The sequence below is a fragment of the Streptomyces sp. NPDC000134 genome (assembly GCF_042899225.1).
Classification (GTDB): Bacteria; Actinomycetota; Actinomycetes; order Streptomycetales; family Streptomycetaceae; genus Streptomyces.
The window spans coordinates 54,705-110,955 of the sequence record NZ_JBIAZN010000020.1 but is presented as its reverse complement, the minus strand read 5'-3'; the positions used below and the strand labels follow the sequence as shown (position 1 = coordinate 110,955).

The following is a 56,251-nucleotide window of genomic DNA, read 5'->3' as shown; positions in this document are numbered from 1 at the left end:
GCCCTCTGCGGTGGCGAATCCGTTCTGCTACATCCCGATGGTGTGCGAGGCGAAGGCGGCCATCGACTTCGTCAAGGACCCGCTGGGGTTCCTGCTCCAGAAGCTCACCGAGGCGAACATCTGGTTCCTGCGCAAGATGCTGGAACTGATCCAGAACACCACGAAGATCGACCTTACGAGCCCCGGCTTCCTGAAGCAGTACGCGATCATCTTCGCGGCCTCCAGCCTGCTCACCGTGGCCCTGTGGCTGATCGCCGTGGCCAAGAGGGCGGTCCGCGGAGTCGCCGTGACCACGGCAATCTCCGAGGCGATCAGCTTCCTGCTCCTCCAGTTCGTGGTCAACGCGATGACGCCGGGTGCGATCGCACTGCTGATGAAGGCGATTGACGAGGTCACGGCCATTTTCGAGCCGTACGCGACATCGAACTTCAAGCCGTTCCTGGAGAACATCCTCAAGGTCATGGCCTCGAACCCCACCGAGGGCGTGGGACAGCTGCTGGTCGTCAACCTGATCATGATGTGCGGCGCCCTGCTGATGTGGATCGAGCTGCTGATCCGCAGCGCGGCCATCTACGTGGCCGTCGCGCTCGGGCCCATCGTCAATGCGGGGCTGGTCGACCGCGACCTGTGGAACAAGAGCAAGAAGTGGTTCGGCGCCATCTTCGCGATCGGCCTGAGCAAGCCGGTCCTCTTCGCTCTGCTCGGCCTCGGCGGCGCGATCCTGAGCGACACCTCGGGAAGCATGTCTGACGCGGTCTCCAAGACCTTGGTCGGCGCGTTGATCCTCCTGCTCGCCGTCTTCGCGTCCGCCACCCTCTACAAGTGGGTGCCGGCCTTCGGCGATGAGATGGCCAGACTCCACCACGACCGGAAGAACGCCCAGTCCTCCGGCCCGGCCGCCGCTATCGACGGCCCCGGCCAGCACGCCAACCGGGCGATGGGCGCACGGGTGCAGGACTCCTTGGTCGGCGGCTCCAAGTCCGCCGGTGCCAAGACTGCGGGCGCCAAGAGCGCTGGCGCGAAGATGGGCGGCGGTACGGCTGTGGCCGGACCGGTCGCGGCCGGTGCCGCCGTCGCCAAGGCCGGTATGGACATGGCGAAGAACAAGGCCACCACTTCCCCGGGCGCGCAGGGCACCGACGCCTCTGGAGGCGGCAAGCCGGAGCAGTCCGAAGGACAGCAGGGCGGCGACTCCGCCGGTACGTCCGGTGCACCGGCCGCCGCACGTCCGCAGGGAGCGACCTCCGATCCGGTCGTCAGCTCGTCCCCGGACTGGTCCTCGGCCGGTGGCCACGCCTCGGCCGGACGCCCGCCGAGTGCCAACGGCGCTTCGAGCACCGTCCAGCCGCCGTCGCCCGGTCCGGGCACTTCGGGCTCGACGCCACCCGCCTCCCCCTCCTCCGCATCAGGAACCACCTCGGGCTCCGGGCCCTCCGTCACGCCCCCGCCGCCGTCGCGGCCCTCGGGCGGCCAGGCGCCCGGACGACCGAACCCCAGCAAGGATCAGTGACAGCCCATGTCGACTCGTACGTATCAGTTCGGAAAGCACCGTCCCACGGGACTGGTGGGCCGCCGCGACCTCGGCGAACAGGTCGTCCTCGGCGGCGGCGCCGTCACCGGCATCCTGTTCGGCTACCTCTTCAACGGCGTCACGGCCATCGCCGCGACGTGCCTGGTCCTGCCGATCCTGCTCGCCCTGGTCATCGTGTACGCCCCGTACCGGCCCAAGGGCACGTCCCAGCGGCGCACGCTGTACCGCTGGTGGCGGATCAACCGGTACCACCGCAAGGCTCTCCGCCGCACCGGCGGCGTGTGGGTGTCCCCGGCCGTCGAGGCCGGCGTGCGCACTAACGGCACGCCGCCGGACGCGGCCCTGGTAGAGCCGGAGGGCGTCACGGGAATGACGTGGGTGCCGGTCACGGTCCGCGGGCAGCAGGCCGTCGTGGTCCTCCAGCCGGAGGCCGGATGCGTCACGGCCACGCTGGAGATCGCCTCGCCCGGTCTCGGCGGCAAGGAGGTAGGTGAGCAGGTCGTCGCCCTGGAGCGCTGGGGCGAACTCCTCGACGCCTTCGGCAACGTCGAGGAACACCCGGTGAAGCGGATTCAGGTCCTCGCCCGGCAGATGAAGAGCGACCCGTACGCGCACCAGCGGTTCATCGCGCAGCGCGACGAGTCGGCCGCGACGGCGGACGCGCCGCAGTGGCTGAAGGACTCCTACGACGTGCTCGCCGACGCCGTGTCCACCAGCGCGGAGGAGCACCGCTACTACATCACCATCCACGCGAAGTTCACCCGCGATCTGGCGGCCGAGGGCGCCGCCCGCGGAACCGGTGACGAAGGGATCGCCGCCGCGATGGCCGCGTACCTGGATGAGCTGTGGTCACGCGCGGAGGACGCTGACCTCTCCGTGATCGCGCCCCTGGACGCGGGCCGGCTGACCGCGTTCATCCGGAACTCCTACGACCCAGACCACGCCATCTGGGACACCGACCTTCGGCAGGCGCACGCCTTCCCCCGCAACGTCGACGTCCGCGACGGCGCCCACCTCTCCACCCGCGCGGCGGGCTCCACCGAAAGCTGGTACCACGCCACGGCCGCCGTAGTCGGATGGCCGACCACCCCCGTCGGCCCCGACTTCCTCTCGCCCCTGCTCATCGGGATGCCCGACGTCATCCGCACCATCTCGATCACGCAGCAGCTCGAACCGAACGACAAGGCAGTGGAACGGATGCTCGCGGAGGACACGAACAACCAGGCCGAGATGGACCGCGACCGCAAGCGCGGCAAGAACATCGACCCGCGCGACCAGATCGCCGCCACCGCCACCGGATCACGCGGCATGACCCTGGCGTCCTCCGGCGCGGCCGGCTCCGCCGTCGTCGGCTACATCACCATCTCCTCGCGCAGCGCCGAAGAGCTGGAGCGCACCAAGCGCACCACCGCCTCCCGCGCCCGCAACGCGCACCTGCGGATCGAATGGCTCGACCTCGAACACGCTCGCGCCTTCGCCACGACCCTGCCCCTCGCCGGAGGCATCAAGTGACTGACCTCCTCGACCTCGCCCCGCTGTCGCCGATGTACGAGACGGTGCGCCGTCCCCTCTACACCGAGACGACCACCAGCCAGGCCCTGTACCTGCCCATCGCCCCGCCGACCCTCGGGACGGCGGGCGCGATCATCGGCCGCGAGTTGTACTCCGGCAAGGCGTTCATCTACTGCCCCTTCTCGGCCTTCGGCGACGGCCTGCCCGGCGGCAACATGATCGTGATGGGCGACACCGGCCGGGGAAAGTCGGCCCTGACCAAGACCTACGCCGCCCGACAGATTCGCCTCGGCCGTCAGGTCGTCGTCCTGGACACCAAGGAACAGAAGGAGCGCGAGGAAGGCGAGTGGGCCGCACTGGGCCGCTCGCTCACCGGCAAGGCCCCGGTGAAGTTCGCCCCCGGCGAGGGCCGCGGAGCCTCTTGCATCAACCCGATGGACCCCGCCATCGCGGGCAAGCGGCAAGTCGAGCTGGTGCGCACGATCGTGGAACTCGGCCTGGGCAAGACCCTGGACGAGTTCGCCGGCTCCGCGCTCCGCATCGCGATCCGCCGGGCCCACCAGCGGGCCGGAGACCTCGGCCGCACCCCGGTCCTGGCCGACGTCGCAGCCGCCCTGCGCTCCCCCGAGGAGTCCGACGCGGCGGCCAAGCAGCGCACGCGGGACGAACTCCTCGGTGACGGACTTGAAGCGTCCTACGTCCTGGACCGCCTTTGCGGAAGCGAGCAGGATGCGACGGGCGACCTCACCGGCATGCTCGACGGACCGACCAGCCTCGGCGTGGACCTCGACGCCGGCATGATCGTCTTCGACCTGACCAAGGTCCCGTCCGGCGGCGTCGCCATGACCATCCTCGTCGCAGTCATCAGCGTGTTCCTCGAAGAGGTCTGGCTTCGGCCACTGTGCGAGTGCGGAACGGAACCGGGAGCGCACGACCGCATCGTGGTCGACGCGAACTCAGGCGCCTGGGAGCTGGGGCCGAACCAGAACACCGGCTGCCGCCGCTACACCCAGCGCAAGCGCATCCTCGTCTGCGAGGAAGCCTGGCACATCCTCGGCACACCCCAACTCGCGAGCCTGCTGGAGAAGTTCCTCAAGTTCGCGCGGGGATATGGCCTGTCCTGCATCTTCATCGTCCATCACCTGTCGGACATCGACGACAGCCCGGAGACCCAAGCGGCGCTGAAGATGGCCGACACCATCGTGATCTACAGTCAGAAGAAGGCCGAAGCGGAAGCGACGGTGGCCCGGCTGGGCCTGCCGTCCTGGACGGCCGAGCACATCATGCGCCTGCGCCGCGGGATCGCGCTTTGGAAGGTCGGCGAAGTGATCTACCCCGGCGTCCAACACCTCCTGGTCGAGGCCGAGCAGCACCTGTGCTTCTCCTCCGGCTCGATGACCGACCTGACCAGCATCTCCCCGGACACCGAATGAGCGGCCACCGCCACCTCTCCGCTGCCCCCTTCCCCGCAGATTCGGAACGAGCCCTCTCCATGACCGTCACCACCGACCACTCCACCCGCCGCGCCGATGAACGCACGGTGCGGCAGGACATCGACCAGTTGCACGCCGAAGCTCTCGGCCTCGCCCGGCGCGCGAAGGAACTGGCTCTCGTCCTGGACCACGGCGACTACTCCGCCGCCGGAGGACGTGTTCGTTCGGCCGTTGCCCACATCTGGCGGGCCGCCGAGGACCTGCACAGCGCCTTCCACACCGCGCCCCCGCACTGTGCCGGACCCGATGCGTCGGTGTCACGGCTGTGCGGCCGGCGGATGCGCTACCTGGCGGCCCGCGTCGCCCGGGGGGCCGAGTAGTGGACCTCATCATGCCCGGCGGCATCTCACTGGTCCTCTACGCCGTGACGGCCGTGCTCGCCCTGGCCCTGGTGGCGCTCTGGTTCCTGCTCAATCGCGGACGGCGCAACGCCGGATTCGCGAGCAAGGGACAGCTCAAGCGCCAGATGTCGGCCAAAGCAGTCCTGAAGGCCACCGAAATCAGGCCCTCCCTCAGCGGCGACGACGGCCGCAACAGCCGCGCAGCCCGGGTGAGCTTCGCGAAGAAGCACTCCGCCGCCCGCTGACCTCCCTCCTCCTCGCTCCGGAGTACGTCATGCACCACCCCCTCGATCCTCACGATTTCGGCTACTCGCTGGGCGTCTCGCAGCGTCCGAAGGGTGTCGATCTCTGGTCCCGCGCCGACAAGGCGTGCCGGGTCATCGGCCCGATGGGCAGCGGGAAGACGCTGCGCTTCTTCGCCCCGCTCGTCCGCCGCTGGGCCGGTCCGGTCCTGGCCACCTCGACCAAGCCCGATCTGGTCGAACTGACCCTCGACGCCCGGCAGCGGGACGGCCGCCCCGTCGCGGTCTTCGACCCGCAGAACATCGCTCCGAGCCTCCCGCGCTTCCGGTGGACCCCGATCAACGGCGCAGCCGACACGGAGGTGGCGATGATGCGCGGGAAGGCGTTCGTCGCAGGCTCGCGCACCCCCAATAGCGCGGCACAGTCGAGCGAAGGCAGCGCCTTCTACAAGGGGCAAGCGTCCAAGATCCTTGCCGCCTTCTTCCACGCCGCCGCCCTCGACGGCGCGTCCCTCGACTGGGTGCTGCGGTGGGCCCGCAAGCTGACCGACCCGGCGCCCCTCGGCATCCTCAACGCCCACCCCGGCGCCGGCCCCGGTTGGGCGGACATGCTCCGCACGGCGACCACCGGCGACAGCCGCACCGTCGGCAACACGGCCAGCACCCTGGACGCGGCGCTCGAACCCTTCATGCACCAGTCGGTGATCAACGCCCTTCAGGGAGAGGGCGAGGAACCCACGGACTTCGGTGCGTTCCTCGATGCCGGCGGCACCCTCTACCTCCTCGGCAAGGACTCGGAGGTGAACAGCGTCGCGCCGCTCACCACCGCGATAGCCGAAGACCTCCTGGACCTCGCGGAGGCGCACGCCCTCGCTTCCCCGGCCGGGCGGCTTGACCCCGCTCTCCTCGCGGCCCTGGACGAGGCGCCGAACATCGCGCCCATCCCGTCCCTACGCCAACGCGTCGCCGACGGCCGTGGCCGTGGCATCACGGTCGTCTACGGCCTCCAGGCGTGGGCGTCCGCTCGTGCCCGCTTCGGAGAGGACACCGCCAAGGAACTGGCGGCCTTCACCAACAACGTCATCGTTTTGCCTGGGGACAAGGACCCCGACTTCCTCAAGGACATGTCCGACCTGTGCGGTCAGGTCGAGCGGGAGCACACGACGAAGACCACGTCCGGCGGAGACCGCGGCGGCCACTCCACGGCCACGCACATGGCCCTCGAACCCGTCCTTCGAGGAGACGAGATCAGGCGCCTGCCCGAGGGCCACGCTCTGGTCCTCGCGGACAACCTCCCGCCGATCGTCACCCGGCTCGACGGTATGTGGACCTGGGATTCCTGGCCCGAGATCGAGAGGCACGTCCGCGACCTGCGGGGCGCCAACGAGGCCGAGCGGACCCGGCGGGCGACTGAGAAGAGGAACCAGGCCAAGGCACACGCGGCGGCGTGGGCCGGCCGTGAAGGAGCGGCTGCCGCATGACCGAGTCCCTGACCCACTTCGAGCCCTTTCCCGAGCCGCCCGCGCTGATCCTGGAGTACATCGCGGATCGAAGCACGGAGGAGTCCGTTGCCGTCGACGGCCCCACTCCGTGGGACCTCGGCGCCCTGTCCGCCGAATTGATCGGGCCGATGCCTGCCTGGCTCGACTCCGTGTGCCGCTGGCTCAACCGGACGTACGCCTGGCAGCCACAGGACGTCATCCCGCCCTGCTGGGCGAAGCACGAGGGCCTGACGTACGAGATCGCGGCCCTGGCCTTCGCCAGGGAAGACGCGTACGCGGAAGCGGGCTCGTCGGTGATCTGGCACGAGCAGTACGACCGCTTCGTCACCCGCATGAACAAGGCGCTGGGCAAGGCGGGCGACGAATGCCGTGTCGGCAAGCACGACGAGCGTCCGGCGCGTTTCCAGCTCGCGGCCTGGCCCACCGCCAAGAGCGAAGAGACCAGAGCCGCAGGACGGGTCGAGGAGATGGCCTGATGATGACGGACCCGAACATGGTCTTCTCGGCGGACCCTCGTCACGGACTGGTGGCGCGGAGCGGCTGGGAGCAGGAGGAGGCCCGGACCGTGCTCCGTGATCTCGGATGGGAGTGGGCCGAGGAGCTACACGCCCTCGTCCCACCGGACGACGTGTCGGAGGTCGACGCCGGTCTTCAGGCGGTGAAGGAACTGCACCTGCACGGACACCGGACCGGGTACGCCCTGGGGCCGTACGGCGCGATGCGGTTGACCCTGGACCGTGCGGAGCAGGTGTTCACGAAGGCCGTCGCCTCGAACACGTCCGAGACTCGTCCCAGTGGGCAACCGGATGGGACCGAGCGCCGCCGTTCGGTGTATAGGGGCGAGCCGACTCCCGAGGAACTGATCGCTCCGCATGGACCCGAGTCCCCTGCAATCTGAACACGACAGAGGCGGCCGTCAGCGTTCGAGGAGCCTCCCCCATCTCCCCGAACGCTGTCTCTGTCATTGGCCCGCTTCGGCAGCGAGTCTCGGAGCAATCCGTGCGCAACGAGCGGCGTACTCCGTGAGGTGCTGAGCCCTGAACTGCTCGGCATCCCAGTCCTCGTCACGGACTTCGCCGTCAGGCCAGATGTAAGCGAGGCCGCGTCCGCCAGAGGTCAGCGGGATCTCGCGCAGGTCGTAGCGGTCATCCTCGAAGGCGTCGAGAATCAACCACTCTTTCCGGCTCAGGTCAGTGAACAGCATTCCAGGTGCTACGGAACCCGGGGCCGCCACGAGCCCCGGGTATACGCGGCCCTCCAGGGATGCCGCGCGCCAGCCGGGTGCGCGGGCGGATAGACGCTGCGGTATCCGCCCGATCAGTGCTACGAGGACGGCATCGAACTGGAGCGTCCCGTACGTGAACAGGATCGCTCCATCAGGAGAGAGTCGGTCCCGGCGACCAACAGGTGCCGGGACGGCGAAAGGCTTTACGGGTGCTTGGTGCATAGTCGTTCCAGCCATCACGAACTGGGCAGGTACATGGCGTCATAGGTCGGTGACTCGGGAGCGTGCTTGATCTCCCCCATCACCGTGTACCCCCAACGCAGATACGCATCGTGAGCCGGCTGGTTGTCGATGATGCAAGTAAGGACCGTGGCACTCTCCGCACGGCCGGTGATCACGGTGTCGTGGATCTTTCTGCCGAGGCCCTGGTTCTGGTACTCGGGAAGGACCATCAGCTCTCGGAGCCAGAACACCTGCCCGGAGTCCGCAAGGGTCCGGAGCTGCGTCGGCCTCCGGTCACCAAGCGACGTCCACCAGGGCTTGTCGACGGGCAGCGTGGCGCCGTGCACGTAACCGATGATCTGCCCGTTCCGGCGTGCGGTCACCGTCTCGAAGCCCTCGCTGCCGTACGCGGCCTCCAGCCGCTCCCGGAAGGAGGCGACGGAGAAGAACGGGTCACCGATGTACGGGGGAACGTCGTACACCCGGGCGTACACCTCCACCAGTTCATCGGTGATGGCCTTGACCGACACCTGGTCGTACCGCTGGTACTCCGCTACCACTGGCTGCATCTCTCCTTCTTGCCCATTCACGCGACAACCGCGCGGATCTCTTCAAGCAGGTCCCCTACCCCGCGGGCGCGATAGTGGGGAGCCAGTCCGTCATGGACGATCTTCAACTGCTGGACTGTCCGAGCGGAAGACATGCCCGCCGTCCGGATCAGCCCGATGGCTTTCTTCGAGGCATCCACACTGTGGTCGATGTCCCCTGCGCCGATCGCTGCCGTCGCGAGCCGGCCGAGGCACATACCTCTGTTCCGCGAGTGCGCTACGTCCTGAAGCTTCTCCGACTGTGCGAGGAGTCTCTGAGCGCGTGCCGTCTGGCCGAGGTCGAGACGGCACATGCCCTCCAGACACACCAATTCGGCTTGATTAAGGAACGTGGTCCAGTCCGGGTCACGGTCGTCCGTCCCGCGTTCCCATTCCTTCCACGCTCTCCTGATCGCGGACTCACAGTTGAAGACGTCACCGACGCGGGCATGACCTTGCGCCTCGCGGATCGCTAGCAGCGCGGAGACCCGTGTCGGCGCGTTCCACATCTCGGCGTGCGTCTGCGCGAGCCGGGCGAAGCGAATCGCTTCTCGTCCCTTATTCAGGTCTACGGCCTGTCGGCACATGTTGCTCAAGGTCCGACTCGATAGGACGTCGTCGCCGGTCAGCATCGCGGCATTCAGCGCTTCGGAGAAATACTGCCGGGCCTGGGTATGAAGCCCTGCATCATACGAGAACCAGCCGAGACTGGTAGTGAACTTCCCGGCAAGGGAGTGGAGTTGCTGGCCAAGCTGGTCGTCGTAGATACCTCGGTCGATCATGTGGTGCACCCATAGCAGGTGAGCGCGCGTCGGTCGCCAGAGCCGGTTTCCGCCGAACTGCTGATCCTGAGCATCCATATCGTCTGCTGCTTCACGCAGCAGCTCGACCTCGTCCTCCGCGATTCGCCAGTCCGTGGAACTGGCCACGCCAGTCGTCGTCTGGGCCAGCCACGGTGGTGGGTCCTGGTCGCCCCCGGCAAAGAGCGGGACGGCAGCGGCCGACTGCTCGATGAGGGGGACCGGCGTCACGACAGGCACCGCAGAGTCCTCAGCGGGCTCCCTCCGGGAGCCTGGGCGGAGCCCCAGCTCCTCGACTGATCGCTGGAAGTACACCTCCAGGACCACCCGTGTATCCGGATGCGGATAGGGACGCGGCTTCGTTTCGCTTTCCCACTTCGACATCTGGCGGACGGTGAAGGTGGGGCGCTTCGACACTCGCCTCTCGGCTGCAAGCCGACCCGCCAGGGCATTGAGTTCAGCGACCGCTTGCGCCTGGGTCCGGTTACGGGTCTCGCGTAACGCTCTCATCGGGCTGCGGCTCACCGGCTACCCCCTTGCCAACTGGTGTCAGCTCACCGTAGCGGTCGTGCAGTGGGGCGTGTGAGGTGTCGTCAGCGAAAGCGCTGGTGAGGGTGAGAGAGCCTTCCAAAGGGCGGGAGAAGGGCGGGTAGGGGGCAGCCAGTGTTCCGGCGAAAAGACCTGTTCACGGCCATTGCTCTTCGGTGCACTAGGTGACGGCGGGCGCACCCTGCGTACCGATCCGTCTGTGTGCCGAACTTGGAGAGCCGATGGAGACCTGCAACGTGGCTGGCGAGCACGAGCGCCTGTCTGCGTGGTTCGCTTCGGCAACTCCCTCGCCGGCCGACTCCATGTCCGCCTGGCGCCTCGCACCCGACTTCCCCCGGCGGCTGCCGACCGGCATCACCTTCGATGTCGTACTGGCGCACCGCACTCTCGTTGAGCTGGCGTACGACATCCTGCGCCGGTACGAACAGACCGTCGGACCGGCTGTCCGCTTCACGAACCTGACCACGGCGGCCGTCCTCGTGCCGCCCGGCACCGCAGCCCGCTGGGGCAAGCTGGTCGCCGGGGCCTCCTGGCTCGACCGGAGTGCCGTTCCGATGTGCCTCGGTGCTGGCCACGCGGTTCGCATCCCCGGGCTCACGCCATCGGTGCAGGACGTACCGGTGGAGTGGCTGGAGGCACCCAACACTGAGTCGGCCATAGGTGGCGCCCCCCTGCTCACCGCCCCGGTGCAACTGGTCCGCTGCCTTGCCGAAGCACGTTTCCTCCTTGCCCCCGACGATGAGCGGAGCCCTCTCAGCAGGGCAGTATCCGCGGTCCGGGCGGTCCTCCGAGCCCCCCAGAGGACGTGATGACAACGACTGCCGTACGGCCGCGCCGCGCCCCCCACCGCGACGGCGACCTCATGAGTTCCACGTTCGAGATCAAGCAGCGACCGCCGGGGGAACTTCCTCCTCGCGAGGACGGTGAACAGGTCGGCGTCATGCGACACCGGACCCGAGAACGCCTGAACGCCCACGGCCTGGCCTACGTCGCTGAAGAGGCGGTCCTGATCGTTTCCGAGCTGGTCACCAACGCCATCGTGCACAGCGGAGGCCGAGAAATCACCGTAACCCTCTCTCTCCACGACGGCTTCCTGCGCATCGACGTACACGACGGTGTGCCCAGCTACCGCACACTGCCCCAAGCCCCCGGTGACACCGACGAGCACGGCCGCGGCCTGGTCCTCGTGGAGTCGATCGCCGAGGACCGGCGAGGCACCTGGGGCGTCGCGGACGGAGGCGCCACCACATGGTGCGAGCTGAGTTTGGCGGCCTGCTGATGACGAACATCGCAGTACGAGACGGAATCGCGGGCCCCGAGTCGATGCCGGTCCGCGTCAAGGACCCGACGGTTCCCAGGGGCCTCCTCCGGGTCGTGAGGATCACCGCCATGCGCGGAAGACCCGTGACCCACCCCCTCGGGGGGAGGCGCCGCCGCAGCGCGCCCCGGCATCGCTCTGTGGGAGAGCCGCCGGCCCGTTCAACCGCTCGCCCGTCGTCGGCGACGGACGAGCCCTCGCCCGGTATCGGGCCTGCACCAGGACCGGTACCGGATGAAGCGTGTGGGGAGGAGTCACCCCCTCACCAGACTCCTCCCCACACGCACCACCCGCAGGAAAGGACGACGAACAGCGATGAGTGTCAGGACCGGATTTCAGCCGAACCGTCGGGGCTGGCCCTCCTGGCGGCGCGTATCCGACCCCCTGATACGGCGCCCTGGCTAGCGTCCCCATATGACGCCGCCGAGCACGCGCGCCACAAGCACCAACGACGACAGGAACGGGTATTCTGATGACCGCTATTGACGACTCGACAGTTCGTGATCCCGATGCGCTGCGTGCGGACATGGTCCGCGCGCTCCGCGACGAGGACGGGGTCAAGACCGAGCCCGTCGCTGCCGCCTTCGCCGCCGTGCCCCGGCACATGTTCGCGCCGGATGCGCCGCCGGAACTGGCGTACAGCCTGCACCGCACCGTGCCGGTCAAGAAGGACGAACACGGCATGGACATCAGCGTCATGTCCGCGGCCCACCTCCAGGCCGTCATGCTGGAGCAGGCCGAGATCGAGTCCGGCATGAAGGTTCTGGAGATCGGCTCCGGTGGAGTAAATGCCGCTTACCTTCAGGAACTCGTCGGCAGCAAAGGCGAGGTCACCACGGTCGACATCGACCGCGACGTCATCGACCGGGCCCGCCAGTGCCTTGATGACGCGGGGTACGCCCGGGTGAAGACGGTCCTCGATGACGGTGAGCACGGCGTCCCCGACGGTGCCCCGTATGACCGGATCATCGTGACTGCGGCAGCGTGGGACATCCCTTCGTCGTGGATCAACGGACTCACGGAGAACGGCCGGCTCGTCGTCCCGCTCACGGTGTGCGGGACGACCCGCAGCATCGCCTTCGACCGCGACGGAGACGGCCTGATCAGCCGTTCCTACGGCCTGGCGCACTTCGTGCCCATGCAGGGCGAGGGTGCCGCCGACGAGCGCAAGGTGATGCTGCGGGAGGGCATCGCTCTGCAGACCGACGACGTGCGGGTGCCCCTGGAGCCCCAAGCGCTCAACGCGGCCATCGGCATGCCCCGGCTGGAGCACTGGTCCGGTGCTGCTTATGACCTGCCCGACGAGCTGGACCTGTTCCTCACGCTCAAGCTGCCGAGCCCAGCCCGCCTCCACGCCTCGCAGGAAATCGTCGCCAGCGGACTCGTGGAAGCGTCTGCCCTCAAGGGTGTGCCTGCGCTGGTGAGCCAGGACAGCATCGCCTACCGCACACGCCGCGAGAACGCCGACACCGGGGGCTTCGAGAGCGGCGTGATCGCCCACGGCCCGCAGGCCGAAGCACTCGCCGACCAGTACGCGGACCTGCTCCGCCGCTGGGCGCAGAACCACCGTCGACGGGGAGCCGCGACGTTCCGCTACCTGCCGGGACCCGCCCCCACGCCCTTGCCCGGGGACGCCGTGCTGCGCCGCCACGGCATCGTTACGGCGACCTGGGCTTAAGACTCCGGGGCCCTCGGGCTCCGGGACCGTGCACCATCCGTCAAGTGCCCCAAGGAGGCATACATGACCGTACAGATGGAGCGCCCGCTGGCGCCCGTGCAGCCGGACGCCGCTCTGACGCCGTCCGGTGAGTCGGCGGACTGGGACCTCGACATCACCATCGTCGAGGGCGGCCCGGCCGCGGACCAGCTCATCCGTCTGACGAGCGACGGATGTAACTCCACGTGCGCCACGGCGTGCGTGAGCTGCCCGTAGCAGTACCGACCGCGTTGATCGCGGTGCTCGGCCGCGTCCAGCTCATGGGTGCGGCCGGGCACCGCGCGGCCAGAGGAGGGGCACATGTACCGCCATGTCGATGCAGCGCTGATCCGGGGCGCTGCGGGACACCCGGACGAGCAGATCGTCTTGCCGGACCTCGTGAGCGCCGCTTCGAACTCCGCATCGTGGCGAACGTGGCTACAGCAGACCTGGTCCCGCTCAGAGTTCCCCGCGGCCGTCACGGCTGCCAGCCCTGACCTCGCGAACCGCGTCGAACAGGTCTGCGCCGGCCGCCCACTGTCGGACGCCACCGTGCGCCGTACCGTGCTCGCTGTTCTTCGCTACCTGCTGCGCGCCCGCACGCGCGCCACGCCGTTCGGTCTGTTCTCCGGGGTTGCAGCCGCGCGCATAGGTGCCACGCCCTCGGTGCGCTTCGGCTATGCACACCGTCCCTCGGCCAGAGCAGACGCCGAACACGCCACGCTCCTGGCCGACCGCTTCGAGCAGCATCCAGCACTGCAACCGCGCCTGATGCTGCTCACCTCCAGCCTCGCCACAGAACACGACGATCACGTGGTGATCGAGCATCGGCCCAACGGTAAACGCGATGCCGGCCCCGAACACGTACGGATACGCATGACGGGACCCGTGCGCGGAGCCCTGAACGGCGCACGGAGGCCAATCCCGTGGACCGACCTCGCGACGAAGCTCGCCGTCGACTTCCCCGGCGCCCCGCCCGCGGCGATAGACAAGCTCCTCTCGGGCCTGGTTCAGCAACGGATCCTGCTCACCAGCCTGCGCCCCGCGATGACAACGCCCGACCCGCTCACCGGCCTCAACGACCACGCACACCACCTGTCCATGGACGAGAAGGCCGAGCTGGCCGAGACTCCCCGTCCCGTGATCGACCTTCGCCTGGACTGGGACTTGACCATCCCGGAGACGGTGGCCCGCGAGGCAGCCATGGCAGCAAAGGCTCTCAGCCGACTCGCGCCCCGCTCCGCACTGACTGGCTGGACCGAATGGCACGGCCGGTTCCTCGACCGATACGGGCCGCGAGCGATCGTCCCCGTCCTGAACGCCATCAATGAGCTGGGATACCCGCCCGGCTACCTCGGCGCCACCACCGCGCCAGCGCTCTCCCCCCTGCCCGATCGGGACAGCCGCCTCATCAACCTCGCCCACGCCGCCGCCGTCCAGGGCCGTACTGAGGTCGTGCTAAACGACGCTGCGCTGGAAGACCTGGCCACCACCGAACCCGGCCACCCGGTCCAGCCCAGCACCGAGTTGACCGTACGCGTCGATGCCGTTGACTCTGCCGCGCTCCAGCGGGGCGAGTTCATCCTGCATGTCGTCGGCGTGGCGCGCTCGGCCGGGACTACCACCGGCCGCCTTCTCAACCTGCTGCCCGATGAAGACCGGCACCGTATGACCGACGTGTACGCCGGGCTTCCGGGAGTGCACCGCGGCGCGCTCGTGGCTCAGATCAGTGCTACCCCTCTATCCGTCCGCGCAGAGAACGTCGCACGCGCTCCGCAGGTGACCAATCTGGTGATCTCGCTGGGCGAATACCAGAGCCCTGGCAGCCGCTTGGTCCCGGTGACGGACCTGGCCATCACTGCCGACGCCGAACAGCTCCACCTCGTCTCGCTCTCCCGCCGCTGCCCGGTGCATACGCTGTTGCTCAACGCGGTGGACCTGGGGCTGCACTCCCATCCGCTCACCAGGTTCCTGGCCGAGGCACCGGTTGCCCTCGCTGTGCCCTGCACGGGCTTCCTGTGGGGCACCGCTGCCTCGAACCTTCCGTTCCTGCCCGCGCTGCGCTACGGCCGCACGATCCTCTCGCCGGCTCGCTGGCTCCTCGACCACGACGACCTGCCCGCCGCGTCAGCACCGTGGCCGGAGTGGGACGAAGCCCTGACCCGGCGGTGCAGCGACATGCACCTTCCCGAGCACATGTACCTCAGCGAGGCCGATCAGCGCATTGCTCTGGACCTGACCGAGCCCTCCCACCGGGCCCTACTCCGCGCCCACCTCGACCGCGACGGTAAGGCGACCTTGCACCCTGCCCCAGGGCCCCAGGCACTGGGGTGGACCGGCGGTCGTGCCCACGAAGCCGTGATCCCCCTGATCACAGAGCAGAACCACGCACCTGTGCGGACGACGGCCCACGTCGTTGCCCGCGATCACGGACACCTGCCCGGCAGCGGAAACCGTCTCTACCTCCAGCTCCACGGAGGCCGAGACTGGCAAGACCCCATCTTGATCCGACACTTGCCGACTCTGCTCAGGGGCCTAGGCAACCCCCGCTGCTGGTTCGTCCGCTACCCCAACCCCCACGACCACCTTCGTCTTCGCCTGACCTGCGCACCCCGAACCCTCGGTACGGCCTTCGAGCACATCGGCGAGTGGACCGAGCAGCTTCGCCGCCGAGGGCTAATCACCCATGCCAGCGTGGAGACCCACCATCCGGAGACTGCGCGGTTCGGCGGACCCGCAGCGATCGACGCGGCCGAGGCGTACTTCGCCGCGGACTCCGTCGCCGCGCTGGCCCAGCTCACCGCCGCAGGAGCGAAGAACGCACCGGATGCCCGTGCGGTGACCGCCGTGAGCATGGTCGACATCGCCGTCGGCCTGTTGGGTGACCGCGCCACGGCGATGCACTGGCTCATCGAGCACACCCGAACCGACTCAACTGCCCCTCCCCGCACGGTCTACCGACAGGCCGTCGACCTGGTGCACACGCACCCCAGCGGTTTGGACGAACACACCATCGCGGCCTGGGCCGCGCGACGGACAGCGCTGGCCGACTACGCCCGCGCGCTCGCGGAGACGGAATCGAACCCCGACGATCTGCTGCCCGACCTTCTGCACCTGCACCACGTACGGGTGCAAGGGCCCGGCCTGCCGGAGGAGCGCGCACACCTCCACCTGGCCAGGGCCGGGGCCCTGAGCTGGACGGCACGAGCAAGGAGAACGCCGTGACCACGACAGCCCCTGCTCCCGCCGCGCTGTCGACCGCCGACAAGTTGGCCGATGCCTTGGCCGACCCGGCTACCGCGTGGCCGAACGGCCGGCCCGGCGGCGGACGGGCGTGGCCCCAGTCGCTCGCCGGGGGCGCCTCGGGCATCGCCTTGCTGCACATCGAACGGGCTCGTACCGGCCGCGGTTCCTGGGAGACGGCGCACCCCTGGCTGGCTGCGGCTGTGGACGGCGAAGTCAGCGCGGCGGCCAACGCGAACCTGTACTTCGGTGCTCCCGCCCTCGCTTTCATCACGCACCGCGCGGCGAGCGCTTCAAGCCGATACTTGCGGCTCCTGGAGCGCCTGGACGCAGCCACCCTCGCTGTCACCAGAACCCGGCTCGCCACCGCCCACCAACGCATCGACCGTGCCGAACGCCCTCCGATGGAAGAGTTCGACCTGATTCAAGGGCTCTCCGGGCTCGGGGCCTATCACCTCAGCCGCCACCCTCACCACGAAATCACCCGCGACACTTTGGCCTACCTGGTGCGGTTGACCGAGCCCCTGCCCGACTCTGCCGGACTGCCGCCCTGGTGGATGAACGTCGCCCCCACTGGCGCGCTCCACCTCGATTACCCCGGCGGACACGGCAACTTCGGGCTCGCCCACGGCATCGGCGCCGCCTTGGCCGTGCTCTCGCAGGCCCTGATCTACGGAGTGACCCTGCCCGGCCTGCCCGACGCCATCGAACGGATCTGCGGCTGGACCGACCGCTGGCGGCAAGGCAACGACACCCATCCCTGGTGGCCCGGCCAGATCACCACGCAGCAAGCAACCGACCAACACGTCCACGCCGAACTCCGCCCCCGGCCCTCCTGGTGTTACGGAGCCAGCGGCACCGCCCGCGCCCAGCAACTGGCCGGTCTCGCCCTCGGAGATCCAATCCGTGTGCAGCTGGCGGAGAACGCGATCCTCGACGCCCTGCGCGACCCGCACCAGCAGGCCAAGCTCCCCGAGATCGGGCTGTGCCACGGCATGGCCGGCCTGCTGCACGCGGCATGGCGCATGGCCACCGAGACCGACAACCCCGCCATCGCCGCAGAGCTACCGCACCTCGCCGAGCGGCTGATCACCGCACTCGAACAGGACGGTCACGACCCGGAACTCCTCGACGGAGCCGCTGGCGCGGCACTCGCCCTGCACACCATCGGCACGAATCACGTGCCCGCTCCCCACTGGGACACCTTCCTCGCCCTGGCCTGAACACCACGGAGGACCACTTCATGACCCCACCCCCCTGGCGCCAGGTCAACGTGGTGTTCCCGGACTGGGAACGCGCCGAGGCCACCGCCATAACCGAACTCGCCCCACTCCTCCGTTCCGCAGAGGCCGTCGGAGCCATCACCACGTGGTTCATCATCCGCAAGCACCCCTGCTGGCGCATCCGCTACATACCTGTCACCGACGCGCAGAGCCCTGTAGACCAGCGCCTCGATGAGCTGGTCTCAGCCGGGCACACCAAAGGATGGACGGAGATCATCTACGAGCCCGAGGTGCACGCCTTCGGCGGCGCCCCGTCCATGAACTCCGCTCACCGCTTCTTTCACCGTGATAGCCGCGATCTTCTGGAATTCCTCCGCAGTGACACCGCTCGACACAGACGCGAGACCTCCCTGATGCTGTGCAGCCTCATGATGCGCGCCGCCGGCCTGGACTGGTACGAACAGGGCGACGTCTGGGCGCGCGTCGCCGCCCACCGCGCTCTGCCACCCGGCTCCGAGCGGGACAGCAACGACCAGCTGCACACCGCCGTTCGCCGTCTGCTCTCCGTAGACCCGCAGTACGCGACGCAGCCGGGCGGCCCACTGTCAGCGGCCACCGAATGGGTCTCGGCCTACACCGAGGCCGGAAGCGACCTGGCCCGACTCAACGAGGCCGGACAGCTCCACCGCGGGCTCCGCGATGTCCTCGCCCATCATGTGATCTTCGCCTGGAACCGACTCGGCCTTCCCTACGCCACGCAGGCCACCCTCACGGCAGCCGCGAAGACCGTCATCTTCGGCTCGGATCCCGCCACCGAGAGGAGCAAAGCAGACCGTGTTGAAGCTCCCTGACGACATCGCCCGGCGGTTCCCGCTCGTCGCGCGTCCCCGCCCCGCCTGCCTCCCGCTGCTTCAGCGAGTCCAGGCATTGGCCGACCTCGCGGACACCGCTCGGAAGCAGAACGACCCAAGCGTTGCCTCCACGGTCTACAACCAGGCCGCGCTGATCGCCTCGGACATCGGTCTCCCCGACGCAGCCCGAACCATGTGCACACAGCACGCTGCCGCTTACCTGCACGCCGCGCCGTTGTCCCCCGACGCAGCCGTACGTGCTCTCGAACCGGCAGTCAACCTGGCACGCCTCCAGCTTCGTGCCGGGCATCGAGACACAGGGCGCCAACTCCTCTTGACCCTGTTCGACGGCGTCACCCACGCAAAGCCCGCGCAGGTCGAGAGCATCACCGTCCCCGCCAACCTCGTGGCCACCGACGCCGACCGCAAGCAGGTGCGCACCTGGCTATGGGCGGTCCTCCTGGCCGACGGGACACGCGCACTCACGAGCGCCGGCCGCTGGAACGATGCCCTCAACCACATTCAGCAGCACCGCGGCCTCGCCCAACGGATGCTTGACGGCCGTCAAGTCGCCGTTCTGGCTGCCCTCACAAACGGCGACGCCACCCACGCCAACCACCTGCTGACGGGGACAAAGCCCGGAGAACCGTGGGAGGTCACCGTTACGGACTGCCTGACGGTGTTATTTCTCCGCGCCGCCGGACGACCGTGGCAGCGCCCCCTTCAGGACCTCGTGACCACTTATCTCGATCACCCATACCTGGAGGGCCTGGCAGCGTTCCACGCCCGGCTCGGTCTCGTCGTACTGGACCTGATCGACTCCCCCGAAGATCCTGCTACACGCCAAGTGGTCGCTGACCTGCACCGTCGAGCGCTCAAGACGAACGACGGATACGCCGCACGCGATGCCCTCTCGCACCCGCTGTCCCGAGAGCTGGCCACCGACCCGGAAGTGACGGACTGCCTGCGACTGCTGAGCGCCTGCGCCCTGCAATCTGGAGTTCTCCCTCCGGAAGTCCGGGCTCGAATCGACAGCGCCTTGCGGACGAGTCGACGCGTCATTCAGGGGACTCTCGGCCCTTCGACCTCTACATGACTGGCGTGTCTGGGGCCGCTCCCGGAGGCTGATGGGGCTGCGAGAAGTCCGCTGTGGTGGGGCCGGCGTACGGAGATTCGGGCTTCCGAGCGGACGGCTCCAGAGACTCTTCGACATCGGCCTGGTGCTGCCCACGCTGAGTCCGACACGACAGTTCCCCTTGAAGCCCGGATGCTCGGTATTCGGAACCGCGAGCGACACCCAGCATCTTGGCTGCCTCGGAGCGGAGGCGCTTGGCGCCTTGGTTGTCCTTCTCTTGGGCCCGTCGCAGGAGGGCACCCTTTTCCTCCGCGGACATGTTCGCCTCGGTGAGCACGGTTTCGAATTCACTGGTGGGGCCTGCGGCCTCAGCCAGTTCGCGGAGCTGCTTGTTCAAGTGCTCCAGTTCGCGCCCAGCCTGTTCATGGCCGCGAAGCAGTTCGTCACGATCGCCTTCGACGGTGCTCCGGGCATCCCCACGCAACACTGGCCGCCCGAAACGGCCGGTGGCAGCCAGCTGCTGTTCGAGCCCTTCAAGCCGTTCCTCGACATCGCGCAGACCAGCGGTCCGCGTGGCGATCGTCTCGGTCAGCGACTGAACTTCACGGATTGTCGCAGCACGGTGGGCAACATCCTGGTGTCGACGGTTGAGGGCGAGCACGTTCGGGCCTGTTCCTGCTGCGGCTTGTTGTTCGGCGCGATCGGCTGCTGTCTCTGCCCTTTCGGCTGCCGCTCGCGTGGCGCGGGTAGCAGTGGCTGCCTTGCGGATCGCGTCCCGCAGGGCAGTGTTGCTGAGGTGTGCGTACGGGCGGTCACCTATCTGTGCGGTGTCCGGGGCCGAGGCCGGCCCCGCGGGCCGCTCGGCGACGCTCGGGCGTCGAACCTCGGGCTCCGGCACGTCCTCGTGGCCATCTGCCTCGTGCGGGTCACCAACTCCGGGAGCGCGTGGGGTCGGCAGATCGGCAACGACGTCCCGGACGCGAGCGGGGACGGCGTTCACCGGGAGTTCGGTGAGGATCATGCGTTCCTCAGTACCGGTCTCGATCTCACGGATGAGGCCCGCGACCGCGCGGTCAAGCTGTTCCTGCTCGGTAAGTGCGTCGCCTCCGCGGGCACGGTCAGCATCGGTCTCGTAGACGGACAGCGGCAAGAAGAGGTGAGACTCCTTCTTGTCGCGGCTCATCATCGTGTAGAGGGCGTTCGCCTGCGCGCCGGGACCGTAGACCAGGGCCTCTTGGACGCTGAGGCCCTGGGACTTGTGGCCGGTGATCGCGTATCCGAGGCTGAGTCCGCCCTGTGCGATGTAGTCGGCGTCGACCCATTCGGCAACGTCACGGTGGCCGTCGGTGGTCTTCTCTCGCCACTCGACCAGCACCCGGCGTTCCTCGTCCACGGCCCGCACGATCCCGCGGAGGCCGTTCAGCACGTCTTCGTTCTCGCCTCGGGTCCGCTTGGCCCGGTAGTCGTTGGTCCGAAGGAGGACCTGGTCCCCCACGGACAGCATCAGCTCGCCGCCGCCGGGCAGTGCGTAGGTGTGCTCGGGGCCGGTGAGGTCGCCGTTCTCCTTACGGAGGGCGCGGGCCCCGACGTTCAGTTCCTCCACGACCTCGTTGGTGGCGGCGAGCATGAGGAGCTGCTGCACGGCGGTGTGGTCGTCGGTGTGCGCGGCGCGCTTGTCCGCCCAGATGGTGAGCATCGCGGCGAGGGTGGCGTCCCTGTCCGCGAGTGCGTGCACGCGGCCGGTCCCCGCGAAGGTACGGAGTGCTTCCACGCGGTGGTCGTCGCGCCACAGTTCCAGGGCCCGGCGCTCGATCGCGTCCTTCTGCCGGAAGTTCTCGGTGAGGCTGAGTCCGCCGACGATGTGGTGCACGGCGGCGAAGGAACCGCCGATGCCGGGCGAGTGCAGCTGCTTCGGGTCGCCGATGCCGACGATCTTCGTGCCGGTCTTCGCGGCGTGGGTGAGGAGTTCGGCGATGTCGCGGTCATCGCACATGGCGGCTTCGTCCACGACCAACACGTCAACGCCGGTGAGACCGGGGCCGCCGGTGCGGATGCCGGTGAGCCAGGACGCGAGGGTGCGGGACTCGATTCCCGCCTCGGCCTTCAGGTTCGCGGCGGCGACGGCGGCCGTGCTCGCGCCGGCGACGACGAGCCCGCGCGACTCCCACGCGGCACGGGCGGTGTTCATGATCGTGGTCTTGCCGGCTCCGGCGATGCCCACCACCGCGTCGATTCCGTGCCCGGCCGTAAGCAGCCGTTCGAGGACGGCGCGCTGTTCGCCGGAGAAGGCGAAGCTGCCGCCGTGCTGGGCCTCGACGGTGGACAGGGTCATGTCGACCGTGTCGCGGCTGATGACGGCGGCCTGCGTGTCGAGCCGGTTCGTGGCCTCGGAGATGATCAGCGTTTCCGCCGCCACGACGTCCGCCGTGGTGTACCGGTCGGCGTGCGTGAAGTGCTGGGCGCCCTTCGGGTTGAGCTGGACCGCGTATCCGGCGTGACGGAGTACGGAGGTGGTGAGCTGTTCGGCCTCGGCGGCGTTCGCGACTCCGTACGGCAGGGCATCCAGCACGGCGGCGATGGCGGCGGCGTGGGTGAACTCCTTGGAGTGGCTGGTCAGGCCGGTCTTCGGGTCGAATACCTGGGCGCACAGCTCGTCCAGAGAGGGGTTCCGGTCCGCTCGGGCCTGCTGCATCGCGCCGACGGCGATGGCGTCGGGATCGTCACCCGCGGCACGGCCTTCGGTCTGCCAGTAAGCGCGCAGCACGTCGTCCCTGACTCCGGCGGCCTCGCCGTTCTTCGCGGCCTTGGACGCGGTGGAGGCGGCGGTGCGCTCGCGGGTAGTGGCGCTGTCGTAGTCGATGCCCAGCTTGGACAGCAGGTCGCGGACCCGGCTGTCGCGCTTGCTGAACAGGCGGATCGTGGCCTCGGGAATCGCCGCGATCTCCCATGCGCCGGTCCGCTCCTCGCGGCGGAAGCCGATGCCGAACGTGTCGGTCAGCTCCCGGCGGATACGGGCGTTCATGAGGGACTGGGTCGCGCGGGTGTGCCGGTGGAGGTCGCGGCCCCCACTGGCCATCGTGGACCACTTGCCGTCGGTGCCCTTGACCATGTTGGCCAGGGTGAAGTGCAGGTGGAAGTGCGGGTCACCGTAAGGGGCGCCGTCCACGGGCCGGGCGGCGCGGTGGATCATCATCCAGCCGGAAAACCCGCTCGTGGCCACGGTCGCCGCTTCGTCGCCGTCGCCGTGGCGACCGCGCATGCCGTACGCGGTCCACCGCTCCAGAGCGGTGATGGACTCGCGGCCGGCGGCCGTGTAGATGCCCTCGACCTGGGCGGCGATCTCCTCGGGAGCGTACGCGAGGAACGCGGACTTCGACTTCGCCAGGTCCAAGGTGACGTCGGCGCCACGGTTGCCGACCTGCACGCGGCCTTCGAGGAGAGCGGCCTTGATCTCCTCGGCGTCCCACACCTCCTCGGGCGCGAGCCCCGCCGCCTTGGCCATCGCGACGGCTTCGCGTACGTCCATCGGCAGATCCCGAAGGCGCCGTGCACCTTCGCCTTCGGTCTGGGCGTACCGGCGCTTCATGGACGTGGCGGTGAACAGGTCGCCGGGCTGTTGTCCGGTCTCGGCTGCGCGGGATTCGACGGCGCGCAGGAGTGCGCGGGCGTCCAGGTGGCCGCCCACCTCGGCGGCCACGGCCCTCTCCAGCGTGTCTTCGCCGTACAGGTCGACGGCATCGATGCCGACGGCGTCGGCGAGCTTCAGCACGGTGGAGGCGGGGACGCGGTGGGATTCCCCGAACCGTTTGAGCTGGTTCTCCATCCGGCGGTAGGCGTCCTGCTTGCGCTTGGAGTCCAGCAGGGAGGCGGGGTTCACGCTGCGTTCGGCGGCGGCGCGCCGGATGGCGCGGGCCAGCGGGGCGGCGGGGAGCTTGGCGGCCGGCGCGATGGCGAGCTTGGGTTCTACGAGGGTCTGCCCGGTTCGAGGGTCCTCACCGTGCATGAGGCGGCGGGCAGCCTGGAACTGCTCGGGGGCGAGGATGCTGCCGCGGGTGATGTCGAACTCGGTGAGGCCGTTTCCGATCCAGACCAGGGGGCGTTCGCTGGCATCGAGGTGGTAGTCCACCTGTCCGTCGGTCGCTGGTTGGGGAAGGGCCTGGTCGCCGTAGAGGTCGCGGGCATCGAGTCCGGCGGCAGCAGCGACTTCGACGGCGTCGAACCCGGTGAACCGCGCCGTGCCCTTGCTGCGGAGGACACCGCGGGCACGGAAGAAGGAGCGCTTGGCCTCGCGGGAGCCGAGCAGGGACGCGACCGGAGCGCCTGCCGCTTCGGCCTTGGCCTCGATGGCGGCGACGAGGGGTGCCGCGTCGACCGTGGTGGACTTCCCGCAACCGTGACCGCCGGTAAGCCGATACTCAACCTGTTCATCGGACGGGCCGATCATGGTTACCCACCCCAACGGCCCGCTCACCCCCCGTACAAATTCGATCAGACTCGGTCATCTTTGCCGATTGTATCGTCACGAAGTGACGATACCTTGGTCCTCTAATCTTGGATCGTCTGTGCGAGGGGCTGTCGGCCGCTCCTCGCGATTACCGCTCTCATCTGCTGTTTCGGCATCATCGATGCCGGATCGATTCGCGCTGTTACCTCACTGCTGCTTCGTGATCTCCCTCGTCACGCGAAACCTCGGGCGTATGCGACGCTCGTCGTCTTCCGGGCGAAGAAGTGGCGGCGGGGCCGAAACGGAGAGCACAGTGAGTGGGATAGGTCAGCGCATAGCCGGAAGGACCCCGCGAGTACTCGTCCAGAGGCTGGGGCGGCGGCTGCGCAGCAAGCCCGCAGACAGGCAGGCTTGGTGGGCGACCGCGCTCGTCTTCCCCCTCGTCGGGTTCCAGCTCACCATGATCGTGCTTGGGCAGACAGGTTGGTCCATCCTGGGTCTGGGACTGTCAGTGGCCGGCGCCATAGCCGCTAGCTGGCTGATACGCCCGTGGTTTGAGGAGTTGCCGCGGAAGGAGCAGCGGCGTATCACGGCGGTCCCACTCATCGCGTACATCGCTGCGGGCGGGTTGTGGGTGGTGTGCTGCCTGCTGCTCGCACCCGAGAATCGCGCCCATGCAGGATTGCTGCTGTTCCTGGTGTGGGGGTATCACTCGCTGTACGGATCGGGAGTCGAGCCGTCGAGTTCCGCGTACGAGCGGCTACCTGGACGGCTGCGGCGTGCTGCCCCGCTCCGCGTGGCGGTCAACTGGACGGGCCTCGCGGGCGTGCTGCTGGTGTTGCAATCCCTACGGGAGGAGAGCAATTCCCCCACGGTCTTCCTGGCCCTCATGGGCACGGTCACCCTCGCGTGCGTCGGCGCATCGATCAAGGTCTTCATTCGCGTGCATCGCCTGTCCGCGAGTCTCGACCAACATGCCGCCAAGATGATCTTGGAGTTGCGGAAGCTGCGTGAGCTGCCTGACGACAAGCGGCGGGAGCAGAAGTTCGCCGCGGAGGAAGCGTGGGACACCCTCCACCGGACACTGGTCAACAAGATCGACACTGGGCTAAGCGTCTCGGGCGTCTTCGTGCTGCCGAGCAAAACGATCAGGGAGCTGCACCACCAGGTTCACCATGCGATCCGGACCGCCGGAACGGACGACGCTGCCCATCGCAAGGTCATCGCACGGCTTCGAATCCTGCGGATCGCCTGTGCCGGCCGGACGGACACTCTTGCCTGAACCCGGGACGCCACAAGGTCTGACAGGCGGAATTCCCGTACTTGCGATGCTTCACTGGAGAACGGTGTCTACCCAACGTGGAGATGACGTAGCCTCTCGTCCGTGAGTGACCGTCTTCCGAGCGACTCCTTCGGGGAGGATTTCGGCATGCTGTTGGCGACCAGCATGCTGTCCGTAGGTCTCGATCTAAGCCGTGTGGGCCTTCTACACACGGCCGCCGTTCGTCTGCGCGACCTGGCAGATCCCTGGCTCATTTTTGAGCCGAAGACTTACTCCCGCAGCCTTCCAGAAGATCTGGAAGTAGGCCGCTACCTTCTCCGTACCGCCGAGGAAGCCTCTGGCTTCCCGTGCAGCGTTTCCAGCCTGCTACATGAGCAGGACCCCGCGCAGGCCGCCAACGTTCCAGTGGTGATCGATGGCCAACACCGGTTCACGGGACTGATGTCCGTCATTCGTCACACCGCGGGATCCGGCAAGACAGCAACGATGGTGCTGACTCTTGCCGACCTGCTGACTCAGCGGGTGGGCCGTGTCAACCGTCACGGGCACCGTCCCACGGCGGCTGAACTCGGGGGCATCGCCGACGCCGCCCAAGCCCTCTCGGCCCTGTTGCTGCTTCTCGCGCAACGCCTTCTCACCGGCTGCTTCGAGTTCCTGGAAGAAGTCGTCGCTGTCCCGCCCACCGCGTCCTCGCCATGCGGTCTCCTGCGGCTGGCCGCCCCACGAGTGCCCCGGGCTCCGGGATCGATCCAGCTTCCCGGCCCGACTGAGTTCGCCCTCGCTGCTTAGCCCTTGCGCGGGGGTGCCAAGACCCTCGTGAGGTTGATCGTGAAGATGCCCCCCTGGTTGTTCCACTGGGTGCTGCTCTATCTGCTGTTCTTCTCCATGCTGCTGTGGCCCGTGGTCTTTTCGTGGTACGGCGTGCGAATCCTCCAGGTCGCACGCCGCATCCGGTCGTGGACGTCGCAGATGAAGGGGCAAGTCGTCACCGCGACCCGGCGGCGGCTGTGGCGCTGGCTTACGGAGTCCACCGCAGATGCCCCTCCGGAGGAGGAGCCGTCGGCCCCTCCGTTGGACCCGCGGCCTGAGCGGACGCGATGAATATGGGAGGGTCCCCCACCCGCACAGGGTGAGGGACCCTCCCCCTGCACCGTCTACTTCACGGGCCAGTCCCCGAAGGGCACTGGTGTCTGCCCGGTGGCTTCGCGAACGGCCTCGTCGGTTCCGCACGCAGTGCAGACGAACACGACGCGGTCGGTGGTCAGCCGAGAACGCGCCGGCCGGTGACCGAGCGGGCCGGCACAGCGCGGGCAGCGGGTGTCGGGCACGGTTACTCCTCGGGGTGTTCGCGGGCGGACTTCAGGATCAGGTTCCAGACGGTACGGGAGTACGTCTTCTCCGTCTGCGTCTGGAGGGACTCAATGAGATCAGCGTTCTTGGCGCCCGGATTCGCGGCGAGTGCCTGTCTGGCGAGCGTGAGCCGCGGGTCACCCTGGTAGGGGTAGGCGACTGCGCGCCGGCCACGAGGTCGTCCGCCGGCGTGCCCGCGGCCCTTGCGGTCAGCGAGGTACTGCCACAGCCTCCAGCGCTTCCACTTCGGGCGCCGCCGGGTTGGAAGCTCGTCCCAGTCGTCGGGCTCGGGCCACCCCTCGGGCGGGTTCTTGACGTAGTGGGAGACGGTGGTGGAGTCGGCGAACCCACAGACCTTCGCCGCTTCGGCGGGACCGACCATCTCTTCCGGGTCGCCGTCGAGCTTCGGCGGATTGGTGGTGCTGGCGGCGGCGCGCTGCCGTTGAAGCTCGTGGTGCCACGTCGCCCATACGTCGCCGTCCCAGTGCATGACGCCGTCGATGGTCTCCGCGACGGGCGGGTGCCCGTTGTTCTCCCGGTCGGTCCAGAGGTTCTGAAGGGTCGGCTCACTGATGCCGTGTACCTTGCGCAGGTCCGCGCGTGAGTAGAGCGTGCGGCCGGTCTTGCGGGGCACGGTCGTCTCCTGTTCTTGGTCGGGGTCGTGACCGCTCGGCCCGGTCACTGGATTTCGTCCGGGTCTGGGGCCGGCGTCCACGTGCGGCTGCCAGCCGGTTCGAGCCGGGTGAGGGTGGCTATGTCAGCCAGGGGCACGGCGGCGGCCCAGTCGGCGCGGTCGGGGTGGTCGACGGGCAGGTTGAGCACGAGGTGTCGGCCGGTCGGGGGGAAGTCCTCGACGATGACGAAACTGTCGGCGGGATCAGCGCCGATGTTGTTACCCCTCGTTAGCTGGGCGATATCGCCGGGCTGGGGACAGTCGGGGTGTCGGTCACATAGCATGGTGTGGTCTTTCTGGTGAGAGAGACACCGACGGCCAGCGCCTTGTTGCCCTTGTGCGCTGGCCGTCATCTGTTGTCTGGGGTGCGTGACGCCCGGAGGGCGCACGGCCGGTCGGAGGTTGCCCGCTCCGTGATGGCGGAGTAATTAAACCACCTTTGGCTTGAGCGGGGTGGGGCCCTGATCCGGAGGACGGCGGTCTTCAGAAGAGGGCTTCCTGATCTGCGGGGCCTCGGCCCTGGTCGCGCGGTGGCCGGGTGACACGGAGTTCGTAGCGGGGGCGTCCCGCGTGCGGCGGGAGGTGGGCCTCGCGGCGGTGCCGTCTCCAGGCGACGACGGGGGCGCCCTGGTCAATCCAGCCCGCCGGGTACCCGGTGGTGAGCTGAGCCCAGCGGCTCGGGCTCCGCGGGACGGCCCACCGATCCTCGACCGTGGTGATCGGTGGCAGCGTCCGCCAGCCGGGGAAGCAGTGGTCGTGCGCGTCCTCCACCGCCTCGTTGTCACCGTCCCCGAATCCGTCGCCGGAGTGCATGGGGCCTTCCCACTCGCACGCGAGACACCCGCCGCGGAACTCCTGCTCGTCTCCCCGGCGGCCGGTCGGCCGGCTACGGGAGAGCAGGGTCGGGGTGTGGTGTACGGGTGGGTCCAGCTCGTGGCCGAGGTCGCAGTACGCGCCGCCGGGGTGGCCGGGCTGGATGTGCCACGCCTGCCCGGCGCTCGCTGGTGACTGGCGTGTCCGCGCGTTGCGCACCCGCCAGTAGAACGTCTGCCGTGCCCGTGCTCCGGTCGGCTCGATGACGGTAGGGGTCACGACGTTCCACCTCTGGCAGCGGCGAGCACTTCACGGAGAGGATCGGCGAGTACGGCCTGTTCGTCGGGGGCGTCGAGGAACCGCGGCCCGTAGGCGCGGCGCACGGCGCGGCGGGCGTCCTGGTGCCGGTCGAGTTCCGGGTAGTACGGCGATCGGTCGAGCACGTCATAGCCGTGCTGGGTGAGCACGTCGGCGATGAGCGATCGGATCTGTACGGGGTCGAGGGCCGAGAGGTCGGTCTCCACGGGGGCCGCGAGGAGTGCGCGGATCAACTCGGTCGCGCTGAGCCGGGGATGAAGGGGAACGCTGAGCCGGTGGACGCCGTCCCGGCTGGGGGTGGCGGCTCCTCGGCGGCTCGGCGTCCTGGTGGTGCTGCGAGCTTTTGTCGTCTCGTCCATGGTTCTGGCCTTCGAAGGCTCGGTGTGCGGAAAGGATGGGCGGATCAGGGCGGTAGACGGCGCCATGCGCGGATAGAAGGCCCTATGCGGCGCGCGCATGGGCCGCGCGGATGGCGGCGGTACGTCCGGGCTCGGCACTCCACCGGTCGATGACCTCTCGGTGCAGGGCCTTGGCGGCGGGGTCGTCCGCGTCGACGGGGTGCCCGGCGAGGATTTCCGCGAGGATGGCGAACGCCTGGTCACGGGCGCGGTCGATGCGGTCCCAGTCGTACGTCCGGCCGGCCGCTCCCCGCCCACGGCCGGCGGCGACTTGAAGGGCGCCGCGCGGCCAGCACGGCAACGTGGCTGTACGGCCGGGGCCGTCGAACAGGCGCGGGCCCTGGTGGATGCCAACGTGTTCGATGTGGCGGGCGGCCCATTCCAGGATCGCGGCCGGGGTGTCCGCGATGACCATGCTTTCGGTGTTGTGGCGGGTCGGCACGGTGCTGTCCTCGGGAGAGCGGGGGCGGTGGCGGGCTGCCGCCGCCCCCGAATCGGCTGCTAGTGGTAGGCAGGGATCAGTCGGCGGACCTTGTCCTCTCCGATGCACCCGCCCTTGTGGCGGCGCGCGCTCGGCGGCTCTCCGTTGCGCCCGCGCAAGTGGCTCCAGAACTTCGGGCCTTCCCAGTCACACAATTCACAGCTGAGGTACCAGTGGTTATCGCTGCCGGGAAACCCGGTGAGGACCGCCCGCCAGTGGTAGGCCGCGAGTCCCGCGAACGCGATCTCGGCGCCTTCGATGTTGCGATCGGTGACCGGCATCCGCGGGTGCAGGAGGGGCACCGGTCCGCACAACGGCGTGGGAGCCTCGGCAAGCACCTGGTCCAGGGGGACGGCGCCGATCCGACCGGCGGCGTACTCCTCGGCGAGATGGGCGGCGGCCATGTCGGTGCCGGGAGTCCCCTTGGGCGGACGGCGGAGGTTGCGTTCGCCCTCGGTGGTAAGGACGAGCCAGTCACGGTGCCATCTGTAGGCGCGGCCGATGACCTGGTCTTCGCCGACGATCACGGGGTATCGGCACTGGATGTCGGGGGGGCCGACGCGGTACGCCGGGACGGCGGTGCTGCCCTCGGTCGCGGGGACGATGAGTCTGCCCGCTTCGGTGTCGGGGACGGTGAGGGTCGCGGGTCGTTCGAGGAGTTGCGTGGTCATGGTGGTGCCCTGTTCTGGTGAGAGAGGGGCCCGCCCCGGCGCGCTCGGCCACCGGGGCGGGCGGGGGCGTGGTTACGCGGCCGAGGCCGGCGGGGCGGCGGTCCACTCACGGCGCGGGGTGATGCCCAGCTCGTTGAGGACCGGGGCGTGGCTGCCGTTGTCCGCGACCCATTCCCAGTCGGCGCCCTCGGTGCCGGGCCGGTCGGTCCAGGTGAGCATGTAGGAGCGGCCGGAGGTGCGGGGGTCACCGCATACGGCTTGTGCTTCGCGGCGGGACATCGCCCACAGGGCACGCCGCTTGCGGGAGCGGCTGGAGCCCTTGGAGGCGATCAGCACAAGTGCCATGCCGTCCAGCCAGTTCGTACCTGCGGTGGGGGCCGCCGCGGGGGTCGGCTTCGCCGCCGGTACCGGTACCTCGACCGGCGCGGTCTGCTCAGTCTGCTCGTGCTGTTCCGCGGTTTCGGCCTGGGGCGGCTGCTGCATCTCGGTGGCGCTCTTGCGCCCGGACACGTCGTCGTAGGGGGCGGTCCATGTCCAGTCGTCGTGCTGGTTTCCGGTGGCGCGGACGATGCGCTTGCCAGTGCCGTTGTGGATGTGCGGAATGGTCACGGACTTCGGGTTGACCCGCAGGACCTCGTACGTACCGCGGTAGAGAACGAAGTCCCCGCGGGTGAAGTCGGCCTTCGACCACACCTTGAAGCCCTCGGCTTCGGCGTCCTTGATGACCTTCTCCCAGTGGGCGATTTCCTCGGTCAGCTCCTGGTGCTCGATCTCCAGCTCCGGGCCTGCCGGGTCCCGGGAGAACCCCTTGGCGGACTCCCCGCGCTGCCACTTCTCAACCGCGCGGAGGTCGGCCCGCAGCTTGTCGAGACGGCGGAGCGTGCGGCCGGGGTCCTTCTTGAACTGCTGGTAGTTCGCGGCGGCCTGCGCCCGGCTGGTCCAGTGGGCGGCGCGGTCGCTCTCGCCGATGCTCTTGCGCATCGCGTCGTCCATCCGCGCGTGATCGCGGCGGGCGCGGCCCTCGGAGTGGTGACCGATGAGGATCGGCTGACCGAAGGCGAACCGCTTGGATATGTCGTGACTCTTCTTCCACGCGGCCTCGGAGGACTGGGCGGCGCTGGCGGCGTACCCCCCGAACCGATCCGCGCGGCCTTCGGCCTTCTCCTCCCGCTCCTCCTCGGCCTCGCTGAAGCTCCGGCGGTCGGCGTTGTCGATGGTCAGCGTGACCTCGAACCCATTGTCTCGGAGTCGCTGCGCGAGGAGTTCGAGCGAGGGGGTGTAGGTGGCGTGGTCGCGGCTGTGAGGGAGGTACCAGCAGTCAAGGTTCCTGCTCCAGCGGAAGGGCTGGCGCTGAGTGCGACCGTACTCACGGAGTCGCAGGATCTCGGCCGATCCGTCGCCCCGGCTGGTCCCCTCGATCAGGGTTCCTTCTCGGCGGGTGTGTGTGATCTCGATAGTCACTGAACTGGCCTTTCCTGGTGAGAGTTTGTGGCCCGGCCGCAGGGCGGATCGTGCGTTGGCAGCGGCGCTGCACCACCGGCGCGGGCCGTGAGGGACGATCGGCTCGCGGGTCGTCGCGCCTGCGCGGCGACAGGGGCAGTCGCGCCCCCGCGGGGCGCGTCCGCTGCGGTCCGGTGCCCGTCGTCGGTCGGCGGAGCCGCCTGCGGCGGAGTCGGCCGGCGGCGGTGAACGCACCGGACCTGTCCTGCCGCCCCGAAGGGGTGTCCGCTGGGGGGCTGGCGGCCTGCCGGTCCGGAGGGTTGCCCTCCCCCGGACCGGCGGGCCTCGGTGTCAGCTGCGGTGGAGCGCGTGAAGGGCGGCCGGGTCGGCGTCGGCCAGTCCGGTCCGCTCGCGCCATGCCTGGCGGACGGCGGCGCGGAGCGCGTCCCCGTCGTCGTAGGCGAACCGACCCCGGCGCAGGCTGCGGACGATGTCGCGGAACGTGTCGCCGTGCATCGTGGTCAACGTGTCGTCCAGCGTGGTCAGCTCGTGCGGGAACATCGCCTGGACGCTGGCTCCCGGCTGCGGGGCCCCCTCGGTGAAGAACCAGACCACGGACATGGTGGCCTCGTCCGCGAACTCCGGCCCGCCGAACGGGCCGACGACGACGGCGGGACGGGTGTCGAGCTGGTGGCCCCGGTGCCAGGGTCCGGCGATCACGAGCGTCGCGGTGGGGAAGTCCTGGACGGTGGGCTTCTGGTCGGTGGTGAGCATGTCGCGTCCTGTCTGGTGAGAGGTTCCGCCGGGGCCGGTCGGCCCCGGCGGGGGTGTCGGTCGGGGGGTTGCCCTCCCCCTTCCGACACCATTAATTAAACCATGTTCTTGGGTTCGGGTCAACCGGTCACGGCAAGTTCGCGGCGGTGCTCGGCGGCGGCCCTGACGGCGCGGGCGATGGCGCGGCCGGTCTCGATGGCCCGTACGGCGGACTCGTGAACGGGGGGCTTCCTGTCCTGAGTGATGATGCCCGCGAGTGGCGGCATGACGGCGGGGCCCGGAGTGATTCCGAGGATGAGCGCGGCCACGTGCGCGGCTGAGGCGACCTCGGCGGCGTGCTGGCCGGGAAGGGGCGCGTCCGCCTCGGTGATACGTCGCCACGCGTGGCCGTACAAGAGGATACGGACGGCGTTGTCGGGGGCTTCCTGGGTGAAGTCGAACCCCCCGGCCTGCTCGGGGTCCTCGTGATACTGGTCACGGTACTGGTTCACCAGGACATCGCGGATGACCTCGGCGGCGAGCGGGGCGGCGGCGGGCGGCTCGTAGGCATCGCCGTCAGTCTGGCTGATGTCGAATACCGGCCCGGCCTTGAAGCCGGACACCTTGCGCGCCTCGCCCCCGGCGGTCTTGTCGGCGGCCTCTCGCTGCATGCCGTCGGCGACTGCGGCCGTGGCCTCCTGACCCCCATCGGACCGCCGCTTGATCGGCGTCCAGATACGGAGAGAGGTGGAGCCCTTGGCCGGGAAGCGTCCGAGCTTTCGCCAGTCACCGGAGCTGAGTATGTGGGTGGCGTTGGGGTGCTGGGCGGCAACCGCGATGCAGTTGGTAGGGCTGCGGTCGTCGCGGTCCGTGTGGGTGAGGTTGGCGGCCGTACGCATGACGGCAGCCCAGAATTCCTCGCTACCGACCATCGCGCCGTACGCACGATCCATGACGGCTTCGAGTTCGCCGCGCATCTTGGCGGAGTAGGCCCGGCGCTCTTCGTCGGTCATCTTCGGCTTACGGGGCATGTCACGGTTCTCCTGGTGAGAGATAGGCGTCCGGGGCCGGCTGACCCTCGGGGTGTCGGTCGGGGGGGTTGCCCTCCCCCTTCCGACATCATTAATTAAACCATGTTCTTGATTGTTCGGCAACCCTCTAAATCCAGTACAACCCTGCTTCGTTGCTCACTGCCCGGTATGCCGCTATGACCTCGTCCTCTATTTCTGTCCAGTGTTCGAGGATATCGGGGGCGGTCTTCTGGTCGCTGGCCGCGTGCTTGGCCCTGCGCCACTCAATGGCGATTTTGAGCGTGCGGAGTTGGGAACGAGTCAGCTCCCATCGGCCAGAGTCGGGGAGTTGATCGCCATAGGCCATTACTCGGGCGTTGTTGATGTGCTCGGTACTAGCCCACACATTTTGCTTGGCCTGGAGCGCAAGGGCGCGTTTGAGAGTGCAGCGAAGGTGTGGGGCCTGCACGATCCATTGCGGTTCGATGACGAATATGTCGGCGCTCATCGCTGGGCCTTTCTGACCGGGGCGGCGCGCTACGGAAGCGCGCCGCCCTGAAACGTTGGGAATTAGAGGGCGTATCCGTCGACGTATTCGCCGTACTCGCCTTCGGGAGTCTGGACGCTGGGAAGAAAACGGCTCACCGCGAACACAACGGCGTCGGCGATAATCCGGGGCACGTCGTTGAGTACGAGGCTCACCGCGTCGCCGTCGAGCCCGATACGGACCTCTCCCGGTTCAAGGTTCATGTAAACGAAAGCGGATGTGCCATCGACTCGGGTCCGGGCTCCGGGGAGGCGGGCGGAGAGATCGCGTGCGGCCTCCTCGACATCCCGCCGCGTCTCGGCCTGTGCGCGGTTGTGCTCGGTCACCCGCTCGTGAACGTCACGGTGCGTGGGGATGAGGTCGGCGGCGATCCGGGCCGCGATGCCTGCCGGGTCCTCAGTCATGGCGACTCGGACGGTGTCGCGCTCGCCCCTGCGGAACGGGTAGTCGGTGGCGGGGAATGCGCCTCGGATGTGCAGGTGACCGGGGTCGTCGAACCGCTCGGAGAGGTGAAGCTGTCGGCCGTCCAGGTGGGTGAAGGTGGCGGCGTGGTCCAGCTCCTGGACGCCGTGGCGCGCGGGCTGCGGTCGCCAGTTCCCGCCGAGTTCGAGGGCGATCGGGTGGGCCAGCTCGGCGACAGTCAGAGGCGTGTTCATCGCTTGTCTCCTGGTGAGAGGGGTTGTCGGCGGCCGGTCGGCCTGCCGCGTGCCGGTCGGGGGTTGCCCTCCCCTTCCGACATCACTAATTAAACCATGTTCTAAGGGTTGGGTCAACCCAGATATGGGCTCTGACTTGCCCTTTTCTCGTTCCGCCGACCCGCACCCGCTCGGCCGGGCCCGGCCACAACGGGCCTGGGCGGGGTTCCCTCCTCGGTCGGACAGCTCCGCCGTATCAGGGTTCCGGGCGCGGTGTCCTGGCTCGCGTAGCGACCGCGCAGCGGCTCGGCATGGACGCCGCGCCCGGGTTCCTGATACGCCCCCTGGGTGTCCGACCGAGGAGGGAACCCCGCCTCCACCACCCGCACCACGACGCTCCCGCACCCAACCAATCCGCCCCCACCCCCTCCGAGGAGGACCCGCCAGAGGCAAGGAATCACTGACGCCGGCCAAACAGACCGAGCTCGTTTCGTAGTGTCACTTGGGCGGCCGACCGCCCATCACTCAGAGTTTTCAGACTCTTTGAACGCCTCGTAAGCATGCTTCGCCGCCACGCCAAGAGGATTAGCGAAGAATCTGATATCAGGGTTCCCAATGATCTGCGCAATTATGTAGTGCATCGTTAGAGCGGAGTGCACCAGAAGGTAGATCGCGTTAAGCATGGTTGCGCGAGCTTCTTTAAGGTCTTCCTCTTCGGGGTCTGACACAAAGACATCATCCCATCTCGAAAAGTCTATGCGCCTCAATACCGACGTAGGACCTGCATGGATCGAGCTATTACCTTGCAGGTAAACGGACCTGAGATCCTGGATTCCTGCAATTCGATCAATCTCGGCAAATTGAACCCCGCCACGCCTTCCCGGGAATAGAGGCAACGCCCACCCGTTCGGTTTGAAGAATTCACGCCCCCACCGATCCATCGCCCTTCGTTCGAGGTCTGGAATTTGCGCATCTGGAACCTCAACCCCTCTGGGGAGGTTCGCCCCCGCGGACGATCTTTCCTTTTTAGCCTCAACCGCTGACCACGCACAATAGCGCTCGATAATTTCGAATTCTCCCACTTGTTCAGCATTGGACAAGGTGTTCATTACTACGAGATTTTCGTACAGACTCCGCAACCTGGAAGCAGCCCCATCAGGATACCCTTGCCTAGTGAGCAACAGAATCTCGGACGCTATGGCGCAGGCGCGGGAATTCAACGAGAGAAACATGAACGCCTTCAACCCAAGTCCTCCCACGCCTTCAGTTCCCAGGAGGCGCGAATTCCTTTGGTGTTCCTCTTCGGCATACCACTCAAAAACTGCATCGCCAATCTCATGCAAGAACGCGTCAACAACTACCAAGAGTTCCTTGAACTTCTCAAAACCACTCCCCAATCGACCTTCATTTGCTCGCCGAACGCGCATATCATTAAGTGATCTCACTTTCCTTCGCTTGCGCACTTCCTGTCGGAATTGAGCAAGGGCTTTTGGGGCAATTTTCTCAGCGTCATCCACAATGTCATAACCAGTCAACTCCAAGATTTCCTCTATTGAATCTTCGGAAATGTTATATCCCGCTTTCATGCGCTCCCAAAGACGCCGATTGACGCGCCTATGGAGCTCGACAAGAAATAGTGAATCTTCGTATCTCATTTACACCTCTCCTGTAGGTAAAGCCCTCCAGGATACTGGGGTGCCACGTCCCATGCATCCGTTTATCTGCTTTCGGTGAGACGCATCACCCCCTGTCTCGCAGCTCTGGACCGTGCCGCCTTGGTGGTGCGGGCGGCAGAGTGCCATGGCCTCGTCGTAGGAGTGCCGCCCCTTGGTCGCGCCGCGTGCGATGGACAGTGCCGTCGTGCCCGCAGGGCACGCCCTTGGGCCCGGCGTCCGGACGGGACGGGAGGGCCGCCCGCGGCCCGGACGTTCCGGCCGACTGCGAGCCGGGCCGGGCTGAGCCGTCCCGAAGGGACGCCCTTCGTACGGGACCCGGTGGTCGGTGCCGGCCGCCGACGTGGGCGGCCCCGCCGGGGCGGTGGGCGCTGCGTGGGGTGGGCGGCTCGATGCCGTCCACCCCACGGCCCGGCGGCCGGAGTCCGGCCAGGCGACGGCTCCCGCCCGGCCGGGGCCTGCTACGCGGCGACCGGTTCGCGGGCGGAGACGCGGCACCGGGTGAGCACGGTCTGTGCGGTCTCGCCGTAGATGCTGTGGTCCTTGACCGTGCCGGTCAGCTCGACCTCGTCGCCCTGGTCGGGGACGTCGGCGGCGGAGCTGAACCAGACGAACACGTTGCCGTCGCCGTCCTGGAACTTCACCAGACGGCGGCGCTGGGTGTGGTAGCCGTACGTCCGGCCCTCCAGCTCGATCACGGTGGTGACGGTGGCGGCGGTGGTGATCCGCTCGCCCACGGCGCCCTGCGGCCGGGAGTTCTGGGCGGCCCGCTCGGTGGCTTCCTTCTCCTGGTCGCGGTACCACCCCGCGATGGCGGACACGAGCGTCGGCAGGTGGCGCGGGTCGACGGTCTCACCCTTCGCCAACTGGCCCACCTTGTGGCGGTAGTCGGAGAGGCTGCCGTATCCCTGGACGGCCCATGCCCGGACGGCGGCGGCGGTGGTCGGCGCGTCGGGGTCGGCGTCGATGGCGGCCCGCCAGTCCATCGGGGCCTTGCGGTCGAAGAAGTAGGCTTCGACGCCGTCGGCGGTCGGCATCGTGTTCTTCCACTGCTCGGACCGGCTGTAGAACCTGCCCTCCGCCTTCACGATGGCGGCGGTCACTCGCAGGACCTCGATCACCGGAACGCGGAGATCGGCCGGGATGCCGCCCTCTTCGCCGTCCCAATCGGAGTCCTTCAGCGTGCCGAACCGCCACAGGGCCTCAAGTCCCTTGATCGGCAGACCGGTGTACGGCTCCACGCACGTGGTGCCCAACTGCCGCGTCTCGCCGTTCTCATGGCGGGCGAGATAGGTGGCGGTACGGTGGCGGGCGACGGCGCACCCGTGGCAGAAGTTCTCGATGGCGCGGTACTGGCGCGCGGCCTCGGCGTCCTGCTCGGGCAGGCCGGGGAACAGGCTGGTGATCGTCTCACCCTCTTCGTCGTGGTCCAGGCGGGCGATGACGGTCCAGCCGTGGTGACGGGGGATGTCACCGGAGATCGTCACGGTGACGGTGGGGCGCTTGCCGATCAGGCGGCCGTCAATGTCGTGGTAGTCGTCAAGGAACGGCTCGGAGATGTCGAGCGCGTACGCGCTGAGGTGGTGGACGGCGGCGCGGGCGTTGGTGGCCTCGACAAGCTGCCGGACGCGGGACTGGGCGGTCGCGGGGATGGAAAACCGCATGGCTGCGCTGGTCATCGTGGGTGCTCCTGCTGGTGAGAGAGGAATCGCGGGCCCGGCCGCGCGGGTTGCCCGCCGCGTACGGCCGGTCTCGGGCCGGCTGACGGCCCGTCGTGTCGGAGGGGGGTTGCCCTCCCCCTCCGACATCATTAATTAAACCATGTTTTAGAGTATGGGGCAAGCATCCCGGCCGGGGATGTCGAGTGCGGCGCGGTCCCGTAGGAACGCGGCGAACAGGGCGGCGGTGTAGCTGTCGGTGGTGCCGTACGTACGGCGGCAGTCCAGCGCGCCGATGCGCTCGCCACGGTGGCGGACGGGGAACGGCTGGCCGGGGGCCGGGATGGCGAGCGCGTACAGTCCGCGCGGGGTGTCCACGCGCAGGACGACGGCGGCGGCCTGATGGTCGTAGGCGGCCGACCAGCGGGCGGGGCCGATGCCGAACTCCGCGAGTCCGGACGCGATGGCGCGGGCCTGCATGATGTCGGCGGTGGTGCCGGGGTCGGGGTCGGCCGGGGCGGGGACGCATCCGCAACCGTGATCGTCGGCGTGGGTCTCGGACAGAGCTGTACGGGTCACTGTGGGGCTCCTGGGATGGCCGGGGCGGGAGGGTTCCCGCCCCCGGCGTCGGGCGGCTGCGGTGGTTAGGCGGCGGCTTCGTCGTCGCTGGCCGGGTCGTCGGCCTCCTCGGCCTCCGACTCGCCCGCCTCCTCGTCGGTGCCGGGCTCCTGCTCGGCCTCCGGCTCACTGCCCGACGTGATCGCGCGGGGCTTCTTCTTCGACGGGTCGTAGGGCTCCTCGTCCACGACCGACTGCTCAATGGGCGTGAGCGGGTATCCGAGGGACGCGAGCACCTGAAACCAGCGGCCCGTGGGCTTCCGGGTCCACGGGGCGTGCTGGCCGTCCGTCCTCCACGCGGACCGGTTCGCGCACTTCTCCCTTCTCTGGGGGCTGGCCCTGTGTGGTGGGACGTTGTACCGGAGGGCTACGTTGATCTTCTGAAGATCGTTCTCTGGGGGTGCGGCTCTGTGGCGAACTGTTGCATCAACCGTCGGATCATGGAGTTGCATTGCGTGCCTTTCCTGTCAGATTGCCCTCTGGCGTGCGGTATTGGACGGTCGTCGATGACGGCTACGAGGTCGTGTTCATCGCTGATCAGTGGCTGAGGTTCTTGCGGTTCGGCCGAAGCCGGTCCGAGTTGACGACGAAGGCGTACGCGGGCGGCATAGCGCTGTACCTGCGGTGGTGCCGCTCAACCGGGCGCGAATGGTCTGTCGCTGCACGGGACTTGGGCCTGTTCATGGTCTGGCTGAAGTACACGCCGTCCTCGCTGGATGGTGATCCGGCGCCGGTGGTGCTGGGGCCGGGCGCCGACCCGGCTCGCAAAGAGCGGAGGGTCAACGGCGTCCTGACGGCGGTGCGTGGGCTGCTGTCGTACGCGGTGTCGGTCGGTGAGGCGCCAAGGGCGGTGATCGGGCAGATCTACGAGCTGGCGGACAGCCGGGACCTGCCGGTGGAGGCCCAGGGCGAGGACTCCGGCCTGACCTACCGGCTGCGGGCTGTCCACCGGAGCCAGGAGCCGCAGGCCGAGGTGGATCGGGCCACCGACGAAGAGCTGGTGGCGATGTTCCTGGGGTGCCGCAACGCCCGTGACCGGCTGATCGTGCTGCTGCTCGGCAGGGTCGGGCTGCGCCGCGGCCAGGCGGCCGGTCTACACCGCAGTGACTGTCACCTGCTTCCCGACTCGCGGGCCCTGGGCTGCGACTACAGCGGTGCCCACCTCCACGTCCGGCGGCGGGACAACAGCAACCGGGCCTGGTCGAAGTCGAAGCAGGCATGGACACAGCCGTTGGACTTCTTGGTGGTCCAGGCTTTCGACCAGTACGTCGATGAGCGCCACGAAGTACTCGGGGCGGGCGGCAGCGATTTCCTGCTGGTGAACCTGTTCCGCGAGCCGCTGGGGGCGCCGATGCCGCCGGACGCGCTGGGCGAGTTGTTCGAGCGGCTGAGCCAGCGGGCCGGGCTGTCGCGGAGGGTCGGCCCCCACATGGCCCGCCGGGCTTTCGGCAGCAACGTCGCGGACGCCGGCGGATCGGCGGACGAGGTACAGGCCCTGCTCGGCCAGACACACCCGGAGTCGCCCAGGCCCTACCTGATCCCCGACCGGGCCCGATTGCGCGAGGCGATCGAGCGTGTCCCTTCCCCGCGGTCCCTGCACGGGACGGTGGAGAAGTGATCGGGGCACCTCTGCCGTTGGCCCATGAGTTGCAGGACCTGCGGACCCAGGTCATCATCGACGCCCTGGACGCAGAGTTCCTGAGCCTGGTGAGCTGGGACTGGGAGTCGCGTGTCGTGCGCTACCCCAAGGTCCACCCGGTGCTGGGCATGCCGGACTGCGAGATCCCCGGTTGCACGAAGGGCACCCCGCTCGGCGAACCGGTCTGTGTCGGCTGCATCGGCCGCTGGCGGCGGTCCGGCCTGTCCTTTGAGGACTTCGCCGCGGTCCCGAGGGAGAGTTCCTATCACCGCTCCGATGGGCAGGTCCTCTGTCGTGTCCCGGGCTGCCAGCGGCCGCCCCGGCTGGTCACTCATGGTCTTTGCACCACTCACCAGGCACGCTGGCACAGCTCGTCCGAGCTGACCGTGGAGGACTTCCTGCGGAACTCCCCACAGGAGGGGCTGCCCGGGTTCGGACCCTGTCAGGTCGCCGCCTGCTACCGGCTGCGCGGCTCGGAACGGACCTGCTACTGCGAGGTCCACCGAGGCCGCCTCAACCGCGAACGGCGGTTGGGGACCTTCGACGGAGACGAGGAACGGTGGCGCCTGACGTCGTCGTCGGTGCCGGTCAACCGCGAAGTCAGCCTGCGCGGGCTGCCTGATCGGCTGGTCGCGGAGCTCCTCTACTGCCTTCAGGTCCGCACCGCCAGGGAGGCGAAGACCAAGGATCACCGGATGCGGCACATCAGCGATCAGCTGCGTCTGCTCCAGGTCCCGAGCTTGGAGACGCTGGGAGAGGACGACCTGATCCGCGCAGGGATGGTCGATGACCTGCGGATGATCATCCGTGGTGCACAGACTGCGCTGCGCAGGCTGGGGGCGACTGCGGAGACCGAGCGGCTCAAGGACATCTGGGACCTGTTCGTCTTCGGCCGCCAGGGCACCCTCACGTTCAGCCGGATCCACCAGCGGCCTCTGCGGGAGGCGGTCAAGGTCTGGGCCTATGACGAACTTCCTCGGCGTCGCGGCCGGCATGTCGCCAGTTCCATGCAGAACATGATCCGAGGCATGGAGCAGCTCTCGGACAGCCTGCGGCTGCAGCGAGACGACGAGGGGCATGAGCTTCGGCTTCTGAGCCGCACGGACATGGTCAGCTTCTGCAACCGCGTCGCGTTCCTCGCCGAGACCGGCGCCTTCGGGGCTCACCACCGGGTCAACGTGATCCGCTACGTCCGCAGAATCGTGAACCGGATTCGTGTCCTGGGCCTCACGGGCCCCGGCCAGATGCTGGAAGGCCTGCCGGCGGACTTCTCCCTGTCCATGGAGGACATCCCCGACGAGCCCGAGGACACCGAGGCTGGACGGGACCTGCCGGACGAGGTGATGCGGGAACTCTGCGACAACTTCGATCTGCTGGAGAAGATGAGCAACCGGGAATACCGCGTCGCGGCCGAGCTGCTTGTCGACACCGGCCGGCGGCCGGACGAGATCAGCACGCTGGCGCTGGAGTGCCTGGGCAAGGACCCGGACGGAACCCTGGTCCTGATCTACGACAACTCCAAGAACTACCGGCTGGGCCGTCGTCTGCCGATCGCGAAGGCGACCGCCGCCGTGATCACCGAACAGCAGGAGCGGGTACGTGAACGCTTCCCCGACACTCCGGCCGACAAGCTCAAGCTGCTGCCGAGCCCGCTGGCCAACCCCGCAGGAACGAAGCCGATCGGTTCGATCGGCGACGCCCACCGGGCCTGGGTCAACGCTCTGCCCGACATCATGATTCCGGTCGTCGTCGAGGTCGACGGGCAGCTGGTGACGAAGCTGCTGCCGTTCGACAAGTCCAAGATCTTTCCCTACGCCTACCGGCACTCCTTCGCTCAGCGGCACGCGGACGCCAACGTCGACCCGGACGTGCTCATGGATTTGATGGACCATCGTGAACTCTCCACAACTCAGGGCTATTACCGGGTCAGCCAGGAACGACGACGTGAGGCCGTCGACCGGGTCACCGCGTTGCAGTTCGACCGCCGCGGCACCCGCGTCTGGCGCAAAGCACAAGGACTTCTGGACTCCGAGCACGTGCGGCGGGCCATCGGCGAAGTCGCCACGGCCTACGGCATCTGCCTGGAACCCCACAACGTCGCGGCCGGCGGCCAGAGCTGCCCACTGCGCTTCCGCTGCATCGGCTGCGACCACTTCCGCACCGACATCTCCTACCTGCCTGACTTGGAGCGATACCTCTCTGACCTCCTCCGCAGCCGAGAACGGCTGATGTCGGCCTTCGAGGCCGACGACTGGGCCCGCAGCGAGGCGATGCCCTCCGAGGAGGAGATCAGCCGGGTCCGCCGTCTGATCAACCGGGTCAAGGCCGACCTGGACGACCTCTCGGACGAAGAACGTGCCCAGATCGAAGAAGCCGTCGCCGTGGTCCGCCGCGGCCGCTCAGTGATGCTGGGCATGCCCCGCGTCGGCCAGCCACTCCCCGACGTCAGGCCCTGGAGGCTTCCGTGATCCCAGCCATGCGCGACGGCCGCCAGGCCGACACCGAGCGGCGGCGCCAGCGCGTCGCCACCGCGGTGAAGAACGCCGCGAGGAACGGCACGCCCATCAGCGTCTCGGCCATCGCCCGGCAAGCTGGAGTTGATCGCAGCTTCCTCTATCGTCACCGCGACCTACTGGAGATCGTGCATGCAGCCGAGCTCGAGCCTGCGGCTCAGGACCCGGCCGGCACTTCGCCGGTGAGTCGGGCCTCGCTCCAGGCCGATCTCGCGAACGCCCAGGCTCGCAACACTCGTCTGGCCTCCCGCGTTCAGCAGTTGGAGAAGCGGCTCTCGCAGGCGCTGGGTGCTCAGGCATGGCAGGAGTCGGGGCTGGGAGCTCCTGCGGACATCGACGAGCTCCAGCGGAAGATCACGAGGCTGGAGCAGCACAACGTCGAACTGACCTCCGCGTTGGAGGAAACCCGATCCGATCTCGATGCCGCGAGGGAGGCCAACCGGGACCTGACCAGAGCACTGAACCAACGCGGCTGAGTCAGATCCAGCGCCCTTTGTGTCTCAGAGGGCGCTATCAGATGTGGAAGCTCAGTGGTGAGGCCGGATGCCTGGTGCGCTTGTCCATCCGGCTGGCACCCGTTCACAAGGGGCGCATCCCGGATGGCTGGTGACCCTTGTTGTTCCTAGCCTCAGGCCATGATCTTTCGTCGTGTGTGGTTATCAGCTGCGGTGCTCGCGCTGGCCGTGTCGTCTCTGCCGTCCGTCGCGGCTTCGGCCGCGCCACGCCTCTCCGGCACGGCTTGGTCCGTGCAGCGGGACGCCGACGCTCTGCGGGATACCGGGGTCACCGGAGTAGCGGTCCGTCTGGAGACCCCGCGCGGGGCAACCACGGCCCGCTCCGGGGTGGGCGACCTGGTCACCGATCGGCCGGTCTCGAACGACGGCTACTTGCGCCTCGGCAGCACCACCAAAACGTTCGTCGCCACCGTCGTGCTGCAACTGGTGGGCGAGAAGCGGATCTCCCTTGACCAGACGGTCGAGCAACTGCTGCCCGGGGTCGTGTCCGGAACCGGAAACGACGGCCGGACCATCACCGTCCGTGACCTGCTGCAGCACACCAGCGGCCTGTCTGACTACATCTACGACGTCTTCCCCGACCCCAGCGCCCAGACCTACTTCGCCAACCGGTGGCGTTCCTACCAGCCCGAAGAGCTGGTCGCGCTGGCCATGCGCCACAAGCCGGACTTCCCAGCCGGCACCCGCTGGGCGTACTCCAACACGAACTACGTACTCGCCGGCATGATCATCGAGAAGGTCACCGGCCGCACGTGGGAACAGCAGGTCCACAACCGCATCCTGCGTCCCCTCAGCCTGCAGCACACCGACACCCCAGGCGCGAAGCCTTTCCTCCCGCATCCGCACACGGCCAACTATCAGCAGTTCGCCATGGATGGCCCGATGGTCGACACCACGATCCCCTACCGTCCCTTCGACAGCGGGGCCGACGGCTCGATGACCGGCACGGCCCGCGACCTCAACCGCTTCTTCACCGCCCTGGCCAACGGACGGCTGCTGAAGCCCGCCGAACTCGCTGCCATGCGCACCACAGTCCCGGTGCCGCAGGACAGCGGCCATCCGGCAGGCACCCGCGACGGCCTGGGCTTGTTCTTCACCTCTCTGTCCTGCGGCGGCGGTTACCTCGGGCACGGAGGAAGCGGCTTCGGGTATGTCATCCGGGCAGCCACAACCACGGACGGCCGACGCACAATTACCGTCTCCGCACACAGCCGCTCCGCGGACCCACAGATCGCAGCCCGTCAGGAGGACGCACTGCGCAACCTCATCGACCACGCTCTGTGCCGCACCACCTGACCATGCACTCGGCACTGCGGTCAGGCCGTTCGTGCCCCACGCGTAACTGCGGCGCACTCTTCGGGAGCTCCGACCGCAACGCCAATCACAAGTAGCGCCACAGGTGTTGCACACGATACTGTCCTCTGCACCGGCACTGAGCTGCACAAAGTGGTCTCCACTCGCCTCGCGCCACGCGGTCACCCCCAGAGAAGACGGCGTACAGCGGCGATGGCGGCGAACTGGAGCTGTGGGGCCCTGCGGGGGTCCTTGGCGACGTGCCCGGCGAAGCTCCCCCGGTCCTTCGCCTGCTCGGTGCTCAGCCCCAGGAAGGCGGCCAGAATCTCGGTCGTCGGCTCCTTGGTCAGATCGTCAAGCCCCCAGCTGGCGTTCAACAAAGCGTTGTTCACGTGTGCGATCAGTGTGTTGGTAGTGGCCTTCGGGAGGTTGCGCCGCTTGATCAGGTCGGTGATCCACTTCCGACGCAGGGCCTCGGCCGCGTCCCAGTCGATGTTCCCCTTCTTGACGGCGGCGCGGGCGGCGCGCTCGGCCTCCACCTCGGCGGCGGTCTTCGTGCCGCCGCTGCCGCTACCGCTGCCCTCGGGAACGGTGTGCCCGTACAGGCCGGGGGCGGAGCAGTAGGGCTCGTACCGGTCTGCCTGCCGCTCGTCGAACACCCACACAAGCCCCTTGCAGCCGGCGTGCTCCTCGGTGCTGATGCCGCGCAGTCGCCACACGGGCATGGCGCGCTCGGACAGCTCCTCGGCGTCCCTGATCTTCTGCCCGGCCGCCTCCAGCTCGGCACGGTGAGCCTCGGCCGTGGCCCGCTTGTCGCGCTTGGTCCGCTCGATCGCAATGGCCCAGTCGACATCTCCGGCATCGGCGGTGTCTTCGGCGGCGGCCTCCGTGATCGCGGCGAGCGCTTCGGCGTCGTCGGCGAACTCCGAGAGCGCGGCCAGGTGCTCGAAAGTCCACTCGTAGCTGCCCGCGCTACTGACAGCGGCGCTCAGCTTCTCGTCGGACCTGACCTTGACCAGCGTCTTCACGTCCTTCTGCCGAACACCTGCGGCCTTGGCGATGCGGCCGACCTGGGCGCCCGCCTCGGCGGCGCTGAACATGGCCTGGTTCATCTCGGAAGGGCTGAGGCCCTTACGGTGCTGAGCGGTCGTGATCATGTCGAGGAACTGCCCGGCCGCGTCGCGGTCGTCGTCGTCCCACTCGTACGGCAGGTGGGTAAGGCCCGCGTCCTTTGCCGCGTGGTAGCGGCGGTTTCCGTCGTTGACCTGGAGAACTCCGCCGTCGAGTCGCTGGATCTTGACAGGGATGCGGCACCCCTCGGTGCGGAGCGATTCCACGAACGGCGCGTTGAGGTCCAGGTCTTCGCGGGCGTTCTTCGGGTGCGGGGTGAGCGCGTCGATCCGGATCACGGGGCGCGGGGTGACCGGAACGGTCTCCAGCCCTGCGGCGACGGCGGCGGCCAGACGCTGGAACCCGTCGATGACCTGGGGCACGTCGCCGTGGGTGCGCACGACGTACAGCGGCTCCACGACGCCGTTGTTCTTCACGTCGGCCAGCAGATCGGCCGGGGCCTCGATGTCGCGGACGTTGCCGGGGTGCGCGGCGAGTGCGGCGACGGTGAGGGTCGGCCACGGGGCAGGGGTGGTCTGGACGCCGGCCAGAGTCCTGGTGTTCGTCATCGGTCCTTCTTCTTCCTGGTGAGAGTTCGTCGGGCCGTTCGGCCCGGTGAGGTGTCGGTCGGGGGGTTGCCCTCCCCCTTCCGACACCACTAATTAAACCATGTTATTGAGGGTGAGGCAACCAGGGATGCTGTGATCGCCATCACTCGGGTGCGATGCTGCGGCGGCGCGGATCATCGCGGCGGCCTCGGCGGTGGTCCGCTCGGGTTCGTCCCCCCAGCACCACAGGAGAGTGCGCCGGTAGGCGTCTTCCGTGAGCTTGAGCTTTCGCCACCGGACGCCGGACACGGGGCGGCCGTTGGCGTGGTTGCTGAGCACCACAAGGGAGTCGAACAGGGCGCCTTGGAAGATGTCCCACGGTTCACCGCGTACGGACCAGCGGGGCCGGACGGAGCGCACGCCGCGTTCCCATGCGTGCAGCACGGTGCACGGGGCGGTGTCAGCCATCCGGCCGGGCTGCCAGAGATGGTCACCCTGGTAGAGCCCCACCCGTTCGATGTGATCGGCGGCGGCGGTGAGGATGCGGGCGGGGGTGGCGTGCGGCTTCCGGGACGGCATCGCGTCCTCCTGACGGTGGTCGGTGGCGGTCAACTGGCGGCGTGCTGAGCGGTCTTGGCGGTGATGGTGCACTCGACGCAGTGACACGGGGTCTGCCACTGCCAGCCGGACATGGAGATGATCGAGTAGGCAAGGGCGGCGGCTTCGCTGATCCGGCCGGTACCGGGCTCCTTCGGCGTCGCGGCGGCCCACGCGTAGGGGAAGCTGTAGGTCTGGAAGTAGTGGCGACCGTTCTCGTCGGTCTTGTGGAATCGGGCCCATTCCATGTACATGCTTGACTCCTCGTCGCTTCGAGCGGGGGGCCGGGGCGGCGGGCTGCCGCCCCGGCTGAGATGGGCGGGTCAGGCTCCAATCGCTCCGGCGGTCTGGGCACCGATGCGGCGGCTGCCTCCGATGTCGGCGCGGTTGCCTGCGGCGGCTCCGTCGCCGTACCCGCTGCCGCTGTACGAGCCGCGCGTGTGCCGGACATGCGGGTGCTCCTCGCGGTAGAGGGCATCCACCATCGCGCCACGGTCGGCCAGCACGAGTTCACCGCTACGGCCGGTGGCCGACGTCTCCCCGCTGGCGGCGGCGCGGGCGGCCTGCTCGATCGCCTCAAGCCGTTCTATGACGCGCTCGATGAACCCGAGGGTCCACGAGTTGCGCCACGCTCGCGCACTGCGGACGCCGTACGGGACAACCTGCGCGCTGAGCCCGCCGAGCATCTGGATCAGAAGGGAGGCGTACAGGACTTCGGCGCGCTGAATGTCGGACTCATGGCCGACGATGTGAACGCGGCGCACCTTGCCCCGCACACCCATGTGCACGGCCTTGCACCCAACGCTCTGAGCGATGAACCAGATCAGCCGGACACGGGACATGGCCCACGGGTTGGGGAGGTCGACGTACTTCGCGGTGACCGCGTCCCGCGACGGCTGCCCGTCGCTCAGCATGGCCTCTTCGACGCCGTACTTCGCCATCATCTCGAACGCCCGCTTCCGAGCCAACTCCGCCATCGCCTCCGGCGCACGGGGGTCCTCCGCCGTGGCGAGCAGAGCGCGGATGGTGTCGAGCTTTCCGGGGGCCTTTGCGGTGCTCACGTTCGTTCTCCTGGCGAGAGAGGTTGTCGGCGGCCGGTCGGCCTACCGGTGCCGGTCGAGGGTTGCCCTCCCCTCCCGACATCCCTAATTAAACCATGTTCTAGGGGTTGGGTCAAGCCTCATACGTGCCCTGACCTGCCCTTTTCGCTCGATCCGCGACCCGCACGCGCTCGGCCGGGCCCGGCCACAACGGGCCTGGGCGGGGTTCCCTCCTCGGTCGGACAGCTCCGCCGTATCAGGGTTCCGGGCGCGGTGTCCTGGCTCGCGTAGCGACCGCGCAGCGGCTCGGCCTGGACGCCGCGCCCGGGTTCCTGATACGCCCCCTGGGTGTCCGACCGGGGAGGGAACCCCGCCTCCACCACCCGCACCACAACGCTCCCGCACCCAACCAATCCGCCCCCACCCCCTCCGAGGAGGACCCGCCGGAGGCAGCCTTTCGCCCTGGCCGGCACCCAACGAACTCGTGGTTCGAGATGTCCGCGGACCTGTGCCTACGGTGCGCGCGACAAGCTGCAATTTCGAACAGAACTGGGAGCACGGGTGAGCACCACTTCGGCAGGACCGGTGACCGCGGCGGAGCTGCGGCGGCGGGTTCGCGCTGCTGAAACGTTGAAGGCGAAAACGCGGGAGATGGCCGCTGCGAACGCGTTGACCGCGCGTGAGGCCGCGGTGAAGGCGGCCAGGGTGAAGGAGGAGGCCGACGTCGCCGCACGGGAAGCTGCTGCTGTAGTTCTGCGGCTTTTCGACAACGACGCCGAGTTGGTCTCGGAGCTTCTTGGTGTGCCGGCGGAGGAGCTGGAACGCGAAGCGAAGCCTGTTACCGCCGCTCGGGCGAAGGAGGTCATCGAATCGCTGCGGGCCCGCGCCGAGCGCCCCCGTCCCACCCGGGCCCGTAAGCCTCGCGCGAATGCGGCGGATGCGGCTTCCTCGACCTCGGGCACTCCTGCCCCGGTCGTAACAGCGGACGGTAGCCGGGCTGATGCCGCCTGAGAACGACCTCGGGCCCGGACTCTTCCCGCTCGCGGCGGTGAACGAGTCCGGGCCCGTTCACGCTGATGAGCAACTTGCTCTCATCGGTGAGCCAACACTCGTGCGGATTCCGGCTGTCGAGTGGTCGGTTTGGTTGGCCAACGAGTCCATTCAAGCCCGGTACTGGGCAAAGGTCTACAGAACGTCGTCAATCGAGGACTGCTGGTTCTTCTTCGGCGGGATCTCCAGCACCGGCCATGCCAGCTTCAGGGCCGCCTCGCGGCCGGGCAGGACACGACGCGGCACGGTGCCGGGCCACCTCTACGGGTACCAGCTCGCGCACGGGGTCATCCCGCGGCTCGGTTGGGGTACCGACAGCCCGACCGTCTGCCACACCTGCGACAACCACTCCTGCCAGCAGCCGACGCACCTGCGACTGGGGACAGCGGCGGAGAACCGGGCCGAATGGCTGGCCCGCCGCAGAGACCCGGGTAGTCCTCTCGCAGACCTTCGCGGCCCCGCTGAACGATCCCGCGCGATCGGCGCCGCGATCCGCGCCGGTTTGGCGGCCGGCGAGTCCGAGGTGGAGGTCGCTGCGCGTGTCGAAGCGGTGATCGCGGAAGGGCGCCCGCTGAGCCTCTGGTGATCGGCGACACTGCTGGTACAACCGCCGGGGCGGTGTCGCACCCGTGCGTTACGGTCAGCTGGACGGTGTTGAACGTGCCAGAGGAGTCCCCCGTGCCCGAAGCCCATCCCGACCACGTCGGCCTCCCGGCGCTCTACGGGGCCGAGGTCGCGGCCTTCCGCGGGCAGTGGGAGTTGCGCGTCATCGCGCCGGGGCCCGAAGTCGTGGTCGGGCCGGTCGATCTCGGCCCTGCGGACACCCTCGTCGTGCCTCAGCCGGAGGACCCGGGCCGCTACATGATCGACCTCGAAGGCAAGGAAGTACCGGTGCTGCCCCGCGAGGCCGCGGTGAAGCAGTTGGAGAAGCACGGCTACGTGGTTGCGGAGGAGGCCCGCGGCGACAGCAAGAGGGATAGCGGCTGGACTCAGGTCGCCACCGCACTGTGGACCGCTCCGTGCCACCCGGCCGCTTGCGCTTGACAGACACCCAGCGGGTCGGCTGAGCCAGGCTCGCTGCCTCCACCACCGGTTACAGACAGTGCCGGGGGTGGGGATCGATCGGTCCCCACCCCCGGCCTTGTTGTGTGAGCCGCCGTCTGCGGCTCGACGCGCCCTACTCCTCAGCGGCGACAGTGGTTGCGCTGTCCTCCAAGTGCTGACGGATGGTGGCGTACTTCTCGGGCCCCCACTCGGGCGAGGCGGCCAGTTCGGCCTCCACCCAAGCGTCGATACTGGTGGTCAGTTCCTCATCGTACGTGTCCATGCGGCTACCCCCTGACAACACCCCAGGTCAGGACTACCTGGTTGTGTAAGTTCATTGGCACCAGTGGCAACTGCTGTAGCCGACGCTGAGCAGCACGGGCACGTCCCGCCGCCGCGCCTCGGCGAACGCCTCCCCGGACCAGGGCCACCAGTCGACGGGGTTCTCGGCGTGCTGGAGCAGGTAGGGGGACGTCTCGTGGGCCAGTCGGTTCGCCATGCTCTCCATCCTGCCCCAGTACCCGTGCCGCGCCGGACGGCACACCGCCGGGCCTCTCCCCAGAGCGTTCACGCGGCGCCAGACTTGACGCGCGGCCGGCCGGGGAAGGACCCGGAGGCGGGCCGTCAGTCACCGGGGACGGGCCAGACCGCCGGAGGGGGACGGGACATGCGGGACAGTCATCGCACGGAGGCCGAGCGACTGCTGGTGCGGGCCGTGGAGGAGGAGGTGCGGCGCTCGGGCGGCCGCACGGACGGCCGGGTGCTGCTGACCCGGGCGCGGGCCGCGCTCGACGCGATGGCCGCCGCGGCCGCCGAGGAGTACGCGGCGTACACCCGCGCCCTGGACGAGACCTCGGCCGGACAGCTCACCTTCCGCCAGCGCTACGCCCAGGAGGGCGGCAGCACCCCGCTGCTGGTGGCCGCCGTCGCGGCGCTCGCCGCGGTCGTCGCCGACCTGGCGCTCGGCACCGGCGCGGGCACCGCGATCGGCGCGGGCGTGGCCGTCGGGACGGCCGGCGCGGCGGCGACCGTGGTGAAGGTGGCCGGCTCGCACCTGCCCGCCGCCCACCACCGGGCCGGCGCGGCGAGCCAGCCCGGCGGCCCCGAGCAACTGCGCCTGCAATGGCTGACCGCCCTGGAGGTACGGGGCATCCGGCCCTTCCTCGACCAGCAGCGGGTGCTCGCCGCCTCCGCCCGGCCCAAGAAGTCCGGGCCCAAGCTGCGCGGCGCCGACAAGAGCGCGGCGGCCCGCGGCCGGTCGGTCCTCGAACAGTCCTTCGGGCAACTGCCGGACCCGGCGGAGCCGTTCGCCGGGCGGCGGCAGGAGCTGGCCAAGCTGCGGCAGTGGGTGCAGGCGGCCCGCGCGAGCACGGAGACCAGGCCGACCGTGGTGGTGCTGCACGGGGCGCCCGGCAGCGGCCGTACGGCGCTGGCGGTGCGCGCCGCCCACGACCTGCGGGACCACTTCCGCGGCGCCTGCGTCGTCGACCTGCGCGGCGCCAGCGGCGAGGAGCCTCCGCTGTCCACCCGGGACGCGCTGCTGTACCTGCTGAACCGGCTGGGCGCGCCCCGCGAGCAACTGCTGCACCGCGAGCGGTCCTCGGCGGACCAGCAGGTCAGGCGGCTCAGCGAGCTGTACCACCAGCATCTGACGGGCGTGCCGGTCACGGTGGTCCTGGACGACGCCTCGGACGTGGCGCAGGTGCGCGCGCTGGTGCCCGAGCGCTCCGACAGCCTGGTCCTGGTCACCGCGCGCCGGCCCCTGGAGCTGCCCGCCGACCTGCCCGCGCGGGTGCACCAACTGGCGGTGGAGCCGCTCGACGGGCCGGGCGCCGAGGAACTGCTGACGGCCGCCGCCCAGGACACCTCCGGCCCGTACGACGCCGAATCGGCCGATCAGGTACGGCAGTTGTGCGGGGGGCTGCCGCTGGCGCTGCGCATCGCCGGTTCCTCGCTGGGTCCGCGCACACCGCGCACCCTGGCCGCCGACCTCGCGGCGTACGGCCCGCTCGGCCCGGTCGAGCGGGCGCTGTGGCTGCGCTACACCGACCAGCCGGAGACCGCCCGGGGGCTGCTGCGCCGCCTGGCGCTGGCCGGCCGCACCTCGCTGGGCGCCGCCGCCGCTGCCGCGCTGCTCGCCACGGACGAGGCGGAGGCCACCCGGCACCTGGTGGCGCTCTCCCGGGCCGGCCTGCTCGACCACGTCCGCGGCAGCCGCTACAGGCTGCACGACACGGTCCGCGCCTTCGCGCGGGCCCGCCTGCTGGACGAGGAGGAGGCCGCCGAGCGGGCCGCGGCGCAGGAACGGCTCATCGCCAACTACGCGGAGCTGGCCGACTCCGTGCTGCGCCTGGTCGACGGCAACATGTCGACCCGCTCCGACCGGTTCGGGCCGCACGGCTTCACCTCGCTGGACGAGGCGCTGCGCTGGCTCGACGACGAGTCCGGCTCCATCACGGCCGCCCTCCGGCACGCCGAGGGCGTCGAGCGGGGCGCGGTGCTGAACCTGCTGGGCGCGCTCTGCGACTACTGCCTGCTGCGCGGCGACCTCTACCGGCTCGGCGAGATCAACGAGCTGGCGCAGGAGGTCGACGAGGGCCTGCTGGTCCGCTCGGTGCAGTGGCGCACCGGCATCGCGGCCCGGCAGCTCGGCGAACTGGACCAGGCCCGCACCACGCTGACCTCGGTCGTCGACCTCTATCTGGAGGCCCACCACGACGCGGGCGCGGCGCGGGCGCTGACCTCGCTCGGCATCACCCTGCACCACCAGGGCAACCTCGGCGAGGCCGCCGCCCGGCTCCGCGAGGCCCTCGACCTGCAGGCCGGCCCCGACCTGGCCACGGACCGGGCCTGGACGCTGCACGCGCTGGCCGGGGTGGAGCGCGACCGCGCCCGGCTCGCGCAGGCCCTGGAGCTGCTGGAGGAGTCGCTCGTCCTGCACCGCGCGGGCGAGTCCGTGCACGGCCAGGCGTGGGCCCACTTCCAGCTCGGCCAGCTCCGCCTGCGCATGGGCGACGTGCCCCGCGCCGAGGCCGAGCTGCGCACCGCCCTCGACCTGTACGGCCGTACCCAGGACGGCCGCGGCGAGGCGTGGGCGCTGACCCAGTTGGCCCGCGCCAAGCTGGTCGCCGGGGACGCCTCGTCGGCGGTGGAGGAACTGCGCGGGGCGGTCGCCCGGCACCGGGACAACGAGGACGCACGCGGTGAGGCGTGGACGGTGTACTACCTCGGCCAGGCCCTGGAGGAGACCGGCGACCTGGACCGCTCGGTGCGCGAACTGGAACGCTCGCGGACGATGTTCTCCCGGATGCGGGACGTGTACGGGCTGGCCTGTGCCCGGCACCACTCGGCGCGCGTGACCCGCGACCAGCGCGCCGCGCAGACGGGTTCGCTGCGCAACTCCGGGTTCGCCCGGCAGCTCCTGGTCGACGCCCGCGCCGACTTCCACCGCATCGGCGTCGCCCACGGCGAGGCGTGGACCTGCCTGGAGCTGGCGGTGGTGGACGCGGGCAACGCCCGTACCGCGCAGGCACTGGCCCTGTGCGACGAGGCCGTCACCCTCTTCGCCTCCTACGGCGACCGGCGCGGCGAGGACTGGGCCCGCTTCCTGCGCTGCACCCTGCTGCCGTACGCCGCTCCCGGCGGCGTCGAGATCGGCACGGCGGTGGCCCAGGAGGAACTGACCCAGCTCGCCCGCGCCGGCCATCCGGTGCGCGACGGGAAACTGGGCGACTGCGTCGAGGCGTACCGGCTCCTCCTGGAGCGCGGCGTCCAACTGGAGTCCGGCTGGCAGGCGTGGCACCTCGGCATGACCCCCAGCCGCCACGCCCGCGAGGTGATGGGGGTGGAGGTGGGGGCGAGGCAGGGCTGAGCGAAGCGCGGCGGCGCGTGCCGCGCCGCCGCCGCGAGCATCGGCCTGGACGGGAGAACGGGGGACCGGTCGGGGCCGGCTAGTCGCCGCGTGCGGACTTGCCGGCGGCAGAGCCCGAGTCGGCGCCGGTGACGGCGTCGGTCCCGGGTTCGTCGGCCTCCTTGAAGTCGACCTTCGACATGTGCCGGTTCATCGACTTCATCAGGCCCCACACGGCCACGGCCAACACCGCGAAGACGATGAAGCCGAGGACGCCGGGGGTGACCTTGTCCTCGTCGACCTCGGCGAGGGTGACGAGGTGCGTCATTGCCAGGCTTGCGCTTGCGCTCATGTCAGGCATTGTCCCGGATGCCCGCGAAGAGGTCGTCCTCGGGGAGGGAGGTGTCCACGAGGGACTTCGCCAGCTCGTACTCCTCGGTGGGCCAGACCTCCTTCTGGAGGTCCATCGGCACCCGGAACCAGCCGCCGTCGGGGTCGATCTGCGTGGCGTGCGCGATCAGCGCCTTGTCGCGGATCTCGAAGAAGTCGGCGCACGGGACGTGCGTGGTGAGCGTGCGCTCGGTGCGCTCGAACTCGTCCCAGCGCTTGAGCCAGTCCCCGTACGGCGACTCCAGGCCGCGGTCGAGCATCGCCTTGTGCAGCGCCTCGGTGCGGGGCCGGTTGAAGCCCTGGTTGTAGTACAGCTTCAGCGGCTGGTACGCCGGGCCGTACTCGTCCTCCGGGAACTTCCCGGTGTCCGCCGCGCCCTCGAACGCCACCATCGTGATCTTGTGGGTCATGATGTGGTCGGGGTGCGGGTAACCGCCGTTCTCGTCGTAGGTGGTGATCACCTGCGGGCGGAAGGAGCGGATCTTCTTCACCAGCTCACCGGCCGCCTCCTCGACGTCCTCCAGGGCGAAGCAGCCCTCGGGCAGCGGCGGCAGCGGGTCGCCCTCGGGCAGGCCGGAGTCGACGAAGCCGAGCCACTCCTGCTTGACGCCGAGGATCTCGCGGGCCTCGTCCATCTCCTTCTTGCGCACCTCGTGGATGTGCTCCTCGATGTAGGCGTCGCCCTGGAGCTTGGGGTTGAGGATGGAGCCGCGCTCCCCGCCCGTGCAGGTCACCACGAGCACGTCCACCCCCTCGGACACGTACTTCGCCATGGTGGCCGCGCCCTTGCTCGACTCGTCGTCGGGGTGGGCGTGGACGGCCATCAGTCGCAACTGGTCAGTCAAGACTCAATCCTCGAATAAGTCGGCGCCCCGGTGTCTGGCGGAGCGTTCGGCGGCTTCTATAGTGACCGAATCGGGGGGCGAAAAATTCCGGAGCCCTCCCTCGGGGCCCCTTTTCGGGACGTTCGTCCCGTCTCCTGCCGAGAGGACGATCATGAGTACGGCGAGCACGCGCCCCCCCGAGAGCCGCTACGGCCGCTCCTCGGACGAACGGGCCGACCGCACGCTCAAGATCGTCGGTGCCGTCCTCGGTGTCGCCCTGCTCGCGCTGATCGGCTGGTTCGGCTACCACTACGTCGGCCAGAACAAGATCAGCGGCGAGGTGATCAGCTTCGACGCCGGCCAGGAGTCGGTCGAGGTGCACCTGGAGGTCCGCAAGGACGCCGGTGTCAGCGGCTACTGCACCCTGCGCTCCCAGGCCGAGGACGGCAGCGAGGTCGGCCGCGCCGACTTCCGCTTCTCCGGCGACGACACCCGGATCGACAGGGCCGTCACGCTCCGTACCAAGGCGCCGGGCACCACGGCCGAGCTGCTCGGCTGCCACGCCGACTGACGCCGCCGCCGATCGACCGCCGCTCATCTGCGCGGATGCGATTTCGGTGGCTTATGTCCTCCCCCTTCGGCCGCGTAATTGTTAGGCTCGTGGTTTCGCCCTTCCGTGAAGGAACATGCTTCTGGGTAGGGCGATGCTTTGTATTCCCAGTACCGACGAGGAGCACCTGTGACCCAGACCAGCGAGAACGTCACCTGGCTGACCCAGGAGGCGTACAACAAGCTCAAGGAGGAGCTTGACTACCTTACTGGTCCTGCGCGCACGGAGATCTCTGCCAAGATCGCCGCGGCGCGCGAGGAGGGGGACCTGCGGGAGAACGGCGGGTACCACGCGGCCAAGGAGGAGCAGGGCAAGCAGGAGCTCCGTGTGCGCCAGCTCACCCAGCTCCTGGAGACCGCCAAGGTGGGCGAGCCCCCGGCCGCGGACGGTGCCGTGGCCCCCGGCATGGTCGTCACGATCGCCTTCGACGGTGACGAGGACGACACGCTGACCTTCCTGCTCGCCTCCCGCGAGTACGCCAGCTCCGACATCGAGACCTACTCGCCGCAGTCCCCGCTGGGGACCGGCGTCATCGGTCACAAGGTCGGTGAGGACGCCCAGTACGAGCTGCCGAACGGCAAGAAGGCCTCGGTGAAGATCCTCAAGGCCGAGCCCTACAACGGCTGACGGGTCCGGAGCCGGCCGGTCCGACCGGCCGGCCGCCTCCGACCCCCGACCGAGCCCCCGGCGCCCCGTGCCGCCGGGGGCTTCGTCATGCGGCCGCCGAACGGTACTCGCGGACGGCGAGCGTCCTGAATACCAGCAGGATCAGGACCGGCCGGATCAGCGAGGCCCATACGGGGTGCTGCGTGGTGAGGGTGCCGGCGCGCAACTGGTACCGGTCGACGCGTGCGAGCCGAGCCCGGCCTGCCTCCCGGACCGCTTTTCTCTTGATCTGTCTGGTGTGCGCCCCCGGCGTGCGGGCGCACTATGGCGCGGCGACGTGCTTCCGTACGCCCGGTCCCACGCGCATAGCGGACTGCGTCCTCGACGGCATGGTGATCGAAGCCGGCACGGTTCCGTGTCGGAGGGTTCACCTGGAGGTCACGCATGC

Annotated in this window: 56 protein-coding genes and 2 pseudogenes (2 of these 58 only partly in view); 30 read left to right on the top strand and 28 right to left on the bottom strand. The window is 68.9% G+C overall.

The genetic code is table 11. The annotated features are described in order from the left end of the window. The 8 genes in view from ACFY32_RS26975 to ACFY32_RS26940 are tightly spaced (at most 59 nt apart) and all read left to right on the top strand, a layout consistent with a single transcriptional unit that may run on beyond the window. Positions 1-1,510 carry the 3' portion of a hypothetical protein gene (locus tag ACFY32_RS26975; protein ID WP_390675496.1) on the top strand. Its footprint begins 32 nt before the window's first position, so 1,510 of the gene's 1,542 nt are visible here — the last part of the coding sequence; the start codon falls outside the window, past its left edge; it ends in the stop codon at positions 1,508-1,510. A 6-nt stretch (positions 1,511-1,516) separates the two neighbouring features. Then, positions 1,517-3,043, top strand: a complete 1,527-nt coding sequence (locus tag ACFY32_RS26970; RefSeq protein WP_390675495.1) for an SCO6880 family protein — start codon at positions 1,517-1,519, stop codon at positions 3,041-3,043. Further along, entirely contained in the window at positions 3,040-4,476 is a 1,437-nt protein-coding gene (locus ACFY32_RS26965) for an ATP/GTP-binding protein (RefSeq protein ID WP_390675494.1), read from the top strand. Before ACFY32_RS26970 ends, ACFY32_RS26965 begins: the two co-directional genes overlap by 4 nt. Before the next feature lie 59 nt (positions 4,477-4,535). Beyond that, positions 4,536-4,856 carry a DUF6238 family protein gene (locus ACFY32_RS26960; RefSeq protein ID WP_390675493.1) on the top strand — a complete coding sequence of 107 codons (321 nt, stop codon included), beginning with the start codon at positions 4,536-4,538 and terminating at the stop codon, positions 4,854-4,856. Beyond that, positions 4,856-5,122 (top strand): hypothetical protein, encoded by a 267-nt coding sequence (locus ACFY32_RS26955; protein WP_390675492.1) that lies wholly within the window; start codon positions 4,856-4,858, stop codon positions 5,120-5,122. Before ACFY32_RS26960 ends, ACFY32_RS26955 begins: the two co-directional genes overlap by 1 nt. A gap of 29 nt (positions 5,123-5,151) precedes the next feature. Then, positions 5,152-6,600, top strand: a complete 1,449-nt coding sequence (locus tag ACFY32_RS26950; protein WP_390675491.1) for a type IV secretory system conjugative DNA transfer family protein — start codon at positions 5,152-5,154, stop codon at positions 6,598-6,600. Next, positions 6,597-7,097, top strand: a complete 501-nt coding sequence (locus ACFY32_RS26945) for a hypothetical protein (protein WP_390675490.1) — start codon at positions 6,597-6,599, stop codon at positions 7,095-7,097. The genes ACFY32_RS26950 and ACFY32_RS26945 overlap by 4 nt, the downstream gene beginning before the upstream one ends. Beyond that, on the top strand, positions 7,097-7,519 hold the full coding sequence (locus ACFY32_RS26940; protein ID WP_390675489.1) for a hypothetical protein: 423 nt from the start codon (positions 7,097-7,099) through the stop codon (positions 7,517-7,519). The genes ACFY32_RS26945 and ACFY32_RS26940 overlap by 1 nt, the downstream gene beginning before the upstream one ends. 63 nt (positions 7,520-7,582) lie before the next feature. Here ACFY32_RS26940 and ACFY32_RS26935 read toward each other — a convergent pair whose 3' ends face one another. The 3 genes from ACFY32_RS26935 to ACFY32_RS26925 are packed head-to-tail and all read right to left on the bottom strand — an operon-like array spanning position 7,583 to position 9,980. Next, the gene (locus ACFY32_RS26935) at positions 7,583-8,068 is read right to left on the bottom strand and encodes a gamma-glutamylcyclotransferase family protein (protein WP_390675488.1); all 486 of its coding nucleotides are present in this window, start codon (positions 8,066-8,068) and stop codon (positions 7,583-7,585) included. 14 nt (positions 8,069-8,082) lie between these two features. Next, positions 8,083-8,637, bottom strand: a complete 555-nt coding sequence (locus ACFY32_RS26930; RefSeq protein ID WP_390675487.1) for a GNAT family N-acetyltransferase — start codon at positions 8,635-8,637, stop codon at positions 8,083-8,085. A 17-nt stretch (positions 8,638-8,654) separates the two neighbouring features. Continuing rightward, positions 8,655-9,980, bottom strand: a complete 1,326-nt coding sequence (locus ACFY32_RS26925) for a hypothetical protein (RefSeq protein WP_390675486.1) — start codon at positions 9,978-9,980, stop codon at positions 8,655-8,657. 326 nt (positions 9,981-10,306) lie between these two features. On the opposite strand from ACFY32_RS26925, the gene ACFY32_RS26920 reads away from it, so the two are divergent. From ACFY32_RS26920 to ACFY32_RS26885, 8 genes are all read left to right on the top strand, one after another. Then, on the top strand, positions 10,307-10,813 hold the full coding sequence (locus ACFY32_RS26920; RefSeq protein WP_390675485.1) for a hypothetical protein: 507 nt from the start codon (positions 10,307-10,309) through the stop codon (positions 10,811-10,813). Continuing rightward, on the top strand, positions 10,813-11,283 hold the full coding sequence (locus ACFY32_RS26915) for an ATP-binding protein (RefSeq protein WP_390675484.1): 471 nt from the start codon (positions 10,813-10,815) through the stop codon (positions 11,281-11,283). The genes ACFY32_RS26920 and ACFY32_RS26915 overlap by 1 nt, the downstream gene beginning before the upstream one ends. Positions 11,284-11,794: 511 nt before the next feature. Then, positions 11,795-13,000, top strand: a complete 1,206-nt coding sequence (fxlM, locus tag ACFY32_RS26910; RefSeq protein ID WP_390675483.1) for a methyltransferase, FxLD system — start codon at positions 11,795-11,797, stop codon at positions 12,998-13,000. A 63-nt stretch (positions 13,001-13,063) separates the two neighbouring features. Continuing rightward, the gene (locus ACFY32_RS26905) at positions 13,064-13,255 is read left to right on the top strand and encodes an FxLD family lanthipeptide (RefSeq protein WP_390675482.1); all 192 of its coding nucleotides are present in this window, start codon (positions 13,064-13,066) and stop codon (positions 13,253-13,255) included. A gap of 84 nt (positions 13,256-13,339) precedes the next feature. After that, positions 13,340-16,243, top strand: coding sequence for a lantibiotic dehydratase (locus ACFY32_RS26900; RefSeq protein WP_390675481.1), 2,904 nt, complete (start codon positions 13,340-13,342; stop codon positions 16,241-16,243). After that, the gene (locus ACFY32_RS26895) at positions 16,240-17,484 is read left to right on the top strand and encodes a lanthionine synthetase C family protein (RefSeq protein ID WP_390675480.1); all 1,245 of its coding nucleotides are present in this window, start codon (positions 16,240-16,242) and stop codon (positions 17,482-17,484) included. The genes ACFY32_RS26900 and ACFY32_RS26895 overlap by 4 nt, the downstream gene beginning before the upstream one ends. Before the next feature lie 20 nt (positions 17,485-17,504). After that, the gene (locus ACFY32_RS26890; protein ID WP_390675479.1) at positions 17,505-18,335 is read left to right on the top strand and encodes a thiopeptide-type bacteriocin biosynthesis protein; all 831 of its coding nucleotides are present in this window, start codon (positions 17,505-17,507) and stop codon (positions 18,333-18,335) included. Further along, positions 18,319-19,431, top strand: a complete 1,113-nt coding sequence (locus tag ACFY32_RS26885; RefSeq protein ID WP_390675478.1) for a hypothetical protein — start codon at positions 18,319-18,321, stop codon at positions 19,429-19,431. The genes ACFY32_RS26890 and ACFY32_RS26885 overlap by 17 nt, the downstream gene beginning before the upstream one ends. On the opposite strand, the gene ACFY32_RS26880 is transcribed toward ACFY32_RS26885, so the two are convergent. Further along, positions 19,424-23,854: an AAA family ATPase gene (locus tag ACFY32_RS26880; protein ID WP_390675477.1), complete on the bottom strand. Its 4,431-nt coding sequence runs from the start codon at positions 23,852-23,854 to the stop codon at positions 19,424-19,426. The two genes, ACFY32_RS26885 and ACFY32_RS26880, sit on opposite strands and share 8 nt — an antisense overlap. Before the next feature lie 460 nt (positions 23,855-24,314). Here ACFY32_RS26880 and ACFY32_RS26875 point away from each other — a divergent pair, with 460 nt between their 5' ends. From ACFY32_RS26875 to ACFY32_RS26865, 3 genes are all read left to right on the top strand, one after another. Further along, positions 24,315-25,136: a hypothetical protein gene (locus ACFY32_RS26875; protein ID WP_390675476.1), complete on the top strand. Its 822-nt coding sequence runs from the start codon at positions 24,315-24,317 to the stop codon at positions 25,134-25,136. A 102-nt stretch (positions 25,137-25,238) separates the two neighbouring features. Then, the gene (locus ACFY32_RS26870) at positions 25,239-25,925 is read left to right on the top strand and encodes a hypothetical protein (protein ID WP_390675475.1); all 687 of its coding nucleotides are present in this window, start codon (positions 25,239-25,241) and stop codon (positions 25,923-25,925) included. A gap of 33 nt (positions 25,926-25,958) precedes the next feature. Continuing rightward, on the top strand, positions 25,959-26,237 hold the full coding sequence (locus ACFY32_RS26865; RefSeq protein ID WP_390675474.1) for a hypothetical protein: 279 nt from the start codon (positions 25,959-25,961) through the stop codon (positions 26,235-26,237). 229 nt (positions 26,238-26,466) lie between these two features. Here ACFY32_RS26865 and ACFY32_RS26860 read toward each other — a convergent pair whose 3' ends face one another. From ACFY32_RS26860 to ACFY32_RS26790, 15 genes are all read right to left on the bottom strand, one after another. Further along, entirely contained in the window at positions 26,467-27,120 is a 654-nt protein-coding gene (locus ACFY32_RS26860; protein WP_390675473.1) for a hypothetical protein, read from the bottom strand. A 44-nt stretch (positions 27,121-27,164) separates the two neighbouring features. Then, the gene (locus tag ACFY32_RS26855) at positions 27,165-27,443 is read right to left on the bottom strand and encodes a DUF6211 family protein (protein ID WP_390675472.1); all 279 of its coding nucleotides are present in this window, start codon (positions 27,441-27,443) and stop codon (positions 27,165-27,167) included. A 199-nt stretch (positions 27,444-27,642) separates the two neighbouring features. Then, positions 27,643-28,251, bottom strand: coding sequence for a DUF6349 family protein (locus tag ACFY32_RS26850; RefSeq protein ID WP_390675471.1), 609 nt, complete (start codon positions 28,249-28,251; stop codon positions 27,643-27,645). Further along, positions 28,248-28,649, bottom strand: coding sequence for a DUF6181 family protein (locus ACFY32_RS26845; RefSeq protein WP_390675470.1), 402 nt, complete (start codon positions 28,647-28,649; stop codon positions 28,248-28,250). Before ACFY32_RS26845 ends, ACFY32_RS26850 begins: the two co-directional genes overlap by 4 nt. 82 nt (positions 28,650-28,731) lie before the next feature. Then, on the bottom strand, positions 28,732-29,130 hold the full coding sequence (locus ACFY32_RS26840) for a DUF6197 family protein (RefSeq protein ID WP_390675469.1): 399 nt from the start codon (positions 29,128-29,130) through the stop codon (positions 28,732-28,734). 59 nt (positions 29,131-29,189) lie between these two features. Then, positions 29,190-29,840, bottom strand: coding sequence for a hypothetical protein (locus ACFY32_RS26835; RefSeq protein ID WP_390675468.1), 651 nt, complete (start codon positions 29,838-29,840; stop codon positions 29,190-29,192). A 72-nt stretch (positions 29,841-29,912) separates the two neighbouring features. Next, complete coding sequence (locus tag ACFY32_RS26830; RefSeq protein WP_390675467.1) at positions 29,913-31,301, bottom strand: DUF3560 domain-containing protein; 1,389 nt, start codon at positions 31,299-31,301, stop codon at positions 29,913-29,915. A 330-nt stretch (positions 31,302-31,631) separates the two neighbouring features. Beyond that, entirely contained in the window at positions 31,632-32,054 is a 423-nt protein-coding gene (locus ACFY32_RS26825) for a DUF6409 family protein (RefSeq protein WP_390675466.1), read from the bottom strand. A 119-nt stretch (positions 32,055-32,173) separates the two neighbouring features. After that, positions 32,174-33,064: a hypothetical protein gene (locus tag ACFY32_RS26820; RefSeq protein ID WP_390675465.1), complete on the bottom strand. Its 891-nt coding sequence runs from the start codon at positions 33,062-33,064 to the stop codon at positions 32,174-32,176. Between the two features lie 127 nt (positions 33,065-33,191). Next, entirely contained in the window at positions 33,192-33,551 is a 360-nt protein-coding gene (locus ACFY32_RS26815; protein ID WP_390675464.1) for a hypothetical protein, read from the bottom strand. 62 nt (positions 33,552-33,613) lie between these two features. Further along, on the bottom strand, positions 33,614-34,246 hold the full coding sequence (locus ACFY32_RS26810; RefSeq protein WP_390675463.1) for a hypothetical protein: 633 nt from the start codon (positions 34,244-34,246) through the stop codon (positions 33,614-33,616). A gap of 500 nt (positions 34,247-34,746) precedes the next feature. Beyond that, positions 34,747-35,880, bottom strand: coding sequence for a DUF5677 domain-containing protein (locus ACFY32_RS26805; RefSeq protein ID WP_390675462.1), 1,134 nt, complete (start codon positions 35,878-35,880; stop codon positions 34,747-34,749). 479 nt (positions 35,881-36,359) lie between these two features. Then, positions 36,360-37,577 carry a hypothetical protein gene (locus ACFY32_RS26800; protein ID WP_390675461.1) on the bottom strand — a complete coding sequence of 406 codons (1,218 nt, stop codon included), beginning with the start codon at positions 37,575-37,577 and terminating at the stop codon, positions 36,360-36,362. A gap of 147 nt (positions 37,578-37,724) precedes the next feature. After that, entirely contained in the window at positions 37,725-38,135 is a 411-nt protein-coding gene (locus ACFY32_RS26795) for a hypothetical protein (RefSeq protein WP_390675460.1), read from the bottom strand. A 65-nt stretch (positions 38,136-38,200) separates the two neighbouring features. Continuing rightward, positions 38,201-38,362: a hypothetical protein gene (locus ACFY32_RS26790; protein WP_390675459.1), complete on the bottom strand. Its 162-nt coding sequence runs from the start codon at positions 38,360-38,362 to the stop codon at positions 38,201-38,203. A 284-nt stretch (positions 38,363-38,646) separates the two neighbouring features. Between ACFY32_RS26790 and ACFY32_RS26785 the strand changes: the two genes are divergently transcribed. The 4 genes from ACFY32_RS26785 (at position 38,647) to ACFY32_RS26770 (ending at position 44,137) form a co-directional block, all read left to right on the top strand. After that, positions 38,647-39,792 carry a tyrosine-type recombinase/integrase gene (locus ACFY32_RS26785; RefSeq protein ID WP_390675458.1) on the top strand — a complete coding sequence of 382 codons (1,146 nt, stop codon included), beginning with the start codon at positions 38,647-38,649 and terminating at the stop codon, positions 39,790-39,792. Continuing rightward, positions 39,789-42,281 (top strand): hypothetical protein, encoded by a 2,493-nt coding sequence (locus ACFY32_RS26780; RefSeq protein ID WP_390675457.1) that lies wholly within the window; start codon positions 39,789-39,791, stop codon positions 42,279-42,281. Before ACFY32_RS26785 ends, ACFY32_RS26780 begins: the two co-directional genes overlap by 4 nt. Further along, positions 42,278-42,802 carry a DUF6262 family protein gene (locus ACFY32_RS26775; RefSeq protein ID WP_390675456.1) on the top strand — a complete coding sequence of 175 codons (525 nt, stop codon included), beginning with the start codon at positions 42,278-42,280 and terminating at the stop codon, positions 42,800-42,802. The genes ACFY32_RS26780 and ACFY32_RS26775 overlap by 4 nt, the downstream gene beginning before the upstream one ends. 159 nt (positions 42,803-42,961) lie before the next feature. Beyond that, a complete protein-coding gene (locus ACFY32_RS26770; protein WP_390675455.1) occupies positions 42,962-44,137 on the top strand; it encodes a serine hydrolase domain-containing protein in 1,176 nt (391 codons plus the stop codon). A gap of 179 nt (positions 44,138-44,316) precedes the next feature. Here the strand turns inward: ACFY32_RS26770 and ACFY32_RS26765 are convergent, their stop codons facing one another. The 4 genes from ACFY32_RS26765 to ACFY32_RS26750 form a co-directional block, all read right to left on the bottom strand. Continuing rightward, positions 44,317-45,813, bottom strand: coding sequence for a ParB N-terminal domain-containing protein (locus tag ACFY32_RS26765; RefSeq protein WP_390675454.1), 1,497 nt, complete (start codon positions 45,811-45,813; stop codon positions 44,317-44,319). 93 nt (positions 45,814-45,906) lie between these two features. Further along, entirely contained in the window at positions 45,907-46,404 is a 498-nt protein-coding gene (locus ACFY32_RS26760; protein WP_390675453.1) for a DUF6197 family protein, read from the bottom strand. Continuing rightward, positions 46,401-46,643 carry a hypothetical protein gene (locus ACFY32_RS26755; RefSeq protein WP_390675452.1) on the bottom strand — a complete coding sequence of 81 codons (243 nt, stop codon included), beginning with the start codon at positions 46,641-46,643 and terminating at the stop codon, positions 46,401-46,403. Before ACFY32_RS26755 ends, ACFY32_RS26760 begins: the two co-directional genes overlap by 4 nt. Before the next feature lie 69 nt (positions 46,644-46,712). Beyond that, positions 46,713-47,450, bottom strand: a complete 738-nt coding sequence (locus ACFY32_RS26750; RefSeq protein ID WP_390675451.1) for a DUF2786 domain-containing protein — start codon at positions 47,448-47,450, stop codon at positions 46,713-46,715. 540 nt (positions 47,451-47,990) lie between these two features. Here ACFY32_RS26750 and ACFY32_RS26745 point away from each other — a divergent pair. The 3 genes from ACFY32_RS26745 (at position 47,991) to ACFY32_RS26735 (ending at position 49,523) form a co-directional block, all read left to right on the top strand. Further along, on the top strand, positions 47,991-48,440 hold the full coding sequence (locus tag ACFY32_RS26745; RefSeq protein WP_390675450.1) for a hypothetical protein: 450 nt from the start codon (positions 47,991-47,993) through the stop codon (positions 48,438-48,440). Next, on the top strand, positions 48,430-49,065 hold the full coding sequence (locus ACFY32_RS26740; RefSeq protein ID WP_390675449.1) for a hypothetical protein: 636 nt from the start codon (positions 48,430-48,432) through the stop codon (positions 49,063-49,065). Before ACFY32_RS26745 ends, ACFY32_RS26740 begins: the two co-directional genes overlap by 11 nt. Positions 49,066-49,157: 92 nt before the next feature. Further along, positions 49,158-49,523 (top strand): hypothetical protein, encoded by a 366-nt coding sequence (locus ACFY32_RS26735; RefSeq protein ID WP_390675448.1) that lies wholly within the window; start codon positions 49,158-49,160, stop codon positions 49,521-49,523. A 133-nt stretch (positions 49,524-49,656) separates the two neighbouring features. Here ACFY32_RS26735 and ACFY32_RS26730 read toward each other — a convergent pair whose 3' ends face one another. After that, positions 49,657-49,806 carry a hypothetical protein gene (locus tag ACFY32_RS26730; protein WP_390675447.1) on the bottom strand — a complete coding sequence of 50 codons (150 nt, stop codon included), beginning with the start codon at positions 49,804-49,806 and terminating at the stop codon, positions 49,657-49,659. 57 nt (positions 49,807-49,863) lie between these two features. Next, a pseudogene (locus tag ACFY32_RS26725) lies at positions 49,864-50,022 on the bottom strand (DUF255 domain-containing protein); the annotation flags it as partial. A gap of 168 nt (positions 50,023-50,190) precedes the next feature. Here ACFY32_RS26725 and ACFY32_RS26720 point away from each other — a divergent pair. Then, positions 50,191-53,394 (top strand): tetratricopeptide repeat protein, encoded by a 3,204-nt coding sequence (locus tag ACFY32_RS26720; RefSeq protein ID WP_390675446.1) that lies wholly within the window; start codon positions 50,191-50,193, stop codon positions 53,392-53,394. 79 nt (positions 53,395-53,473) lie between these two features. Here the strand turns inward: ACFY32_RS26720 and ACFY32_RS26715 are convergent, their stop codons facing one another. Both ACFY32_RS26715 and mca read right to left on the bottom strand, forming a co-directional pair. Further along, positions 53,474-53,734: a hypothetical protein gene (locus ACFY32_RS26715; RefSeq protein WP_359199936.1), complete on the bottom strand. Its 261-nt coding sequence runs from the start codon at positions 53,732-53,734 to the stop codon at positions 53,474-53,476. Further along, positions 53,727-54,608 carry a mycothiol conjugate amidase Mca gene (mca, locus tag ACFY32_RS26710; protein ID WP_359199934.1) on the bottom strand — a complete coding sequence of 294 codons (882 nt, stop codon included), beginning with the start codon at positions 54,606-54,608 and terminating at the stop codon, positions 53,727-53,729. Before mca ends, ACFY32_RS26715 begins: the two co-directional genes overlap by 8 nt. Before the next feature lie 151 nt (positions 54,609-54,759). Here mca and ACFY32_RS26705 point away from each other — a divergent pair, with 151 nt between their 5' ends. Next, positions 54,760-55,158, top strand: coding sequence for a DUF4307 domain-containing protein (locus ACFY32_RS26705; protein WP_390675445.1), 399 nt, complete (start codon positions 54,760-54,762; stop codon positions 55,156-55,158). Between the two features lie 168 nt (positions 55,159-55,326). Next, complete coding sequence (greA, locus tag ACFY32_RS26700; RefSeq protein WP_359199929.1) at positions 55,327-55,824, top strand: transcription elongation factor GreA; 498 nt, start codon at positions 55,327-55,329, stop codon at positions 55,822-55,824. Positions 55,825-55,909: 85 nt separating this feature from the next. Here greA and ACFY32_RS26695 read toward each other — a convergent pair. Next, positions 55,910-56,005 (bottom strand): annotated as a pseudogene (locus ACFY32_RS26695) (ABC transporter permease); the annotation flags it as partial. 242 nt (positions 56,006-56,247) lie between these two features. Between ACFY32_RS26695 and ACFY32_RS26690 the strand changes: the two are divergent. Further along, a protein-coding gene (locus ACFY32_RS26690) for a vanadium-dependent haloperoxidase (protein ID WP_390675444.1) crosses the window boundary here: on the top strand, positions 56,248-56,251 show its 5' portion. It continues 1,274 nt past the right edge of the window; 4 of the gene's 1,278 nt are visible here — the first part of the coding sequence; its start codon is at positions 56,248-56,250; the stop codon falls past the right edge of the window.

Coding starts and splice junctions, on each gene's coding strand:
- ACFY32_RS26940 (WP_390675489.1), top strand. CDS start 7,097: ATGATGACGGACCCGAACATGGTCTTCTCGGCGGACCCTCGTCACGGA.
- ACFY32_RS26855 (WP_390675472.1), bottom strand. CDS start 27,443: ATGCTATGTGACCGACACCCCGACTGTCCCCAGCCCGGCGATATCGCC.
- ACFY32_RS26730 (WP_390675447.1), bottom strand. CDS start 49,806: ATGGACACGTACGATGAGGAACTGACCACCAGTATCGACGCTTGGGTG.
- ACFY32_RS26765 (WP_390675454.1), bottom strand. CDS start 45,813: ATGACGAACACCAGGACTCTGGCCGGCGTCCAGACCACCCCTGCCCCG.
- ACFY32_RS26915 (WP_390675484.1), top strand. CDS start 10,813: ATGACAACGACTGCCGTACGGCCGCGCCGCGCCCCCCACCGCGACGGC.
- ACFY32_RS26970 (WP_390675495.1), top strand. CDS start 1,517: ATGTCGACTCGTACGTATCAGTTCGGAAAGCACCGTCCCACGGGACTG.
- ACFY32_RS26815 (WP_390675464.1), bottom strand. CDS start 33,551: ATGAGCGCCGACATATTCGTCATCGAACCGCAATGGATCGTGCAGGCC.
- ACFY32_RS26900 (WP_390675481.1), top strand. CDS start 13,340: ATGTACCGCCATGTCGATGCAGCGCTGATCCGGGGCGCTGCGGGACAC.
- ACFY32_RS26820 (WP_390675465.1), bottom strand. CDS start 33,064: ATGCCCCGTAAGCCGAAGATGACCGACGAAGAGCGCCGGGCCTACTCC.
- ACFY32_RS26930 (WP_390675487.1), bottom strand. CDS start 8,637: ATGCAGCCAGTGGTAGCGGAGTACCAGCGGTACGACCAGGTGTCGGTC.
- ACFY32_RS26935 (WP_390675488.1), bottom strand. CDS start 8,068: ATGCACCAAGCACCCGTAAAGCCTTTCGCCGTCCCGGCACCTGTTGGT.
- ACFY32_RS26720 (WP_390675446.1), top strand. CDS start 50,191: ATGCGGGACAGTCATCGCACGGAGGCCGAGCGACTGCTGGTGCGGGCC.
- ACFY32_RS26890 (WP_390675479.1), top strand. CDS start 17,505: ATGACCCCACCCCCCTGGCGCCAGGTCAACGTGGTGTTCCCGGACTGG.
- ACFY32_RS26920 (WP_390675485.1), top strand. CDS start 10,307: ATGTCCGCCTGGCGCCTCGCACCCGACTTCCCCCGGCGGCTGCCGACC.
- ACFY32_RS26880 (WP_390675477.1), bottom strand. CDS start 23,854: ATGATCGGCCCGTCCGATGAACAGGTTGAGTATCGGCTTACCGGCGGT.
- ACFY32_RS26705 (WP_390675445.1), top strand. CDS start 54,760: ATGAGTACGGCGAGCACGCGCCCCCCCGAGAGCCGCTACGGCCGCTCC.
- ACFY32_RS26825 (WP_390675466.1), bottom strand. CDS start 32,054: ATGCTCACCACCGACCAGAAGCCCACCGTCCAGGACTTCCCCACCGCG.
- ACFY32_RS26715 (WP_359199936.1), bottom strand. CDS start 53,734: ATGCCTGACATGAGCGCAAGCGCAAGCCTGGCAATGACGCACCTCGTC.
- ACFY32_RS26950 (WP_390675491.1), top strand. CDS start 5,152: ATGCACCACCCCCTCGATCCTCACGATTTCGGCTACTCGCTGGGCGTC.
- ACFY32_RS26875 (WP_390675476.1), top strand. CDS start 24,315: ATGATCGTGCTTGGGCAGACAGGTTGGTCCATCCTGGGTCTGGGACTG.
- fxlM (WP_390675483.1), top strand. CDS start 11,795: ATGACCGCTATTGACGACTCGACAGTTCGTGATCCCGATGCGCTGCGT.
- ACFY32_RS26800 (WP_390675461.1), bottom strand. CDS start 37,577: ATGACCAGCGCAGCCATGCGGTTTTCCATCCCCGCGACCGCCCAGTCC.
- ACFY32_RS26945 (WP_390675490.1), top strand. CDS start 6,597: ATGACCGAGTCCCTGACCCACTTCGAGCCCTTTCCCGAGCCGCCCGCG.
- ACFY32_RS26755 (WP_390675452.1), bottom strand. CDS start 46,643: ATGTACATGGAATGGGCCCGATTCCACAAGACCGACGAGAACGGTCGC.
- ACFY32_RS26845 (WP_390675470.1), bottom strand. CDS start 28,649: ATGGACGAGACGACAAAAGCTCGCAGCACCACCAGGACGCCGAGCCGC.
- ACFY32_RS26770 (WP_390675455.1), top strand. CDS start 42,962: ATGATCTTTCGTCGTGTGTGGTTATCAGCTGCGGTGCTCGCGCTGGCC.
- ACFY32_RS26960 (WP_390675493.1), top strand. CDS start 4,536: ATGACCGTCACCACCGACCACTCCACCCGCCGCGCCGATGAACGCACG.
- ACFY32_RS26805 (WP_390675462.1), bottom strand. CDS start 35,880: ATGAGATACGAAGATTCACTATTTCTTGTCGAGCTCCATAGGCGCGTC.
- ACFY32_RS26905 (WP_390675482.1), top strand. CDS start 13,064: ATGACCGTACAGATGGAGCGCCCGCTGGCGCCCGTGCAGCCGGACGCC.
- ACFY32_RS26740 (WP_390675449.1), top strand. CDS start 48,430: ATGCCGCCTGAGAACGACCTCGGGCCCGGACTCTTCCCGCTCGCGGCG.
- ACFY32_RS26835 (WP_390675468.1), bottom strand. CDS start 29,840: ATGACCACGCAACTCCTCGAACGACCCGCGACCCTCACCGTCCCCGAC.
- ACFY32_RS26810 (WP_390675463.1), bottom strand. CDS start 34,246: ATGAACACGCCTCTGACTGTCGCCGAGCTGGCCCACCCGATCGCCCTC.